Consider the following 55969-nt stretch of genomic DNA (forward strand, 5'->3'; position numbering starts at 1 on the left):
GCCAGCTTGCGGGCCGACACATAGTCGGTCTTGCCGGAACCGAGCAGCGGGATTTCGCTGACCTTGACGATGTCCTGCGGCACCATCAATTCGGCAGCGCCCGACAGTTTGCCGAACTGCCGCAGCAGTGAGGGGTCGGCATCGCCTGCGGTGGTGATGAGCACGATGCGCTCGCCGCGGCGCTTGTCGGGCACGGCGACGGCGGCGTGATGCTCTTCCGGCCACAGCGACTGCACCAGCATTTCGACAGCACCCAGCGACACCATCTCGCCGGCGATCTTGGCAAAACGCTTGGCGCGGCCGCGAATGGTCAAAAAACCTTCGCGGTCAATGGAAACGATGTCGCCGGTGTCGTGCCAGCCGCTGCCCAGCGGCTGCAACACGCCGGGCTGGTCGGCGGTCATGTAGCCGAGCATGACATTCGGCCCCTGTAGCCAGAGCCTGCCGCCCTCTGAGATACCCTCGACCGGCTCCAACCGCATCCGCATGCCCGGCAGCAGCCGTCCGACCGTGCCGTCGCGATTGTGGGTGACCGTGTTGACCGACACGACCGGTGCGGCCTCGGTCAACCCAAAACCCTCGATGATCTCGGCGTTGAAGCGCTCGCGCCAGATGCGCCGCGTGTCGGCCTTGACCGGCTCGGCACCGGCCACCGCGAAGCGTAGGCTCGAAAACTCGTCGCCGTCGGCATTGCGCGCATAGCCGGCGAGGAAAGTGTCGGTGCCGAACATGACGGTCGGCCGTATCTTGGCGGCGATGTCGGGGATGATCTTGTAGTGCAGCGGCGAGGGATAGAGGAACAGCCTCACCCCCGACACCAAAGGCAGGATCGTGCCGCCGGTCAGGCCGAAGGAATGGAACGCCGGCAGCACGTTGAGCAGCTTGTCGTCGGGGCCGATATTGATGCGGGCCTCGGCCTGCATGGCATTGGCGACGACATTGCGGCTGGAAAGAACCACCGCCTTCGGTGTGCCTTCCGAACCGGAGGTGAACAGGATGACGGCCGGTTTGTCCGCGTCCTGGCTGTGGACCGGCCACCAGTACAGGCAGCTTGCGGCGATCTTGTCGAACAGGCTGGTGCTGTCGCGCAGCTCCTCGATCCAGACGAATTTCGCGCCGCCCTTTTCAGCCGCCTCGACGATGTCGGCAAGGCCGGCTTTTTCGATGAAGGCGCGCGACGAGATGATTGTGCGGATGACGGCGGTGCGTACGGCGGCGGTGACGCTGGCGGGGCCGGCGGTGTAGTTGAGCATGGCAGCTATGCGGCTTGCCGAAACGAGCCCGAGCAGCGAAAGCACCATGCCGTTGGTGTTGGGCAGAAGCACGCCGACGGCCTCTCCGGGGGCGCTGAGGCGGGCAAAGCGCTGCCCGAGCACCCGAGCGCCGATAAGCAGCCGCTGGTAGCTCAGCGCGCCGCTGACCACATCCTCGACGATGGGGTGGCCGGCACCATAGCGGAAGGCTGCGTGGCGGACGGCCTGAAACAGGCTGCGTTTGGGATCGGCAGCGGCAAGACGCGCCTCGGCGACGCGGTCGAACAGCGCATCGGATGGCCGCATGTCCGTATCGCCGACCATCTGCTGGATCGTCATCGGCTCCAGCGTGCTGACGGTCAGCCTCGGAAACCAGCTTCGCGGCGCTTTTTCACGCGGCGTCAGCGAAAAGGGCAGGTGGCGCGCGCCGTCGATGAAAACCGGGATGATCTTCGCGTCGGCCTGAAGCGCTATGCGCGCCACGGCACGGTAAAGCCGGAAGGATTTCACGTCCGGCTCGACATCGGCGGGGATGTAGACGGCCAGGCGGCCCTTGCCTTTCAGCACGCGCACCAGCCGGCGGCTGACGAAGACATGCTCGGCGTTGAAGGCGATGGTGCGGCCCAGTTCCCGCCACGGCTCAAGCCAGTGTGATCTGGCCGACCTCTCGTCGAGGATGTGCAGGGTGTTTTCCGGCAGCAGTGCCAGCATGAGTGCAGGATCGAGCCGCGACTGATGGGTGACGACGTAGACGACGGGTGCTGCCGCATCTCGCGCCGCCCGCATTTTGCCGTCGCGCACCCGATAGATGAGCTTGAGCGGCAGATAGAGCAGTGCCTGATGAAACGTCATCCCCAGGCGCACCTTTTGCCAAAGTGCTGCCGCCAGATAGGCTAGAAGCAGGAAAAGGGCGATCTTTGCGGTCAGGATCATGCCTCACTCCCAACGCATGTTTTTGGGCGGCTCTTTCCGACCGCTTCGATCAGGAAACTAGACGATGCTGCGGGAAGGTCAATGAGGTCGTCTCGGTCTCGCATTTCATTGCCTCGGCGCACTTGTTCATTACCACGCCCGCATTCTGCGTCTGGCTATTGAAGTGGGAAAGCGGACGCATGGCTTGCGCCTGTCTTTTTATGTTTATGTGACGCTTGCCATGCGCCCGCCGACGCTCTTGTCCCGCTCAGTCGCCTCCACATTCGCGTGGCCAGCCGCCGCTAAGACCCGGGCTTAGGGGTTCATCACCCAGCAGCACCACCGCAGTGCCACCAGCCCGGACGCCGTCCCCTCCACGCTCATCCGGTTCATGACCCGCGTTCCCGTGAGGGCGACGCGGAGATTATGCGGGCAGCGTTTGGGGTGTGGATAAATCGGGCGTGAAAAAATGTTCAGGTCTAATGAGAACAATGGGTTGAGTGGAAATTGGGTGAAAATCTTTCCACGCCTTCACGCCGAAAATCTTGTACGGCTGAAAGCTCTTTGAAGCGACGCAGGCGTAAAATCAGCCACAGCAGATAAAGCCCGGACAGTTCCATGACTCCGCAACAAGCACTCGCTCATGACGCCTGGCGGGCCTGGCATCCGACCGAACTTGCAAGCTGCCTGAGCGGCGTTTCCAGGCCCTGGTGCATCGTCGGGGGCTGGGCGCTTGACCTTTGGCATGGATACCAGACGCGCGATCATGAGGACCTTGAGTTTACGATCCTGCGTGAAGACCTCGCGACCTTCCGGCAAGCGCTGAAGGGCTTGGAATTCTACACGGCCGGAGACGGGATTGTTGAGTATTTGCCAACGGATGCAGCGCCGCCGGCGACCATTTCCCAGATATGGTGCCAGGACGTCGAGCAAAGGTGCTGGCGCGTGGACATGATGATCGAGCCGGGATCGCCGGATAGTTGGGTCTACAAGAGAGACCTGGCCATTGCCCGGCCGCGCGCCGAAATGGTGAACATGACCTCTGGTGGGCTTCCTTATCTAAAGCCGGCGGCCATTCTGCTGTTCAAGGCAAAGCATATGCGCAGCAAGGATGAGATCGACTTTGAAAAAGCCGTGCCGAAGTTGGAAGCATCGGAGCGTGCATGGCTGAAAGCCTGTCTTGAGATTACCCATCCCGGTCACGAGTGGGCGCAGGCGCTGTAGAAGCGCGGCACTTCAAAGAAAAGCCGGCCACGAGGGACCGGCTTTGGAGTAAGGGGGACGGGCGGGGGGTTGGGCATAAGGGGACAGCCCGTCCAGCATCAACAACGCACGCTCCGCAAATTGGTTCCCAAAAAAAGAATCTTTTTTGAAGAAATTTTTGAGCTCTTGCAAATGTCTGAAATCACACGCTTTTCATCTCTGAAACGCGCATCCGGCGCGCCACCTGCCAGTCTCGGCCGGCATGGGCAAAGACCGCCGCAAGCACGATGACCCCGCCGGCAAGGCTTGCGACCGGCGGCAGTTCGGACAGGAACAGCCAGCCGAAGAAAATGGCGAAGGGCACTTCGGCCGAGCCGAGCAAGCCGGCCTCGGCGGCGGGAATGAGCCGCGAGCCCTCGGTCCAAAGCACGGAGGCAAGGGCGAACGATACACCGAAAGCCGCAAGAAGCAGGGCGTCGCGCGCGGAAATGGCCAGCGGATCGGTGACGAACCAGCCCAGCACGAAAAGCAGGAAGGCCGACACCGCACCGGCCCACACCACCGGCGTGTCGCGGAATTTCCGGATCAGCACCATGTAGAGCGCGCTGGAGAATGTCATCAGCAGCGCCAGCCCGTCGCCGAAGGGGCGTCCTGTGCCGACGCCCGAAAAGACCATCAGGCCGACGCCGGCGAGCGAGAGGCAGGCGGCGAGCATGGTCTGCGAGCGAACACGTTCGCGCACAAGAAGCCAGGCCAGCAGTGCGGCCACGAAAGGCGCCGTGGCGTAGATGATCGCGACATTGGCGACATAGGTGTTCTTGAAGGCGGCGATGAAGGCAATGCTGGCGAATGCTCCGATCACGGCCATCAGCCAACCACGCCAGCCGAGGCGCAAAGGCTTAGGCGCGGTTTCCTTGCGGCGTCGCCAGAATACATAGGCGGTGATCAGCAATCCGCCGGCAAAGCCGCGCCAGCAATTGATCGTCAGCGGGTCGGCATGGATCGATTTGGTCAGCACGCCGGCAAGGCCGAAGACAGCCGCCGAGGCGCTGACGAGCGTCACGCCGAGCATGCGTTCGGTCGATTGATCCAGGCCCACGATTGTTCCTCTAAGCGGCAGCGAGCCGCAGACTATCGCATCGCCCCTGCCACCGCGGTGTCAGGAGAAACATTGGTTGGACCATGATCTTGTCCCAAAACCGGTTCCCACTTTTGGGGATCATGGTCTGCGCTAGACGCGTTTGCGCAGATGTTCGCTGGCAATGATGACCACGCCGGCAAGGAAGATGAGGGCTGCGCCGATAAAGACCTCGCGGCGCGGAATGTCGCCCCAGATCGCGTAGCCGAGCGCGAAGGCCCAGATCAGCGAGGTGTATTCGAACGGCGCGATGACGGAGACGGGCGCGCGCTTCATGCCTTCGAAAAGCATGAACTGCGCCACGCCGCCGAGCGAGCCGACGATCATGAGAAGCAGCGCTTCCTGCCATGTCGGGGTCTGCCACAGGAAGGCCATCGGCACGCCGGCGATGACGAGGAAAAACGCATTGTTGAGGACGAGCTGCACCATCGTGCGCTCCTGCAGCGCGATCTTGCGCATCAAGACGATCGCCAGCGCCCACAGGAAGGCGGCGGCGAGCACCATGGCGACCGGCAGGGTTATGCCGAGCTTGCTCGGGTCGCAGGCGATGTAGACGCCGACGAAGCCGATCAGCACCGCGACCCAGCGCACCAGCGGCACCTTCTCGCCAAGGATGAAGATCGACATGATGGTTATGATGACGGGGGCGGCGAAGTAGATGGTGGTGAGTTCGGCGAGCTGGAGATATTTCGCAGCACTGTAGAAACACAGCCAGGCCAGCAGCGTGAGAAAGCTCCGCAGCAGCATCGCCTTGACGATGGGCGAGCGGGCCGACTGGACCAGCAGCTCGCGCCCGCCGATCATTGCGCAGCCGGCCAGCACGGTTGCGCTGCGGAAGAACAGGATCTGCCAGACCGTCAGGCCTGTCACCAAGAGCTTGATCGAGGCGTCCTGCACCGAAAACAGGAAATAGGCGACACCGGTGAGCATGATGCCGGCGTAGATCTTTTCGCGCGTGTCGAGAACGACGGCATTGGTCATGGAGCGGTCCTGCGGAATGGCGCTGCGGCGGGCGAACCAGCAGCAGCCGCAGCTATACGACCGCCACCACCCGCCCGGCTACGCCAGCCGCAGCCGAGCGTTGGGGCAGGCCCAGTCACCTCTTGCGGGCCAAAGGGCGCGCTGGCGTGATATAGGTTCAATCATTGGCGCAATCGGGAGGCTGGCATGAACGCCGACGAACTGAAGTCACTGCAGGCACCGCTGAAGCAGGGTTATCGCGACGACCCGGGACAGGCGCTGATAACGCTGCGGGCCAAGGGGTCAATCGACCAGCAATCCATCTCCTGCAAGGTGGAGACGGGCAGGGCGCTGGCGGTGGCCGGTCTTCATCCTGCAACGGGCGGCACCGGGCTCGAGCTCTGCTCCGGCGACATGCTGCTGGAGGCGCTGATTGCCTGTGCCGGGGTGACGCTGAAGGCGGTTGCGACGGCGCTGGAATTCCGCCTCGAGGGTGCTGCGGTGGAAGCCGAAGGCGACCTCGATTTCCGCGGCACGCTGGGCGTGGCCAAGGATGCACCGGTAGGCTTTCGCGCGATCAGGCTGCGCTTCGATCTCGACACCGACGAGCCGCAGGACCGGATCGATACGCTGATCAAGCTGACCGAACGCTATTGCGTGGTTTTCCAGACCATCAACAGCAAGCCGGACCTGTCGGTAACGGCGAAAAATCATCGCCCGACGGCGAAACTTTAGGAGTCAGGCTGGCTTATTCGGGCATCCGGTAGCTGACGAACCGCTCGTGATGGACCTGGAAGAGCTTTCCGGTCTCGGTCAGCGCCGGGCTGGCCAGCGGCAGGATTTTTGCGGCGGTCTCGGCGGGTTTCGGCAGCGTATCGGGGTCTTCGCCCGGCATGGCCTGCGCGCGCATGGCCGTGCGGGTCGCGCCCGGATCGACGGAATTCACGCGCAATGCGCTGTTTTTCGTCTCGTCGGCCCAGGAACGGGCCAGCGCCTCGACTGCCGCCTTTGAGGCCGCATAGGGACCCCAGAAAGCGCGGGCGGAGTGCGCTGCACCCGACGACAGGATGATGGCGCGGCCGGCGTCGGACTTACGCAGCAGGGGGTCGACCGAGCGGATGAGCCGCCAGGTGCCGGTGACGTTTACGGCCATGACCTTGTCGAACACTTTTGCCTCGACATGGCCGAGCGGCGAGATGACGCCGAGCGCGCCGGCATTGGCGACGAGAATGTCGAGCTTGCCCCAGCGGTCGTTGATGGCGCCGCCGAGACGGTCGATGCCGGCCATGTCGGTGAGGTCGAGCGGCACCAGGGTGGCTTCGCCGCCGGCCTTCTTGATCTCGTCGTCGAGGTCTTCGAGCCCGCCGACGGTGCGGGCAACTGCGATAACATGCGCGCCGGCTGCCGCCATCTGTTTGGCGATCTGATAGCCGATGCCGCGCGACGCGCCGGTGACGAGCGCGACGCGCCCCGAAAGGTCTGGAATTTCAGTCATTTATTGCCCGCCGGTAGCCAACAGCGACAAGGTCCGCACATTGTCGGTGCCTTCGAGGTCGAGCAGGCGGGTGGGGTATTCGCCGGTGAAGCAGGCGTCGCAGAATTGGGGCTGTTCATCTACGCGGCTCGCTTCGCCGACAGCGCGGTAGAGGCCGTCGATCGACAGGAAGCCGAGCGAATCGACGCGGATGAAATCGGCCATCTCCTCGACCGACATGCGCGATGCGAGCAGCTTGGCCTTTTCCGGCGTGTCGACGCCGTAGAAGCAGGAGGCGCGGGTGGGCGGCGAGGCGATGCGCATATGCACTTCCCGGGCGCCGGCTTCGCGCACCATCTGCACGATTTTCTGGCTGGTGGTGCCGCGCACGATGGAATCGTCGACCAGCACCACGCGCTTGCCCTCGATCATGCGGCGGTTCGCGTTGTGCTTCAGCTTCACGCCCATGTGGCGGATGGAATCACCGGGCGAAATGAAGGTGCGTCCGACATAGTGGTTGCGGATGATGCCGAGTTCGAACGGAATGCCGGCCTGCTGCGAGAATCCGATCGCGGCCGGCGTACCGGAATCGGGCACCGGAACGATGATGTCGGCATCGATCGGGCTTTCGATGGCAAGCTCCATGCCGATGCGCTTGCGGATGTCGTAGACATTGCGGCCTTCGACGGAGGAATCCGGCCGGGCGAAATAGACATATTCGAAGATGCAGAAACGCGATTTCTGCGGCTCGAAGGGGAAGTGGCTCTCGATGCCCTTGCCGGTGACGACGACCATCTCGCCGGGCTTGAGATCGCGCACGAAACGCGCGCCGATGATGTCGAGCGCGCAGGTTTCGGAAGCAAGGATCCAGGCGCCGTCGAGGTCGCCCAGCACCAGCGGGCGAATGCCGAGCGGATCGCGCACGCCGATCATCTTCTTGGAGGTCAGCGCAACCAGCGAGAAGGCGCCCTCGAGCTGTCGGATCGCCTCGATGAAGCGCGCGGTGATGTCGCGCTCCTTGCTCGTGGCGACGAGGTGAAGGATCGTTTCCGTATCCGAGGTGGAGGAAAAGATCGAACCCTGCTTCTGCAAGGTGCGCTGCACGGTGAGCGCGTTGGTGATGTTGCCGTTGTGGGCGACGGCCAGACCACCGGTCGAAAGCTCGGCAAAGAAGGGCTGCACATTGCGCAGGCCGGCACCGCCCGTGGTGGCGTAGCGCGTGTGGCCGATGGCGCGGGTGCCTTGCAGCCGGTCGATGACCGACTGCTTGGTGAAGGTGTCGCCGATCAGGCCGACATGGCGCTCTACATGGAACTGGCTGCCGTCATAGGAGACGATGCCCGCCGCTTCCTGGCCGCGATGCTGGAGGGCGTGAAGGCCGAGCGTGGTGATCGCGGCGGCTTCCGGGCGTCCGAAGATGCCGAACACGCCGCATTCGTCGTGGAAATGATCGTCAGCCTCTGCGGAGAGGAAGTTATCAGCGTCAACCATAGGGCCACGGACTCTGGTGTCGGAAAAGCGTCATATAGGGCAAGGGCGTCGACAATGCCACCTGTAATTCATCGGCGTCGATGTCGCAGCCATGTCGTCCGGCCGCCACTTCGGGCGCCTGGACGTACGCAATCAGTTGTTCGCCGGCGGCGCCTCTGCTGGCGCGTTGTCGGCCGGTGCATTCTCCGCAGGTGCTTCTGCGGGTGCATTGTCGGCTGGCGGTGCTTCCGTACCGGCTTCCGGAGCCTCGGTGCCGGTTTCCGGCTTCAGGCGCTTGAGGATCGAGTTTTCGGGGTCTTCCGGCAGCGCGTTTTCAAGCTTTGCACCGATCGATTCCAGCAGCGGCTTCGACTTGGCGTTGGCGATCCAGGCCGGCGGGTTCGAGCCGACGAGCCAGTTGAAGAACAGGAGGCCGACGGCAACGACCAGGATGCCGCGCGCCGCGCCGTAGAGGAAACCGAGGGTGCGATCGAGCGCGCCGACGCGGCTGTCGATGATGAAATCGGCGATCTTCATGGTGATGACGGTGACCACGATCAGCGCGATGATGAAGACGATGCCGGCTGCCGCGCCCATCGCCAGCTTCTCATTGTCGAGATGCGGCTGCACATAAGGCAGGACCAGCGGGTAGAAGAAATAGGCAGCCGCAGCGGCAGCAACCCAGGACGCAATCGAAAGAACCTCACGGGAAAGGCCGCGAACCATGGCGAGCATTGCGGAAACAAGCGTGAAGCCGACGAGAATTCCGTCAAGCAGCGTAATCGGCATGTCGTTCCCACTCCATGATGGCGCTTTGCGCCTTTCCGGGCCGCGCTGGCGGCGATCCGTTCAGTCGTCGTCAGTGTTCCGGCGAAGCGACCCCGCAATCCGCACCACGAGGTCCGTGAGCGTTGCGGGCTGGAAAGAGCCGGACCCGATTCCTCCGGATATTTCCTCGCTGCCCTTCGGCAGAACTGCCTGTCCAAAGCCCAGCTTTTCGGCTTCCTTAAGGCGCTGCTGCGCATGCGCAACTGGCCGTATGGCACCCGAAAGGCTGATTTCGCCGAAATAGACGCAATCGGCGGGAAGGGCAAGACCAGTGAGCGAGGAAACCAGAGCGGCGGCAACTGCAAGATCGGCCGCGGGCTCCGAAATGCGGTAGCCGCCAGCCACGTTGAGATAGACGTCGTGGGTGGCGAAGCGCACGCCGCAATGGGCTTCCAGCACGGCCAGAACCATGGCGAGGCGTGGTGAGTCCCAGCCGACGACGGCACGGCGCGGCGTGCCGAGCGGCGAGGGCGCGACCAGCGCCTGGATCTCGACAAGCACGGGCCGCGTGCCTTCCATGCCGGCAAAAACCGCAGCGCCCGGCGATTTCGCGTGTCTTTCGCCGAGAAAAAGCTCTGACGGATTGGCGACTTCGCGCAAACCCTTGTCGGACATTTCGAAGACGCCGATCTCGTCGGTCGGCCCGAAGCGGTTTTTTACCGTACGCAGGATGCGATAGTGGTGGCCGCCTTCGCCTTCGAAATAAAGCACGGCATCGACCATATGCTCGACGACGCGCGGGCCGGCGATCTGGCCTTCCTTGGTGACATGGCCGACGAGAACGACCGCGGCACCTGTGGATTTCGCATAGCGGATCATCGCCTGAGCCGACGAACGAACCTGCGTGACCGTGCCGGGAGCCGAATCGGCCATGTCGGTCCACAGCGTCTGGATCGAATCGAGGATGATCAGGTCGGGCCGCTTGCCGTCGGCGATGGTGGCGAGAATGTCCTCGACATTGGTCTCGGCCGCGAGTTCCACAGCCGTGTTGGCGACGCCGAGTCGCTGCGCACGCAGCCTGATCTGGGCAACCGCCTCTTCGCCCGAGACATAGACGATGCGGTGGCCGCGCGAGGCAAGCGCGGCTGCGGCTTGCGTGAGAAGCGTCGACTTACCGATGCCGGGATCGCCGCCGACCAGAATGGCCGAGCCGCGCACGAAGCCGCCGCCGAGCGCGCGGTCGAGTTCGCCGATGCCCGACGCGATGCGTGGCGCGTCCTCGATGTCGCCCGACAGCGTGGTGAGCGCCACGGCGCGGCCTTTTCGCGCGCTGCGCATCGAGGCCGGGCCGCTGCCGATGCCGCTGTTGGTGCCTTCCTCGATGAGCGTGTTCCACTCGCCGCAGGCATCGCATTTGCCGGCCCAGCGCGTGTGGACCGTGCCGCAATTCTGGCAGATGAACTGGGTGCGGGTTTTAGCCATGGTTCAGGAGCCTAGCGTTGCTGAGATGAGGAACCGCAGGATCACATACAGTCCCGCTAAAAAGACGGCCGCGATACCTAAGCCAATGACAATAAGAAAGAATTTGAGACGGGTCGGGCTTGTGGGAATTTGCCTTTCTGGATGCAGAGCGGTTTCACTCAAGGCAGCACGCACAGCTTCAGGGCATCCATGCTCAGCAAAATCCGAACTGGACAAGATCGATGACAGAACGTCGCGATGGCGACGTACCATCAAGGGCATTTCACTTATCAGTTGCTCGATATCCGCGTTCTTATGGCGGGAGAGGAAAAGCTCTATCGCATTTTTGTATTCGGGGTTCCGCTTCCCGGAAGCAAATAGATAGCGTCCAGCCTCGAGCCGATCGCCCATCAAAAGAAGGACATTGCCGTACTTTTCGAGCAACAGTTCGTCGAACAGTGGCTGCGTAAGCCTTCCCTGAAGCATCTCCTTTGCACGCCAAAGGCGACCGGATGACAGCTCCTCATCGACTTTCTGGAAGTCAACAGCGCCAGCGTCCGCCGACATACGCTACTCGAACCTCTCCGGCAGGTGGTGCTCCTCAGCAAGATCGGAGAAGCGTGTGAACTCGCCGGTGAAGGCGAGCGAGACGGTGCCGGTCGGGCCGTGACGCTGCTTGGCGATGATGACTTCCGCCTTGCCACGCACGTCGTTCATCTCGGTTTCCCACTTGATGTATTCCTCGGTGCCGGGCTTCGGCTCCTTGTTCTTGAGGTAATATTCCTCGCGGTAGACGAAGATCACGACGTCGGCGTCCTGTTCGATCGAGCCCGATTCGCGAAGGTCGGAGAGCTGCGGGCGTTTGTCGTCGCGGCTTTCGACCTGACGCGACAGCTGCGACAGCGCGATGATCGGCACGCTGAGTTCCTTGGCCAGTGCCTTCAGGCCCGTGGTGATCTCTGTGATTTCCTGCACGCGGTTCTGCGAGGCCTTGGCGGACGAACCCTGCATGAGCTGGATATAGTCGATGACGATGACGTCGAGGCCGCGCTGGCGCTTGAGCCGGCGGGCACGCGCGGCGAGCTGGGCGATGGAGATACCGCCGGTCGAATCGATGAAGAGCGGGATCTTCTGCATCATCTGCGAGCAGGCGACGAGCTTTTCGAAATCGTTCTCGGTGATTTCGCCGCGCCTGATCTTGGACGAGGGAATCTCGGTCTGCTCGGAAATAATACGCGTGGCAAGCTGTTCGGACGACATTTCGAGCGAGAAGAAGCCGATGACGCCGCCATTGGCCGCCTTGAACGAGCCGTCGGCCTGCTGCGCCGGCTCATAGGCGTGGGCGACGTTGAAGGCGATGTTGGTGACGAGCGAGGTCTTGCCCATGCCGGGGCGGCCGGCAAGCACGATAAGATCGGATGGCTGAAGGCCGCCCATGCGCTTGTCGAGATCGCGCAGGCCCGTGGCGACGCCGGACAGGTGGCCGTCGCGCATATAGGCGGCGTTGGCCATGTCGACGGCGGTCTTGACCGCATCGGTGAAGCTTTCGAAGCCGCCATCGTAGCGGCCGGTTTCGGCCAGTTCGAACAGGCGGCGCTCTGCGTCCTCGATCTGCTCCTGCGGGGCCATGTCGACGGGCGCGTCATAGGCGATGTTGACCATGTCCTCGCCGACCGTGATCAGCGCACGGCGCGTGGCGAGATCGTAGATGGCGCGGCCGTAGTCGGCGGCGTTGATGACGGTGACGGCTTCCGCCGCAAGGCGGGCGAGATAGTGGGCGACCGTCATGTCGCCGACCTTCTGGTCGGCCGGCACGAAGTTCCTGAGCGTGACCGGATTGGCCATCTTGCCCATGCGGATCATCTCGGCCGCAATCTCGAAAATCTTGCGGTGCAGGGGCTCGTAGAAATGCGAGGCCTTGAGGAAGTCCGAAACGCGGTAGAAGGCGTCGTTGTTGACGAGGATGGCGCCAAGCAGCGCCTGCTCGGCCTCAATATTGTTGGGCGCTTCGCGATAAAGCGGTGTTTCGGCCACGCCGAACTTTTGTGCTGCCTCTGCCATGACTTCCCCGATCTTGCCTGCTCCCTGCCGTATCAGATGCCGTTAGCGGGCGGTGAACAAATCCCGACTTATCCCGCTTGTGCCCGCGATTCACAGCGGGTCGGAAAAAACCCACTCCTGGCGAGAATCCGATTGACGCGAATCAGGCTGACATCATAGCGCAGTGTGACGGGAACAAAACAGGAATATCCCAGCTGTTTTGCACGATTGTCATTTAGATACGGCATTGGCTCGACAACGCGCTCATGCTGGTATGGCGCGGGACGATTTTTTGTCAGGGAACCGACACCATGAGAGCCGCTAGCACCGCATTTATCGCCGCCCTGTTGCTGGGCAGCGTAGCCGGATTTTCCTCAGTCATTGCCGAGACAGCGCCGACCAAGGATCAGGTTGCGCTGTTCGCGACGGTCAAGGGCGAGGGCAAGACCGGCATCGCCCGCAAGACCAAACCCGTAGACGCCCGAGCCGCCGTACCCGGCGAGGTGATCGTCACCGTCATCAAGGGCGAGGGCGTGGAGACGAAATCCAAGCCGGCGGAGGCGGGGGACTGGGTCGTGCGCAACCGCTGCCCGGAAACCGGCAATGAGGAAATACTGGTCAAGGCGGCCAAGTTTCCCACCCGCTACGGCGAAACGCAGTCCAAACCCGACGCGAAAGGCTATCGCGCTTTCTCGCCCAAAGGCTCGGACATGGGCTATTTCATCGTGCCGCAGGAAATGGGCGAATTCACCTTCACCGCGCCCTGGGGCGAGGCGATGGTCGCCAGGCCGGGCGATGCCATCGTGCAGGTGCCCGATGACGTCAGCGATACCTACAGGATCGCCGCAGCTTCCTTTGCGTGTACCTATGAGATCGTGACGCCGGCGAAGCCCTGAAGCGGCAAAACGCATTCCACCGCAAAAACGATCAAACGGGCGGTTTCGGAAACGGGCATATCGGGCCATTGCCTGAAGGGAGTGACATGGACCCGGTATCGAAAGCGATCTGGTTTGTCGAAAGCCACTTTGCCAAGGAGATTTCGCTCGACGATATCGCCCTTGTCGGTGGCGTCTCGCGTTTTCACCTGTCGCGGGCCTTCGTTGCCGCGACCGGCCAGTCGGTCATCCGCTATGTGCGCGGACGGCGGCTGAGCGAGGCGGCGAGGGCTTTGGCGGATGGTGCGCCCGACATTCTCGGCGTTGCGATCGATGCCGGCTATGGCTCCCACGAGGCATTCACCCGGGCGTTCCGCGACCAGTTCGGGCTGACGCCCGAGGCACTGCGCGCGCAACGCCATCTCGAAAACATCGAACTCGTGGAGCCGATCATCATGTCCGATCAACCGACCGTCAAACTGGAAGAACCCCGCTTCGTGGAGGGCAAGGCGATGCTGATCGCCGGGCTTGGCGAGCGTTACGACTACGACAGGACCAACAATCTCATCCCGGCGCTGTGGCAGCGCTTCAATGAATATGAAGGCAGCATTCCCGCCGCGGTGCCGAATGCCTGGTTTGGCCTGTGCTGCAATTTCGACGATACCAGCTTCGAATATGTCAGCGGCGTCGAGGTCACGGACTTTTCTGACATGCCGAAGGAGTTCAGGCGCGTTCGGCTGTCGCCGCAGAAATATGCGGTGTTCACCCATCGCGACCACATTTCGGCGATCCGCGGCACGATGCATACGATCTGGAGCAAATGGCTGCCGGAATCGCAATACAAGTCCGCTGATGCCCCGAATTTCGAGCGCTACGGCCCTGAATTCGACCCGCGCAGCGGAAATGGCGGGCTGGAGATTTGGGTGCCGATCAAGGAGTGACGAGGTAACTCATGCCCCGCGCGGCGCGAACAGGATGATCGAGGCGCCGGCGATGCACACCGCAGCGCCCGCGACGTCCCAGCGATCCGGGCGAACGCCTTCCGCCAGCCAGAGCCATGCCAGCGAGGCGGCGATGTAAATGCCGCCATAGGTGGCGTAGGCACGGCCGGCGGCTTGCGTGTCGACGAGCGTGAGCAGCCAGGCGAAGAGGATGAGAGACACCACGCCCGGCGCCAGCCAGAGTGGTGACTTCTCCAGTCGCCACCAAGCCCAGAAGGCAAAGCAGCCGGCGATTTCGCAGATTGCGGCGGCGATGAAGATTGGAATGCTCATATAAGGGGCTTCCGGCTGAGGTTGGCACTGCCCCTCACCCTTACCCTCTCCCCGTAAGGACGGGGAGAGGGGGCGTCAACGTTGGAGCTTCCCCCGTCACTATACGGGGGTCCGAAGGACGGGCGAGACCCGTGGCTCGCCCCGGTCGGTGCTGGCAGGTGGATGAGGGGCGGCGCGAACCCTGGAAGGAAAGCGCGATTACTCGCCCGCTTCGGGAATCCGCCGCGATCTCTGCGGCTTCTTCACGGTCTCGGCTTCCGGCTGGTGTGCAGCCTCGTGCATGGCGATCGCTTTCTCGCACTTGCCGATATAGTCGCGCGTCAGCGGCACGATGTCGTTGCGGCGGGTGAGCTGGATCTGGAACACCATCAGGTCCTGCCAGCGGAAGGCGGCTTCCGAGCCGGCGAGATAGAACTCCCACATGCGGCAGAAGCGCTCGTCGTAGATTTCCTTGGCCCGCTCGCGGTTGGCCATGAAGCGTTCGCGCCAGTTCTTCAGCGTGTCGGCATAGTGCAGGCGCAGGACTTCGACGTCCGAGACCATCAGGCCCGACTTTTCGATATGCGGCAGCACTTCCGACAACGCGGGGATGTAGCCGCCGGGGAAGATGTGCTTGCGGATGAAGGCATTGGTGGCCGAGGGCGGACCGCTGCGGCCGATCGAATGCAGCACCATGACGCCGTCGGGCTTCAGCAGCGTCGCGACCTTGTCGAAGAAGGTGCGGTAGTGGTTGACGCCGACATGCTCGAACATGCCGACCGAAACGATGCGGTCGAAACGCTCGGTCAGGTGGCGATAGTCGCGAAGCTCGAAATGGACGTGGTTTTCCAGCCCTTCTTCATGCGCGCGCTCGGTGGCGACCGCATGCTGCTCGGTCGACAGTGTCACGCCGAGAACGTCCGCATCGAAGGTGCGGGCGAGATAAAGGCCGAGGCCGCCCCAGCCGGAGCCGATATCGAGCACATTCTGGCCGGGCTTGATGCGCAGCTTGGCGGCGATATGCCTTTTCTTGGCGAGTTGGGCTTCCTCCAGCGTCATGTCCGGCCGCTCGAAATAGGCGCAGGAATACTGCATGTCGTCGTCGAGGAAGAGCTTGTAGAGCTCGCCCGAGAGATCGTAATGGCGCTGGACGTTGCGCCGGGAACGGCCGGTGCTGTTCAACTGGTAGAAGCGGCGGAAGGCATGGCGCAGGCCCTCGACGGCCTTCGTCCACGATGCCTCGATGCCGCCCGGACCCATATTCTGGAAAGCCACGCGCAACACGCCGAGAATGTCGCCTTCGACGACGTCCAGTTCGCCTTCCATGAAGGCTTCCGGCAGCGCCAGCATGGGGTCGAAGGCGATGGCGCGCTCGGCATGGCGCGTGTTGATGACGACATGGACGGGCTCGCCGCTGCCGTCGCCGAAAGTGTGGGTGGAGCCGTTCGGTCCGGTGACGGTGAGGTTACCGGTGCGAACGAGACGTTCAATTACACGTTGAAGCAGAATGTTCATGCCAAGGCACCCGATGCTGATTTCAATATGGGGTCGACATCATTCTGCGTCAAAGAGCCACGGCTGAAAATGTTCCAGCTTGTACAAAAAAGCCCGGGTTTTCACCCGGGCTTTGGTCCAGTTCACGAATGAACAATCCGCTTTTTAAAGCGTGATCAGGCTTCCTCGCCTTCTTCGTTCGGGTCGAAGAAGTTGTCGGGGCGGGCGTTCTCGTTGATGTCGTCGCCGTAGATGGCTTCGGCCGAATCCAGCTTCTCGCCGGCTGCCTGGCGCTCGGCTTCGTCGGCCGTGCGGGCGATGTTCAGCGTGATGGTGACTTCGACTTCCGGATGCAGCGCAATCGCCACATTGGTCAGGCCGATGGTCTTGATCGGCTGGTTGAGCTCGACCTGGTTGCGGTTGACCGAGAAGCCTTCGGCGGTGACGATGTCGGAGATGTCGCGGGTCGAGACCGAACCGTAGAGCTGGCCGGTTTCGCCGGCCGAACGCACGACGGTGAAGGTCTTACCGTCGAGGCGGTCTGCGATTTCCTGGGCTTCGGACTTGCGCTCGAGGTTGCGGGCTTCGAGCTGGGCGCGCTGGCCTTCGAACTTGTTCTTGTTGGTTTCGTTGGCGCGAAGCGCCTTGCCCTGCGGCAGCAGGAAGTTACGGGCAAAGCCGTCCTTGACCTTGACGGTGTCGCCCATCTGGCCGAGGCGGGAAATACGTTCGAGAAGAATGACTTGCATGGTTCTGATCCTTGTTCGGTTTCGGCTTTCGCCGGAAATGATCGGAACAGGTCAGGACGCAGAGAGGGCGTTGCCGCCGGTGTCGCTGTCCTGCCTGTCGCGGCAGTTAGAGATCGTTACCGATCCCAACTCGGGATTTTACGCAGCTCCTGATCCGCGCCCGTCGCGGAGGAGAGTGTGATGGGCGGCAAACCGCCCACCACGGAAAGCTATTACTTCACCACGTAGGGCAGCAGGCCGAGGAAACGGGCGCGCTTGATCGCCTTGGCGAGTTCGCGCTGCTTCTTCTGGCTGACGGCGGTGATGCGCGACGGCACGATCTTGCCGCGCTCGGAAATGTAGCGCTGCAGCAGACGCACGTCCTTGTAATCGATCTTCGGAGCGTTGGCGCCGGAGAACGGGCAGGTCTTGCGGCGGCGATGGAACGGGCGCCGGGTCGGGATCTGATTGATGTCGACCATTATTCTGCAGCTCCTGCCTCATCGCGCGGCCGGCGCGGAGCGCCGTCACGGTCACCAAAATTGCGCGGGCCACGATCGCCACCGCCATCGCGGTCGCCGAAGCTGCGCGGACCACGATCGCCGCGGTCACGGTCGCCGAAGCTGCGGTTCGGGCGGTCGCCACGATCGCCGAAGCCGCGGTCGCCACGCTCGGAGCGCTCTTCGCGCTTCTGCATCATGGCGGAGACGCCTTCTTCATGAGCCTCGACCTTGACGGTCAGGAAGCGCAGGACGTCTTCGGAAAGACCCATCTGGCGCTCCATCTCGTTGAGAGCGGCCGGCGGGCAGGTGAGATCCATAAGCGTGTAATACGCCTTGCGGTTCTTCTTGACGCGGTAGGTGAGGGACTTCAGTCCCCAGTTCTCGACCCGGCCAACGGACCCGCCATGCGAGGAGATGACACCCTTGTAGTGTTCCACAAGCGCGTCGACCTGCTGCTGCGAGAGGTCTTGCCGGGCAAGAAACACATGTTCGTATAGAGCCATTGTTCTTTGCCTTTCTTCGTTTCCCTGTCCGGTTCCCGGCGGCTAAAGCCTCTGCAACTTCTCTTTGACCTGCAAGAGCAGGGAAGAAAGGAGCATGACGAGACGGTCGAGAGCGGAGACACGGGAGGCGGGAGCACTTTTTGCTTCACACGGCGGCTTTCCTTGCGAAAAACCTCCGGCCCTCCGTTCAGCCCCCAGCTGGGACCGGCAGATTGCGGGCGTCTATACAGCATTCTGACCGGAAGGCAAGGGCGGGGCCTGATCGCCGGTCCGGCGCCGGCTTTCGGGCTCAAGGCATCGAACGTAGAAAATTGCGCGCGCTCTGCCAATGCATCCTTAACCACCGCGCGAAATTGCGGGCAAGGGTACCCCGAAAATCAACGATCTCTTCACCCTGTTCACTCAGAAATCACGGTAATTGGCCAACTTGGGCGATCCGGGGGTACACTTTTATGCTCGTCACGCGGTTCTGGCGCTCGACCAGCGGCAACTTCGCCATGATGTTCGCCGTGTCGCTGCCCGTCATGCTAACCGGCGTCGGCTTTGCGCTCGACGTCTCCAACCTGATGTCGGCCAAATCCAGCCTGCAGAACGCGCTCGATTCGGCCGTGCTCGCCGCTTCCCGGCTGGCCGACAAGTCGACATCGCGCGACGATCTTTTCGACGGTTATTTCAAGGCCAACACAAACGGCCAGGGCAGCCTCGTCAACCCGTCTGCTCATCTGACGGTGGAGCAGGGCGTCAACTACATCAAGACCACTGCGACGGCCACGGCGGAGGTCGCCCTTAATTTCAGCTTCGTCTTCGGCAAGAGCGGGCATCTCTCAGTCAAGGCCAGCGCCTATGAATCGACAGCAAAGCTGGAAGTGGCGATGGTGCTCGACAACACCGGTTCCATGGGCGACGCCAATATGAAGGCACTGCGCGACGGCGCGACGCAACTCGTCAACATTCTCAAGCAAGCCAAGACGGAAAAGCCGGAACGCGAAATCCGCGTGGCGCTGGTGCCGTTCGTGACGGCGGTGAACATCAACGGCGTCGGCTTCAAGGACGAGTGGATCGACAAGCGGACAATTGTTCCGAAGGACGACAAAAGCACCAACGGAAACAATTTTGCCACCTACGCTGACGGTAGGCGCTATGGTCACTGGGATCTTTTCGTCAACAAGCTGAAGGTGGAATGGAAAGGCTGCGTGGAAGCCCGCACTTCGAAGTTCAACGCGGATGGCACTCCAAACCTGACCACTGACGCGTTAAATCTGGACGACACGCCGCCGGCCAAGCTCGTCTATACCGCGGCCGATCAAACGGGTAACGTAAAACCCGAGACTGTGTTCGTGCCCTATTTCGCGCCTGACGAACCCGGCGCTGCAAAAGCTTCCCCCAACAGCGCCACTGCGTTCAACAACAGCTACCTCAGCGACGGCAATAAAGCGGCGACGAAGGTTCTGCAAAAAACGCAGCAAATGGCTGTGGCTAAATACTCCAACGTCAGCATCAGGAATACTGCGGTGATCAACACGGCAGCTCCGGCAACAACCGGACCGAACTATGCCTGTCCGACCCCGATCGCGCCGCTGACCACCGATCTGGAGAGCCTCAAGACCGACATCAGCAAGATGGTATACTGGTATGGCTCGGGAACGAACGTGTCCGAGGGATTGGCGTGGGGCTATCGCGTCCTGTCGCCGGGCGAGCCCTACGACCAGGGTGACGCTTTCAATTCGGACCAGACGTCCAAGGTCGTGGTCGTGTTCACTGATGGCGAGAACAACGTTTTCGGCGCATCGAGCGAACTGGCCAATCAGTCCGACTACGGCGCTTACGGATATTTCGACACCTACCGCATGGGCACGAGCAGCTCGACCAGGGCCACTGCCTTGACCAACGTCAACACCTGGACGGATGCCATGTGCACGCGCCTGAAGAACCAGGGCGTCAAGGTGTTCACCGTCGTTCTGGGTGCCGACACGGCTGCAAATCGCAAGCTCTACAGCGGCTGTGCCTCTACGCCGGCGAACTACTATCCGACCAAGGATGCCACCCAGCTCAAGGCGGCCTTCGACAACATCGCCTATGCGATTACGGACCTTTACGTTACGAACTGACGGTTTTTCTTCACGCAATTCCGGACGGAAAACCGCCACACACTTTTCCTGGAATCGCCGCCGCCGTAAGTCTCAGGTCGCAGGCACCGGCTTGCCCGTCGTTTCGGGGAAGAACTCCGGCGCGGCGTGGCGCTTGCCGAACATCATGTCGTATTGCAGCAGGCGATAGTCGCGGATCTCGGGATCGATCTCCTTGGCGCGCGACCAGTCCGGCAGGGCTTCGTCGTTCGGCGTCACCAGCATGTTGCGGTCGACAACGCGGAAATGCTCGCGCACGCCGCCGAGGAAGCCGGTGTAGTAGGGGTGGCTGATGCCGGCCGTTTTCAGCACATGCAGCGGCAGGAAGGCCGGACTTATCGAGCCGATGTTTTCCGCCGGCCCGGTGCGGTTCGACCAGATGACCAGCGGCGTCTCATGCTGCAGGCTCATCTCGGGCAGCGGCGCCTTGCGCGGTGCGACCTGGTCTTTCATGAACCCGGTCTCGATATAGACCGGCCCCAGCGGCGGCAGGTGGTCGCCGAAGAAGGCGATGACGGTCGGACGCTCGCGGTTCTTCGCCCATTCGATCAGCCGCGCCAGGCCCTTGTCGCCGTCGGAAGCACCTTCGGCATAGCTCAACACCGAATCGCGCGCCGTCTGGCTGACATTGCCCGAGACGGTGTGGCTGGTGTCCCAATAGCGGTTCGGCTCATAGGGTCCGTGATTCTGCAGCGTGACGGTGAAGATGAAGAACGGATCGCGCGTGGCATCGGCCTGGCGAATGATCTCCTCGGTCAATGCCTTGTCGGACACCAGCGGCCCGCGTGAAGTGAGCGGCGGCAGATTGTCGGCCGACAGGAAGGTGTCGAAACCGAACGCCTGATAGACGGGCGTGCGGTTCCAGAACCAGCCGCCGAAAGGATGGATTGCCTTGGTGGCGTAGCCTTCGCTCTTGAGGAAGGTGGCGAGCGAGGGAATCGGGCTGCGCACATATTGCTGGTAGGGAATGCTACCATACGGCAGGAAGGCGTTGGAAAAGCCCGTCAGCGCCTCGAACTCGACATTGGCGGTCATGCCGCCGAACTCCGGCGAGAAGATATGGCCGGATTCGAGCGAGCGCACATTGGCGATGGGGTCTGGCGTGATTTCGATGCCCGGTAGGCGGGTCGGATCCCAAAAGGATTCGTTCATCACGATGATAATGTCGGGCTTTTCAGCGGGCAGCACCGGGGCATCGGCCTCGGGCCGCGTGATTGCGGCGATGGCCTTGTCCGAATAGCCCGCCGGGGCCAGCACCTTTGCCATCGGCACGTTGAGCGCGAAGGCGATGGCGAAGCCGTTGCTGTTATAATTCTCCTTCTGGTCCCACATAATCGGGATGATCTGGAGACGGTCACGCGCCCAGGAGAAGGTCGCGTAGTCCATGATAGAGCCGAAGAACACCAGGGCCGGCAGCGCCAGGCCGAGGCGTGTGATGCGCGCGCGCCATGACAGTGCCGGTATGCGGCGGCGCCAGAACTTCCAGGCATAGACCAGCATGGCAATCGCCGCGATCGCCCCGACTGCCATGAAAACCGCCGACATCGGGCGCTGCCGCACCAGAAGCGGCGTCAATTCGACAATCTGGCGGGCATAGAGAAAGTCGGTCGGGTAAAGTGGATCGCCGAGATAGAGCGATTTCTGATGGCCTATGAAGGCCAGGAGCAGCGCCAGCGGCGCCACCAGCAGCAAAGCGTGATGCGCGCGCCCAAGCAGGGCGTCGAGAAACACCAGCACCAGCGCAAAGATCACGACGGTTGTCCAACCCGGCCGGAACGGCTGCTGGAAAAACAGCAATGTCTGCTCAAGCGAGCCGCGAACGATCAGTTCGACGGAAAATACCAGAAGTGCCGATATTATGACGGTAAGCGCCAGGGTTCGGGCAAGATGGAGCGCCTGCACGCGGCGTTTTGCACGGCCGCGGGCACTCTCACATACCGTATTCCCTTGTGCCACAGTAAGCCGATTGGACAACTCACGAACCTCGAACGCGAAACTAAACCGTCATCTCACTGTCATCGAACCGTCACAAAATCTAGCGTCTGTGTTCAAAATGGGAAGACCGCCGGTAAATTACTGTTGCGGATTTTCATGGAACGGCAGGTAGATAGCAGCCGCGCTTCATGATCTGTGGCCTTGACTCCGCCGGCTTTCCTGCGCCACAGGGCCTTTCCGACAAACAAATCCGGGAGCGGGACATGGCCGTTGCATTCACCTTTCCAGGCCAGGGCAGCCAGGCCGTGGGCATGGGCAAGGACCTGGCGGACGCCTTTCCCGAGGCCCGCGCGGTGTTCGACGAGGTCGATGACGCTCTCGGCCAGAAGCTTTCGCAGATCATGTGGGAAGGCCCCGAAGAGACGCTGACGCTGACCGCCAATGCGCAGCCGGCGCTGATGGCCGTGTCGATGGCCGCGATCCGGGCGCTGGAAGCGCGCGGTTTCTCGCTGAAAAACAAGGTCGCCTACGTCGCCGGCCACTCGCTTGGCGAATATTCGGCGCTTGCCGCTGCCGGCACCTTCTCGATTGGCGATGCTGCCCGGCTGCTGCGCATTCGTGGCAACGCCATGCAGGCCGCGGTGCCGGTGGGCGAGGGCGCGATGGCGGCAATCATCGGGCTTGAGCAGGCCGACGTGGAAGCAGCCTGCGCGGAAGCCGCGCAGAATTCGGTCTGCCAGATCGCCAACGACAATGGCGGCGGACAGCTGGTGATTTCGGGCGCCAAGGCCGCCGTCGAACTGGCGGCAAAGCTGTGCACCGAAAAGGGCGCCAAGCGCGCACTGATGCTTTCTGTCTCCGCCCCGTTCCATTCGGCCCTGATGGGCCCGGCGGCCGACGCCATGCGGGAAGCGCTGGCCGGTGTGACGAAGAACGTGCCTTCGGTTCCGGTCGTAGCCAACGTCGTCGTCCGGCCGCTGAGCGACCCGGACGAGATCGCCGCCCGTCTCGTCGAGCAGGTGACCGGCCGCGTGCGCTGGCGCGAAACGGTGGAATGGTTCGGCGCAAATGGCGTGACCACGCTTTATGAAGTTGGCGCAGGCAAGGTGCTTTCCGGCCTCGCACGGCGTATCAACAAGGAAATCGCTACCGCAGCCGTCAACAACCCGGCCGATGTCGATGCCGCCATTGCGGCGCTGGCCTAGTTCAAGAAACTCGACCTCTCCCTTACCAAGGGAGTGCTCTACCACCACGAAGGGGAGTCAAAAAATGTTCGATCTGACCGGCCGCAAGGCACTCGTCACCGGGGCTACCGGCGGCATTGGCGAGGCAGTCGCCCGCGCGCTGCATGCGCAGGGCGCGACCGTCGGTCTGCACGGCACGCGCGTTGAAAAGCTGGAAGCTCTGGCTGCCGAGCTTGGCGACCGCGTAAAACTGTTTCCGGCGAACCTGTCGGACCGCGACGAGGTCAAGGCGCTCGGCCAGAAGGCCGAAGCCGATCTCGAAGGCGTCGATATCCTCGTCAACAATGCCGGCATCACCAAGGACGGCCTGTTCGTGCGCATGTCGGACGCCGATTGGGATGCCGTCATCGAGGTCAACCTGACCGCGGTGTTCCGCCTTACGCGCGAACTGACCCATCCGATGATGCGCCGCCGCAACGGCCGCATCATCAATATCAGCTCGGTTGTCGGCGTCACCGGCAATCCCGGCCAGGCCAATTACTGTGCCTCCAAGGCCGGCATGATCGGTTTTTCGAAGTCGCTGGCGCAGGAGATCGCCACCCGTAACGTCACCGTCAACTGCGTCGCTCCAGGCTTCATCGAATCAGCCATGACCGAAAAGCTGAACGATAAGCAGAAGGAGGCGATCATGGCCGCCATCCCGACCCGGCGCATGGGAACGGGCGCGGAAGTCGCCTCGGCGGTGGTCTATCTGGCGTCCAATGAAGCCGCCTACATCACCGGCCAGACGATTCATGTGAACGGCGGCATGGCCATGATCTGACGAACCTTGTTGATAATTCTACCCTGCCGGTCATCTGACGCGGTTTTCTGCGCTTCCGGTGCTCACATACTTTATGTACGCTCCGCTCCGGTTCTCGAAAGCCACGCCACCTGACTCGGCAGGGCGAATTCTTAACAAGGTTCACGTTGCGCCGAGGCTTATAAAGCCGTTTTCGCATTGGACGCGGGCTTCTTTTCGTGTAATGCGGCCATCGACGCAGCGATTTCGGCAAACTTCCGGCCGGCGCAGCTACGTTCCCGAAGGGGAACATCTTTCAACTTGATTAGCGGCAGTCGTGCCGTTAACGAAGACGAACAACAAGAGACGAGGATGCCCAAATGAGTGACACCGCAGAGCGCGTCAAGAAGATCGTTGTCGAACATCTCGGCGTCGAGGCCGACAAGGTAACGGAAGCCGCCAGCTTCATCGATGATCTCGGCGCGGACAGCCTTGATACGGTCGAACTCGTCATGGCCTTCGAAGAAGAATTCGGCGTTGAAATTCCTGACGACGCAGCCGAGACGATTTTGACCGTCGGCGACGCCGTCAAGTACATCGACAAGGCCTCGGCCTGACGCTCAGTCCAGCAGTCAGCTTTCCGAGAGTATCGCTATGAGGCGTGTCGTCGTCACCGGCATGGGACTGCTTTCGCCTTTTGGCGTTGGCGTGGAACATGGATGGAAACAAATCCTGAGCGGCAAGAGCGCCGCCAGGAAAGTCACGGAATTTGATGTCGAGGATCTTGCCTGCAAGATCGCGCATGTGATTCCGCGTGGCGACGGCAGTGACGCCACCTTCAGCCCGGAGGCCTATCTGGAGCCGAAGGAACTGCGCAAGATCGGCGACTTCATCCTTTACGGGATTGCGGCCGCCGACGAAGCGCTCAAGGATTCCGGCTGGGAACCCAAGACCCCCGAGGAACAGCACGCCACCGGCGTGATGATCGGTTCCGGCATCGGCGGCATCGAGGGCATCGCGGAAAATGCGCTCATTCTCAAGGAGCGCGGCCCGCGCCGCATCAGCCCCTTCTTCATTCCCGGACAGATTATCAACCTGGTCTCCGGCCAGGTCTCCATCCGGCACGGGCTGAAGGGCCCGAATCATGCCGTGGTGACCGCATGCTCGACGGGCGCGCATGCAATCGGCGATGCAGCCCGGCTGATCATCTTCGGCGATGCCGACGTCATGCTTGCCGGCGGTGCGGAAGCACCCGTGACACGCCTTTCGCTGGCCGGTTTCGCCGCCTGCAAGGCGCTTTCCACCGATCGCAACGACACGCCCGAACAGGCTTCGCGCCCCTATGACCGAGACCGCGACGGTTTCGTCATGGGCGAAGGCGCCGGTGTCGTCGTGCTCGAGGAGCTTGAGCACGCCAAGGCGCGTGGCGCCAAGATTTATGCCGAGGTGACGGGCTACGGCCTGACCGGCGATGCCTACCACATCACGGCCCCGGCCGAGGATGGCGATGGCGCGTTCCGCTGCATGACTGCCGCGCTCAAGCGTGCGAACCTGCAGCCGGCGGATGTGGACTACATCAACGCCCACGGCACATCGACCATGGCCGACACGATCGAGCTTGGCGCGGTCGAGCGGCTGGTCGGCAATGCTGCATCGAAGATTTCGATGTCGTCGACGAAGTCGGCGATCGGCCATCTCCTGGGTGCTGCCGGCGCTGCCGAGGCGATCTTCTCGGTGCTTGCCATTCGCGACAACATCGCGCCGCCGACGATCAATCTCGACAATCCCGAGCGCGAAACGGCAATCGACCTCGTGCCGAACAAGGCGCGCAAGCGCCAGATCGATGTTGCGCTATCCAATTCCTTTGGTTTCGGCGGAACGAATGCGTCGCTGGTTTTCCAGCGCTATAACGGCTGAAGGCGGCCAATAGGGCCGTTTCGCCGTGAATTTTGACATATTCGTGCCTAGGGTCTGCCTTCGACCCTTATCTCGGTGGGGATTCGTCTGATTGCAAAGTGTTGAGGCGCCATGAACACCAATCCTTCCGACGCCGAATTCGGCCGGCGTCCCGAGCCGCCTAAACCGATCGTTCCGAAGAGCGCCAGCGAAGCACTGCGCCCGGAACAGGGCACGCCGCCGCCGAAACGCACGCGCTCGCGCGCCTCGCGCAATCAGTTCGTTGTTTTCCTCAACTTCATGCTTTCGCTGGTGATTCTGGCGGTGCTGGCTGCGGGTGCTGCTGTATTTTTCGGCAAGCGCGAATTTGAAGGGCCCGGCCCGACCACCACGGCGCAGACCTTTCTGGTCAAGCCCGGCACTGGTGTCCAGGACATAGCCGACCAGCTCGAGCGTCGCGGCCTGATCAGCGACGCACGCATCTTCCGCCTTGGCGTGCGCGCCTATGGCAACGACATGGCGCTGAAGACCGGCGAATACGAGGTCAAGGCGGGCGCTTCCATGCATGAGGTGATGGAACTGCTCAAGAGCGGCAAGTCGGTGATGTATTCGCTGACGATCCCCGAAGGCCTGACCGTCGAGCAGGCGTTCCAGCGCATCGCCGAACAGGACGCACTGACCGGCGACATGCCGGCGACCCTGCCGCCGGAAGGCAGCCTGGCCACCGACACGCAGCGCTTTACGCGCGGCACCACGCGCCAGCAGATCATCGACAAGATGCTCGCCCACCAGAAGCAGCTCGTGGAAGATATCTGGCAGCGCCGCTCGCCTGACCTGCCGCTGGCCGACGTCAACGAGTTCGTCACGCTGGCCTCCATCGTCGAGAAGGAGACGGGCCGCAACGACGAGCGTTCGCGCGTTGCATCGGTCTTCATCAACCGGCTGGAAAAGAAAATGCGGCTCCAGTCCGACCCGACGATCCTGTACGGTCTGTTCGGCGGTAAGGGCCGGCCTTCCGATCGGCCGATCTACCAGTCCGACATCCAGAAGCCGACGCCCTACAACACCTACGTCATCAACGGCCTGCCGCCGACGCCGATCGCCAATCCGGGCAAGGCTTCGCTGGAGGCTGTCGCCAATCCGTCCAAGACCGAAGACCTCTACTTCGTTGCCGACGGTACCGGCGGGCATGTCTTTGCCAAGTCGCTGGACGAGCACAACGACAATGTGGCGCGGTGGCGCGCCGTACAGAAGAAGCAGGCCGAAGAAGCCGCCAAAGCCGGGGAAACGCAAGGAACGACAGAGGGCGCGCCGGCACCTGCGGCGCAATAGGCACCAGCTGTTTCTACACGGTAGTCAGTCTGTATCGGGCCGCTTGCCGGCCGCTGCATTTGCAGAAGCGGATTTCCGCGATTTGCCGTTGGGCACGGAAGGGGCGAGGGATGACATTGCAGAGCATGACGGGCTTTTCACGCGCTTCGGCCGAGCATGACGGCACGGCGATCGCCTGGGAACTGAAATCGGTGAACGGCAAGAGCGTCGAGGCCCGGTTCCGGCTGCCTCAGGGGTTCGAGAGGCTGGAGCAGCAGGCGCGCCAGGCGGTGCAGAAGCGCTTTTCGCGCGGCAATATGCAGGTGACGCTGACTGTCACCCGCGCTGCCGGTACGATGGTCCAGCCCGTCGTCAACGAAGCTTTTCTGAAGGACCTGGCAGGGCTGGCCAAGCGCCTGCAGGAGCAGTTCGGCGCGGCACCGCCAAGTGCCGATGGCCTGCTGGCCCTGCGCGGCGTGCTCGATATTCCTGAAACGACCGAGACGGAGGAGACGCGCGCCAGTCTCGATGCGGCGATCCTTGGTGCGCTTGATAAGGCGCTCACCGGGCTCGAGCAGGCGCGCCAGACGGAAGGGCAGGCGCTAGGCGACCTTCTGCGCGGCCATATCGATACGATAGAGGCGCTGACGCTCAAGGCCGAGGCCGATCCGTCGCGCGAGCCTGCCGTCATCCGCGCCCGGATCGCCGAACAGGTCGCGCTTCTGATGGATGCGGCGAGCAACCTCGACGAAGGCCGTCTGCATCAGGAAGCGGCGTTTCTGGCGACCAAGGCCGATATCCGCGAGGAGATCGACCGGCTCAAGACCCATGTTGCTTCGGGCAGGGCGCTGCTGTCGGGCGGGGGCTCCGTGGGCCGCAAGCTCGACTTCCTGGCACAGGAATTTAACCGCGAATCGAATACCTTATGCTCGAAAGCGAACGCCGCCGCTGTTACAGCCGTCGGGCTGGAGCTCAAGGCCGTCGTCGACCAGTTTCGCGAGCAGGTTCAAAATCTGGAGTAATGGCCTATGGCCGCTGAGACCAATATTCGCCGCCGTGGCCTCATGCTGGTGCTGTCGTCCCCCTCGGGGGCCGGCAAGTCGACCATAGCCCGCAATCTGCTGGAGAAAGACCCGGCACTTAGCCTGTCGGTCAGCGTCACGACACGCCCGCGCCGTGGCAGCGAAATCGACGGCGTGCATTACCATTTCGTGACGCAGCGTGAATTCGAGCGCCTGCGCGATTCCGATGCGCTGCTCGAATGGGCCGAGGTGCATGGCAATTACTACGCGACGCCGCGCGAGCCGGTCGAGGCGGCGATGGCGGAAGGCCGCGACATGCTGTTTGACATCGACTGGCAGGGCGCGCTTCAGCTCAAGGACAAGATGCGGGTCGATATCGTCTCGATCTTCATCCTGCCGCCGTCGATGACGGAACTGAAGGCACGGCTGAAGCGCCGCGCCGAAGACGCCGATGCGGCCATCGAAAAGCGCTTGCAGAATGCACGCGAAGAGATCGAGCATTGGAAGGAATACGATTTCGTCGTCGTCAATCACGACCTGAACCAGGCTTACGCCGAGGTAAGGGCGATCGTTGCAGCCGAGCGCCTGCGCCGCGACCGCCGGCCCGGCCTGTTCGATTTCATCTCGGGACTGCTGGACGAGAAATTGTAGTTTTACCAGTCGAAGTCATGCGGGAAAATCCGGACGCCCGGCGGTCTCGGCGGGCGTCAGGTGCTCGACGATCTGGACGACATCCGTCCATTCGATTTCCGGATAGTGCTCGCGCATGCCTTCCAGCATGACATCCTTCGGCCAATCTGCCTCGCGCCCGACAAAGGCGGCCGCCTGCGACAGCGGCAGGTCGGTGCAGCGGACGACCCAGACGATCGCCGTCTTCGTGGCTTCCCCGTCACAGACATAGCGCATATAGCCCGGTTCGATCCGGGTTTCTCGCCAGCGGATCGTACTGGTCTTCTGCCCGGTCTCGATCAGCGGGAAAAGGCGAGGGACCACGCCGAGGGCCTGCATCCTCAACCCTTGCGCGACACGGCATTCGCCAGTGCCACGAACTCGGCGATATCGAGCGTCTCGGCGCGGCGGGTGCCGTCGATGCCGGTCGCTTCCAGCAGGCGTGCGCCTTCGATGCCTTTCAGGCTCTGGCGCAGCATCTTGCGGCGCTGGCCGAAGGCGGCTTCGGTGACGCGGCCCAGCACGCGCACGTCGGCCGGCAGCGGGTTTTCGCGCGGGATGAGATGCACGACCGACGAGGTGACCTTCGGCGGCGGCGTGAACGCCTGCGGCGGCACGTCGAAGGCGATCCTGGCCTGCGTGCGCCAGCCGGCCAGAATGCTGAGGCGGCCATAGGCGTCGCTGTCGGGTGCGGCCACGATGCGCTGCGCCACCTCGCGCTGGAACATCAGCGTCATCGAGGAATAGAAGGGCGGCCATTGCGGCACGGTCAGCCAGCGGATCAGCAGTTCGGTGCCGATATTGTAGGGCAAATTGGCGACGATCTTGACCGGCTCGCCGCCGGCGAGTGCCGCAAAATCGGTCTTCAACGCATCGCCCGAAACGACTTCCAGCCGGCCGGGATAATGCGCCGAGACTTCGGCCAACGCCGCAAGGCAGCGCTCGTCGCGCTCGATCGCTATGACGCGCTTTGCGCCGTTCATCAGTAGCGCGCGGGTCAGGCCGCCGGGGCCGGGGCCGACTTCGATGACGGTCGTGGTGCTGAGATCGCCGGCGGTACGGGCGATCTTGCCGGTGAGATTGAGGTCGAGCAGAAAATTCTGGCCGAGCGATTTCTTGGCCTGAAGCTCATGCCGCTCGATGACATCGCGCAGCGGCGGCAGTCCGTCGAGCGTCATTTTGGGCGGCTTTCATTGTCGGCCAGCAGCCGGGCGAGCTTCAGCGCGGCGATCAGGCTGTCGGGGCGGGCTATGCCCTTGCCGGCGATGTCGAAGGCCGTGCCGTGGTCGGGCGAAGTGCGGATGAAGGGCAGGCCGAGCGTGACATTGACCGTCTCGTCGAATGCCAGCGCCTTGGCGGGGATCAACGCCTGATCGTGATACATGCAGATCGCCGCGTCATAGCTGGCGCGCGCGCGCGGGTGGAACATCGTGTCGGCCGGAAGCGGCCCGAAAGCGTCGATGCCGGCGCGGCGCAGGGCCTCGACCGCCGGACGGATGATCGCCTCGTCCTCGCCGCCCATGGCGCCGCCTTCGCCGGCATGCGGATTGAGGCCGGAGATAGCCAGCCGTGGCTTCGCAATGCCGAAACGCGCGGCAAGGTCATGCGCCGTGATGCGGGAAATCTTTTCGATGGCCGCCTGGGTGACTGCGCCCGGCACATCGGCCAGCGCAATGTGGATCGTCACCGGCACAGCGCGTAGATCCGGCCCGGCAAGCATCATGACGGGCGTGATCTCGCGGCCTTCCTTCAGTCCGGCGAGGTGGGCGAGGTACTCGGTGTGGCCGGGAAAGCGGAAGCCGGCATCGTAAAGCGGCTTCTTGGCAATGGGGCAGGTGACGACGGCTGCGGCTACTCCGGAATGGACATCGGCGACCGCGCGGTCGATGGCTTCGACGATGCCGGCTGCATTAGCGGCGTCAGCTAGGCCGGGAGCATCAGTGAAGCGCGCTTCGAGCGGCACGACGGGCAGGGCGCGCGAAAAGACGGCTGCCGCGTTTGGCGGCGTCGTTTCCTCGATCGGAACTTCGATGCCGAGATGCCGCGCGCGGGCAGCCAGCAAAGCGGGATCGGTCAGGAGGTAGAAGGGAGAAACGCTGTGCCCGTTGCGCGCCTGCCACGCAGCGATGGCGATCTCAGGGCCTATGCCCGAAGGATCGCCTGCCGTGAGCGCCAGCAATGGGGCGTCATTGCGTGGCTGCACAATGGATCAGCGCTCGACGATGCGGGCATTCTTCCGCAATTCGGCGATGTACTTCTTGTCGAGTTCGCCGGCCTGGTCGTCCTTCGAGCCTTCGGACTGGAACACCATCTTGGCAACGCGGTCGTCCGAGACTTCGCGCGAGCTGCAAACGCCGATGAATTCGACGCCGCGTTCCGTTTCACGCACGCCGGTGGCGCCGCCGGTCTTGGTTTTCTTGATCTGCTCGGCCCATTCGCCCGGCAGTTCAGGCGCGAGCACACGGCCGAGGTCGCGCACGGTCACGTCGAGCAGGCCCTTGGCGAACTGGCGGGTGCTGTCGCAGCCGCTGAAGCGGGCGCGCATGGCCTCGGCCTCGCGCTTGCGCTTGCCGATATTGCCGCGCTCTTTCGCCGGAACGACGAAGATGACCTGCTGAAGCATATACTCGGTGGCCGACGGCTTGTTGCCGCCCTGCTGGAGCATGCGCTGGACGACGTCCTGCTCGCTCATGCTGCCGCCCTGCGAGCGAAAGCGCGCTGAAAGCGCCTGGTTCCAGCCCATCTGGGTGCCGATGAACTGCTTGAAATGCTCCGCCGTCACACCGGCCTGCTGGAGAACGCCGGTGAGCTGCGCCGGCTTCATCTTGTTGGAGCTGGCAAAGCGGTTGTAGGCGTCTTCGATCTGCTGGTCCGTCACCTTGATGCCAAGGCGCTTCATTTCCGCCGTGCGCAGCGTCTGGTCGATCATCTCGTCGGCGGCGAGCTGGTTGAGATTGCCCTTGCGGTGCTGCAGCTTCATGAATGCCGCGCGCCGCTGAATATCATAGGTGGTGATCGGCACGTTGTTGACGACGTATTTGATCTCGCTGGCTTGCGCCGGCTGAATTGCCGCCGTCAAAGGCACGGAGCCCAGCGCGACAAACAACGCCAAACCGGTGGAAAGAAGATACTTCCTGATCGAAGTCATACCGTTCGATCCCCGTGCTAGATTTTCTTGCTGATTAGACATGATTTTGGATGCCCATCCTATGCGGCGAAACGATGACCGCCACATAGTATTGCCATTAATTCCCGAACTGACTGCTCTTCGTTCCGAAATCGCCGAGCGTGCGGAAAGATATATTGAAGCCGAACGTTCGTTCGTCCTCGCTGGCATTGACCGGATCGGTGACTTTACGCGGGTCCCTCTTTTCGCTCATCGTCAGCGTGTATGAGAAACACTCGTCGTCATAGGCGAAGCCGACTGCGTTGCGGGTGACTACGCCGGACTCGAAATCATAGGTTCCCGATCCGAATGCACGCCAGTTCTCATGGAACCGGACTGAGCTGCCGAGAGTGACTTCCTCACGGTCGGTGGAGAAACCGTAGAGCGGCTGGGCCTGGATGTAGGCATATTTGGCAGAGAGTGAAAACGGCCGGGACGTATAGCCGGCCTTGAATTCGGCGCGCCGGACTTCGAAGCTCTGTTCGTCCAGCCGCGCGCTGGCGGAAGCGGCAATACCGGTGGGTGTTGCAAAGCCGACGAGGCCGACGAAATCGGACTCGTCGGTTTCCAGGCCGGAATAGGCGCCGACATTAACCAGGTCGGGGGAGGTGAAGGGATTGCCCCCGGCAAGCTGGTACGACTGGCCGAACAAGGCGTTTGTCGTCCAGCCACTGTTGAAGCTGCCGGAATAGCGCATGCCGACATTGGCGCGTGTTCCGCCCTCGATGCGGTCGTAACCCGAGAACTTGTCGCGCTCGAACAGCGTGGTCGCATCGAAGACGAAGCTCTGTGCATCCTCGTTCGGTATGCCAAGCGTGTCGGAATAGGCCGCGTCGGGGCGGGCGAACACTTGCGCCATCGGCTCCAGCACATGGGAAGCGCTGCTGAACGAAAAAAGAACAGGCCAGCGCAATTCAAGTCCGGCCGTCGCCATCGCACGGTAATAGGCAGACTGAACATCAGCCTCGACCGGCGTCGGCAGCCGCCTGGCCATGCCTTCAATCGCCCTTACCGAGGCCGTGGTCTGATCGACAAAAGTACCGTCGGTCTGGAAGGCAAGCAGTGGCGTAACGACAAGCCCGCCTTCGGTGATGAAGGAGCGTTTCCATTCTGCTTCCGCCGTCAGCCGGCCCGAATTGCCTTCGATGCCGCGGACGAAAGGAGTAGCCAGCCGGGCATCGAGCTCCGACCGGTTGATCACGCGCGCATTGACGTCGAAATTCAGCTCGCCGCCGAAAACCGGCTCGTCGGGCGTATAGGAATAATCCAGCGACGGAAGCGCCCATGCTTCCTTGTCGTCGCGTGTGCTGGTCAAGCTATCTTCCTGAACGTCGAACTTCATCGCTCGAAGGTCGAAATAGTTCCGGTCATGCAAACCCGTGAGATAAATCTCGGAACGGCGGATGTATTCGTTGTAGCCGTCGATCGAATAGGTGCGGGCAAAATTCTTGTCCGACTGGAGAAGAACGTCCCAGCCGAAGCTCCAGCGCGGATTGATGTCAAACTTGCCGGTGGTTCCGACCATGCCACGGAATTTGTTCGGATCACGGTTGATGACATTTCCAGATCCATCGTATTCGCCGGGACCAGAGTCGACCGTAAACCGTTTGTTGTCGATAAACGCGTCCGGGTCGTTTTGATGGATGCCGGCGATCTTCAGGCTGTATTGGCCGTTGTTGAAACGCTGGTTCCATTCGGCCTGGCCGAGAAAACCCTGCTTGGTATAGCCGGTTCCGGTGACCGTGAGATCGTAGGTCGGCGACAGGGCGAAATAATAGGGGATGGAAAGGCCGAAGCCGCGCTCGGAATTCTGGCTTACGCTCGGAATCAGGAAGCCGCTCTTGCGCTTCACCGTCGGGTCGGCAATCTCGAAGGCTGGCAGATAGGCAATGGGAAAGCCGAAGAACTCGAATTTCGACTTCTCGAAGCGGACGACCTTGGTCTTGCCGTTCCAGATGATCTTCTGTGCCTTGATGCGCCAGATCGGGGCTTTGTCGGGCTTTTCCTCGCAAGGAGCGCAAGCGGTGTAGACGCCATTGTTGAAGGTCGTCAGCGTGCCTGATTTTCGTTCCCCGCTCTCGGCGGCGAAATAGGTCTTGTCGACGGTTTCGACGCGCAGGGCATTGATGAAACCATCGGCGAAATCGTCGGTGACGTCGATCTCTTCGGAATACATCTTGGTGCCGTCGCTATTGACGACCTCGACATTGCCGCTGGCAACCAGGCGCGAGCTCTTGCGATCATAGGCGACGCGCTGCGCGACGAGCCGGTTGCCGCCGTAATCGATCTGCACGCCGCCGACGGCGGTCACCGTATTGGCGTCGTTGTCGTAGACCAGCGTGTCGGCTTCCATCAGCATCTGCGAGCCGGCTGGAATGTTCGGCTTGAGGCTCTGGACGTCCTGCGCGAAGGCGGGCGCGGCGGGCAGGGCATAGGCGAACAGACAGGCAAGCGCCGTCGCACCACAAAGGCGCGTCAACGTCACCGATTTGCGCGCTGAAATCACCGCGACCCCCACCTAACCGTCCTCCCTGTACAGCAGGAAGGTCACCCCAAAAAACATTGCTACTATCACTGGAAGCCACGCTGCAACAAAAGGCGGAACGAATCCTGCGTTCCCAAACGCTTTGACCAGAACCGATACGACATAAAGCAGAAACCCGGCGACGACGCCACCCAGAATCATCGTCGAAGATTGCCCCATCCTTGCAAAACGCATCGAGACTGTCGCCGCGATGAGAGTCATCGCGACAAGAAGTAGCGGCATGGCCATAAGCGAATGGAATTGCATGGCAAAAGCGTTGGCGCTGAGTCCAAAGGAATGGGCCACCTTGATCTTTCCGGGAAGCTCATAAAACGGGATCGTTTCGGGCCGCGCCAGCCGCTCCTGAACGAATTCCGGCTTGAGATTCGTCGGCACCCGGTCGGTTTCCAGCGTTTCCAGGCGAACGCCTTCGCGGAAGCGCTTGACGTTCTGCAATTCCCAGTAGCCGTCGCGCAGGAAGGCGCGCTGCGCGTCCTTGCGCTCGATGATTTCGCCGTTCTTGTCGAGTTCGAAGAAAACCGCGTCCGAGAGTTCCAGGCCTTTGTTGAGGATGGCCCGCGCGCCGATGATCGTGTCGCTGTCGCCGGTCTTCTGGTGAATCCATGGGGCGGCGAAGGCCGAAACCTCGTTGGAGGCACCAGAGCGCAGATTGGTCTCGATGAATTCGGATCGCGACAGGCCGTAAGCCGCGAAAGGGTTGAGGACGCCGACGGTGAGGACGCCGAACAGCAGCGCGCCGATGCATGCCGGCAGCAGGAACTGCCAGGCCGAAATGCCCGCTGCCCGCGCTATCACCAGCTCATACTTGCGGTTGAGCGAAATCAGCGTCGCCATGGCGGCAAAGAGCGCCACGAAAGGCACCGTCTGCATCATGATCATCGGCACGCGGAGTGCCGAAACCGAAAGGGCGGTTAAGAAGGTGAAATTGGGCAGGCCGGAAACGCGGCTGGAAAATTCCGTGAAGTCGATGAGGAAGACCAGCGCATAAATGCCGAGGAAGAACCACATGGTTATCACGGCATAGCGGCTGAAGAAGTAGCGTCCCAGCGTCCAGCCCATTATGCGGACCCTCCGGCCAAACGACCTTTGAGGCGGAGCCAGAAGACCGACATGCGGTCGCCGGATTGCGATGCAAAGTCTGAAAGACGCTCGGCCCAGGTGATCGGAAGCTCCATTGTTCTGTTGCTTCTGATAAAGCCGATTGCCACGAGGGACGTTACGAGCGGCACAGCGTAGACAAGCGGACTGAACAGCGGATTGGACTGCGCCTGCTGGGTCACGAAAAAGCCGAGCCAGCGAACGAAAAGCGCAATCGTCACCGCCGTCATCAGCGGATGGATGCGGCTTTCGCGGTGCGAGCGCGCGTCGCCTGCAACCGCCAGCGCGATCAGTGCGAAGACGAGCGCGTAGAAGGATTCGGTGAAGCGGCGATGGATCTCGGCGCGGAACTGCTGCGGGCTGTTCTGGTACACCTTGTCGTTGGGATTAGGCTTGAAAAGATAGGGCAGCGTGCGATCCTTTGGGTACATCGTCACTTCACTGGCTGCCGCTGAAAATGCTGAAAGATCAAAAGCATAAGAGGTAAAGCGAATAACCGAGACGTCGCCGGCGGGCGTCTTCCTGTGAACCACGCCGTCGTTCATGATGAGCATGCTCTTGCCGTCCTGCTGAACGACCGCGCCCTTCTTGGCGTAGTAGACGAGATCGACATCCTTCTGGCGCGAATCGGCAACGAAGATGCCGCCGAGCCGCCCGTCGGGAAGACGCTCGCCTACCTGCACGAACAGACCGTCATCGACCTTGCGGAACGTGCCTTCCTGGATGACCAGCGACAACAGGTCAGCACGCGCGGCAGCCACGAGTTCGCGGCCGCGCTCACGGGCATAGGGGTCGACGCCGTTGTCGACGGCGAAGGAGAAGAGGCTGGCAAGAGCGGCGATGATGATGATCGGGCGCGTTATCGTAGAGCGTGAGCTTCCCGCGGCACTGATAACCACCAGTTCGGAATCGCTGTTCATCGTGCTCAGGGTCTGCGCCACCGCGATGATGAGCGCGAAAGGCACGACGATCGGGATGATCGACGGCAGGATCAGCGTTGCGATCTCGAAGAAGGTGAGGGCCGACTGGCCGCTGTCGGTGACGAGGTCGATGCGGGCGAGAACCTGCGTCGTCCATACGATCGCCAATGTCCACAGCAGGGCTGCCATGAACATCTCGAACGTACGTCGCATTATGTATCGTTCAACGACCTTCATTCGCCGCCAAATTCCATTGTTGTGGTCTTCTCATAGCGGCATGTGCCGACGCCGACGCCCGAATACAAGCTATCCGCGGCATCGTGGCTGCACAACCGGTTCGATCTGGTTCCCGTCCTGTCTCGCTTTTCCGGCATGGTGGAGTCTCGTCTGGGAGTGGCTAAGAAACAGCCAAGAAAGCTGGTTAATCGGATGTTAACGGCGAATCGGTGGCGTTCTTTAGCAGGCAAAAAGGCATTGATCGACGCCATCCTGCCTTGTGCTGGGGATGTCGCAAAAAGTTGAACAGGATCGGTTGCGCCTTGCTAAATGGGTCAAAACCGCGAAATGTCGGCGTTGGTATCCCGGAAACATCGCCTATCAGCACTCCTTACGAAAGCAGGCCTCTTCATGACTTCCATGCCCACCATCAGCTTTGCCAAATTCGCCGCCCCGAAGAAGGGCAGTGCGATCGTACTTGCCGCCGACGGCGGGACGATGAGCGATGCGGCCAGGGCCTGGGACCCGGGCAAGGCGTTCGATCGGGCGTTTCCGGTGGCCGATTTCTCCGGAAAGTTCGGCGCAACTGTCGAAGTCCTGGCACCTGAGGGCTCCCCGCTCGACCGCGTGGTCGCGGTCGGCACCGGCAAGGCGGCCGACCTCAATGATTATTCATGGTTCCGGCTCGGCGGCATCATCGCAGCGCAGCTGCGCAAGGCGTCCGAGGTCGCGGTGGTTGCAGATCTGCCCGAGACGGCTGTCGGCGGTGCGGAAGTGGCCAAGATCGCTGCCGGCATTCTGCTGAGGTCCTATGGCTTCGATAAATACAAGACGAAGAAGGATGATGGCGAAGGCAAGCCCGCCGCCAAGCCAGCCAAGATCACCATCCATTGCGCCGATCCGGCAGCCGCGAAGAAGGCTTTCGCCGACGCGCAGGCCGTCGTCGACGGCGTGATACTGGCGCGCGATCTCGTCAATGAGCCGGCCAATGTGCTTGGTCCGGTCGAATTCGCCGCCCACGCCAAGGAGCTCGAAAAACTCGGCGTCAAGGTCGAGGTGCTGACCGAGAAGGAAATGAAGAAGCTCGGCATGGGCGCGTTGCTGGGCGTGGCGCAAGGTTCCGTGCGCCCTCCGCGCCTGGTCGTGATGCAGTGGAACGGCGGCAAGGCCAAGGACAAGCCGGTCGCCTTCGTCGGCAAGGGCGTGGTGTTCGATTCGGGCGGCGTCTCGATCAAGCCTGCCGCCGGCATGGAAGACATGAAGGGCGACATGGGCGGGGCAGCAGCCGTCACCGGCCTGATGCACACGCTCGCAGCACGCAAGGCCAAGGTGAATGTCGTCGGCATCATCGGCTGCGTTGAAAACATGGTCGACGGCAACGCGCAGCGCCCCGGCGACATCGTGACCTCGATGTCGGGCCAGACCATCGAGGTGCTGAACACCGACGCGGAAGGCCGGCTCGTGCTGGCCGATGCGCTGTGGTACTGCAACGAGCGTTTCGAGCCCAAATTCATGGTCAATCTGGCGACCTTGACCGGCGCCGTCATGGTGGCGCTCGGGCAGGCTCATGCCGGTCTGTTCTCGAACAATGACGAGCTTGCCGAGCGACTGGCCGCTGCCGGCCTGACGACGCAGGAAAAGCTGTGGCGCCTGCCGCTGGGTGCCGAATACGACAAGCTGATCGATTCCAAGAACGCCGACATGAAGAATATCGGCGGCCGCTTCGGCGGCTCGATCACCGCCGCGCAGTTCCTGCAGCGCTTCGTCAAGGACACGCCCTGGGCGCATCTCGACATCGCCGGTACGGCGATGGGCTCGCCCTCCAACGAGATCAACCAGTCCTGGGGCTCAGGCTACGGCGTGCGCCTGCTCGACCAGCTCGTGCGCGACGCCTACGAGGGGTAGGACGTGATCGCGGCTGCCGCGCTGGGGCTAGGCGCGGTAGCAAGTTCTTGTTGGAATTCGCAAATGCGCAGAACGATTTTGTGGCTTGCCTTCGTCGCTTGCATCCCATGCGGCCATGCGCAGGCAAATCCATCTGCCATAACGCTCGATCAGCTTTTCAGTATCTGCGAGTCTCGATCCGTGTCCGAGGCCGTCTCGCAAGGTGATCGACTTGGCTGGCAGCGGTCGAGTGAAGCGCAACTGGACGACTGGCGCCAGAGCTTCGTGGGATACAATGGCGGCTCGGTGGAAGTCGTAGGCTGGCGCAGAGGAGAACCTGAGCGTGGCGACAGCCTCCAGTTCTGGGTTGCGGAAGGCCCGAACAGCCACAAGGCCTGCTACTATTCCGCATCCGATGCTGCCGGACTTCTGGACGCGCTTTCGCAACGTATTGGCAAGCCGGACAGCCTCGACAAGAACGAAGTGGTGATCTCGGCACATTGGAAAACCGGATCGACCGAAGTGTATTATTCACAGGCAGGGGCGGGAGCGCTCGTAAATATCTCGTCGCGCTAAGCCGATCGCGGGACCCAGATTGGGCCTTTAGAAAAATGAAAGGCTGCTGTGGCTACAACAATGACGGGAAGGCTGATTTGCAAATGAAATACGCGCCGTGTGCGAGTGCACATGCGGACGTTTTTATCGCAGGGGCCGTGTCGTCAGGTAGAGCGAGAAGTTAGTCCTGTGTTTACTCAGCAGCAGTTGACCTCAATCCTTTCGTCCCTTCCAGACCCCGCATTCATTCTCACGCGCAGCGGCCGCTATGCGGCTATATTTGGAGGCAAAGACCTCAGGCACTATCATGACGGCAGCGGGCTTGCCGGGCGTAGCATGTTTGAAGTGCTGAAAGAGGAGAAGGCGCGTTGGTTCGCCGCTGAAATTGAAAAGGCTTTGGAAAGCGGCGTACTCCATATCGTCGAATACGAACTCAGCGGCAGTGACGTGAAGGGAGCCGGCGACGGCCCTAGTAATGCCATCTGGTTCGAGGGCCGGGTTCAGGCGCTGAGCTTTCAGGTGGAAGGCGAGGACGCAGTCGTCTGGATAGCGAGCAATATCACCGAAAAGAACGAGGTTCAGCAAAAGCTGCGCCAACTGAGCGAGACGGACGCCCTGACGGGGCTATACAATCGCCGCAAGCTGCTTGAGACCCTGGATGACCGGCTGGCGGTCTTTGAACGGGAAAGGGCTCAGACTTCGGTGCTGGTCTTCGATCTCGACAATTTCAAACGCCTCAATGATGAGATGGGGCATCATGCAGGCGACGCGGCGCTGGTGGAAATAGCCCGCCTATGCCGCCAGCATCTGCGCAAAAGCGATGTGATCGCCCGTTTCGGCGGCGACGAGTTCGTGGTGGTGATGCCCGGCACCCATCGAAGCGATGCGATGGAAATCGCCGAGCAGTTGCGTAAACATGTTCCCATCGCCCTGAACGAAACCGTGCACTACGAATCCACGATCAGCGGCGGTGTTAGCGAATTCGGTCTGCCGGATCGCTTTTCCAGCGATATACTCACACGCGCCGATGCGGGCCTGTACCAGTCGAAACGGGCCGGTCGCAACCGCGTGTCGGCCCTGTAGACGCCATTGCGCTGACCACCAAAGGCGGACAGCGACGCCAAGGTAGCGATCCTTCGCGATAGCCCCGGCGAGACGGACGCTTTTAGGGGTGGAAAAAGGCTGCCGGTTGCCTATTTCGGAAGAGGGCGGATGGGAAACAAGGCCGAAGTCCTGGCTTCAAAGCGAGAGGAACACGCAATGGCAATCGCAAAGAACACGATTTGCGTCTGGTACGACAAGGACGCCGAGGCTGCCGCCCGTTTCTATTCCGAGACCTTTCCTGACAGCGCGGTGCATGCCGTGCATCGCGCACCCGGTGACCACCCGTCCGGCAAACAGGGCGATGTGTTGACTGTCGATTTCACGGTTGCGGGCATTCCTTGTCTCGGCCTCAACGGAGGGCCTATGTTCAAGCACAACGAAGCCTTCTCGTTCCAGATAGCCACCGACGATCAGGAGGAGACCGACCGCTACTGGAATGCCATCGTCGGCAATGGCGGCGAGGAGAGCGCGTGCGGCTGGTGCAAGGACAGATGGGGGATTTCCTGGCAGATCACGCCGCGCGTGCTGACCGACGCGATGGCGGCCGGCGGCGCCGAAGCAAAGCGCGCATTTGATGCGATGATGACCATGGGGAAAATCGACGTGGCGAAGATTGAGGCGGCGCGGCGCGGTTGAAGCTTTGTGGCGTCTTGCGACATTCCCATCCGCGCTGCGATCGCGTAGTTTCCCCGCATGGCTGAAGTTCTCTTTTATCACCTGACCGAATCGACGCTGGAAGACGCACTGCCCGGCCTGCTTGAAAAGAGCGTGCAGCGCGGCTGGCGGGCGGTCGTGCAGACCGGCACCGAGGAAAGGCGCGATGCGCTCGACGCGCATCTGTGGACGTTCCGCGACGATGCCTTCCTCGCCCACGCCACCGACCGCGAGGCTTTCCCGGAAGACCAGCCGGTTCTGTTGACGACCGACCTCGACAACCGCAACGATGCAAAGATCCGTTTTCTGGTCGACGGGGCATCGCCGCCTGACATCGCGCCTTACGAGCGCGCTGTGTTCATGTTCGACGGGCATGACGCAGCCCAGCTCGAGACCGCGCGGGAGCACTGGAAGACGATGAAGGCTGCCGGCCACGCCGTCACCTACTGGCAGCAGACGCCCGACCGGCGCTGGGAGCGCAAGGCTTGAGCGTGCAGGCATCCGAAGCAAAGGACGATTTTCCGGGGATCATCGTCATCACCGGCGGCATGGGCGCCGGCAAGTCGACGGTTGCGCAGGCGCTGGCCGAGAGATTGCCGAAAAGCGTGCATCTGCGCGGCGATCTTTTTCGCCGGCTGATCGTCAGCGGCCGGGTCGAAATGAGCCCCGACCCGGTGCCCGAAGCCGTGAACCAGCTGCGGCTGCGCTACGATCTCGCCTGGGATGTGGCCGCAAAATATGCCGAGGCCGGCTTCACCGTCGTCTATCAGGATGTGATTCTGGGCGAATTCCTCGGCTGGACGGTGGAGCGGCTGCAGGCCTATCGCCCGGCCGTCATCGTGCTTGATCCCTCAGCCGAGACGCTGACCGCCCGCGACAAGGGTCGCACCAAGAACATCTATGGCGATCCCGTCCATGGCTCGTGGACCGCTGAGATGATGCGGCAGGTGCTGCACGACCAGACGCCGCATATCGGCCTGTGGATCGACACCTCCGCGCAGAGCGTGGACGAGACCGTCGATGCGATTTTGGCTGGACTGAAGGGCGCGGGCACGGAGCGAAGCGCCGGCTAGTCGTCGAAGGCGTCCGGTTGCCGCCGATCCGCATGGACAGCCGGCCCCGCCGCGTGGCAGAGAATGCCCGTAACGGAGTTTTCGATGCGCTTCTTTTTTCTGCTTGTCCTGCTGGCCGGTGCGGCTCTTGGCGTCGTCTATCCCTGGGCGGTCAAGAATTTTTCCGGCCATGAGATCGGCGCCTGGCGCGTCTATGAGCGCGCGTCCGGCTTCAAGACGGTCGACGTGACGCTAGCCGCGACGGATGCGCCGGTGCGCGTGCTGGTCGATATGACGGCGGTGGGCGGTGCGAGAACGGCGGGCAGGCAGGCGGTGCTGACCCTGACCGCGGCCACCGGCGGGCGCACCGTGCTGACGGACGTGATGAATTTCGTCGATCCCTCCGTGCGGGAAAATTCCCCCCAGACCAATCAGAAAATCTATCGCGACGATGGCGGCCTGATCTCCGATGTCGAGGCCGGAACCTATACATTCACCATCGGGCAGGGCGACGCCGAGGGCATCGATATCCAGACGGTCGATCTCGTCCTGCGCAGCGATGCGGGCGCAACGGACGAGCGGGCCCAGCCGCTGGGCCTGTCGCTGCTGGCAATCGGCTTCATCGGGCTGGTCATTGCCTTGCGGCGCGGTGGAGGCGGCCGCCCCGGCAACCCGAACGCGCAGCCGCCAGCGCCGCGCTGGGGCAGGGGCGAGAACCGCTGACGTGAATTACCGCCACGCCTACCACGCCGGAAACTTTGCCGATGTCGTCAAGCACGCAGTGCTGGCGCGGCTGGTCGAATATCTGAAGCAGAAGGACAAGGCTTTTCGGGTGATCGACACCCATGCAGGCATCGGCCTCTACGACCTCTCGTCGGAGGAAGCGCAGAAAACCGGCGAATGGCACTGCGGTATCGGCCGGCTGCTCGATGCAAAGATGGAGCCTAAGGCGGCAAAGCTGCTGGCGCCTTATCTCGATGCGGTGCGCTCTGCCGATCCCGATGGCGGGCTTTCCGCCTATCCCGGCTCGCCGCTGATCGTGCGGCGGCTGCTGCGCAAGCAGGACCGGCTGTCGGCGATCGAACTGCACCCCGCGGATTTCCAGCTATTGAAGGCGCTGTTCGCCGACGATTTCCAGGTGCGGGTGAACGAGCTCGACGGCTGGCTGGCGCTCGGCGCGCATCTGCCGCCGAAGGAAAAGCGCGGGCTGGTGCTGGTCGATCCGCCCTTCGAGCAGGAAGGCGAATTCGACCGGCTGGTCGACGGCCTGCAGCGTGCACACAAGCGTTGGCCGGGCGGCATTTATGCGCTGTGGTATCCGATCAAGGACCGGCAGGCTGTGGCGGATTTCCGCGAGGCGCTGGCCGGTTGCGGCATCCCCAAGATCCTCGATATCCGCTTCGAGCTCAGGCGACCGTCGCGCGAGCCGCGGCTCGACGGCACCGGCATGATCGTCGTCAACCCGCCCTACACGCTGGAGGCGGAATTGCAGGCGATGCTGCCGGCGCTGCATGCCCTGCTGGCGCAGGAGAAGGGCGCGGGGTGGTCGGTCGATTGGCTGGCGGGGGAAGACGAACGCCGGGGCGACATATGACGCCTCCGCGCGCCAACCCGCTTCATCTCCTCGCCGCCTTTGGCTCGGGCGGCCTCCTGACCCTGATGATCCATTTCAATGGCGAACTGGCGCGCTATGGCAACGCCTTGTTCGCTTCCTGGACCGCGCATGGCACGGGAACTATCGCGGCACTCATCTTTCTTGCTGTTCTGTGGCGTCGTGCGCCTGCCGGCAATGCGCCGAAAATCCGCACGCCATTGTGGGCCTATCTGGGCGGTGTGTCGGGTGCCGCAACCGTCATGTTCTCTTCAATCGCGGTCAATTCGCCGCTTGCGCTTTCCGGCACGCTGGCACTCGGCCTCGTCGGCCAGATGATCTTCAGCCTCGCGGCTGACCGCTGGGGCCTGTTCGGCCTGCCGATGCGCCGTCCCGGTGCACGCGACTTCGCAGCCCTTGGGCTGGTGCTGGCGGGAAGCGCGATCATAATCCTGTTCGGCAAAGGTGCCGCATGACGCTATGGATCGTGGTGGCCAGCGTCGCGGGCGTGCTGGTGGGCGTCAGTCGGCAGATCAACGGGCGGCTCAGCCTCTCGACCTCTCCGCTGAAAGCCTCTTTCTGGAACCATGCCGTCGGTTTCGCCGCGCTGACTGCTCTTGGTCTCGTTATCGGCGGGTTGATTCCAGCCGGCGCAAGCGATGTACCGTGGCATGTCTATATCGGTGGGCCGATCGGCGTGGTTTTCGTTGCCGCCGGCAGCTGGCTCATCGCCCGCATCGGCGCGGTCAACACCGCACTTCTGGTCATCGGCGGCCAGATGGTTTCAGGCGTTGCACTCGACCTGTTGAGCGCCGCATCGCCGGCTATCTGGGCAAGCGCCCTTGGCGTGGCGCTTATCCTCGCGGGCATGGCGCTCACCCAGCGGCGGCGGTGATGAAGGCTGTCCCACACGCTATGAAAATCCATCCCGCTTGACCGTTTCGCGCCCATTGAGCACTATCCGCGCTTAGGCGTCGCGTTCGGCGATGATTCATGAGGTTTTTTGCTATGTCCCGTATTGCTCATTTCGTGATGGCCGCAGCCGTTGCCGCCGGTTCGCTGCTGACGGGGCCAAATCTTTCCCAAGCCGCCGACGTGGTTGCGCGACAGGAAGAGGGCACCAGCCTCTGCTCGGACCAGCGCTATCTCAACAAGATCATTCATCGCTTCGGCTATCAGGTGAAACACGTGCCCAACCTGCCGGACGTGGCGATCACCGATTTCCAGAACATTTATCCGAAGCGCTACGAGCCGGTTGACGAGCGCCATCCGATCGCGCGGCTTTATTGCGGCGCGACCGCCAGCCTTTCCGATGGGCGCCAGCATGAAGTCTTTTACCTGATCGAGGGCCGGATGGGCTTTGCCGGGATCGGCGACAATGTCGAGTTCTGCTTGCCGGGCTTCGACCGCTGGATGGTTTATAACGGCCGCTGCCGCGTGCTGCGTTAAATCCGGGCAAGCAGATGCCTTTGGCTAGGGAGCGTCGCCGGCATTTTGGTGCGGCGGTGCTTTGCCTTGCCGCGCTTGTAGCCATTGCCGGTTGCAAGCCCTCCGGCGACAGCCAGCAGGCGGCGAACGCCCCGGCCTCAACGGCGACACCTACAACTTCTTCCCAACCAGCAGTCGCGCTGGGCAAGGGTTTCGATTTCTACGTGCTGTCGCTGTCATGGTCGCCGAGCTATTGTGAGGCGGAGGGCGGCGATGCCAATCGCCAGCAATGCGCGATGGGCAGACCCTACGCCTTCGTCGTCCATGGCCTTTGGCCGCAATATGAGCGCGGCTATCCGCAGGATTGCCGCACGAACCAGCGCGATGTGCCCAACGACACGCTGCGCACCCTCTACGACATCATGCCGGCGTCGGGTCTCATTCGCCACGAATGGCGCAAGCACGGTTCTTGTGCGGGCCTGTCCCAGGACGATTATTTCAAGGTTTTGAGGGCTGCGCGCGAGCGGGTAAAGATACCGGCCGAGTTCAACCGGCTCGATGGCTATCGCACGCTCGACCCGGATGATGCGGAACGCGCCTTCCTGAAGGTCAACCAGAGCCTGCCGGCGGACGGCATCGCGGTGACCTGCGACCGCCGCTATCTGCGCGAGGTTCGCATCTGCATGAACAAGGATCTTTCTTTCCGCTCCTGCGACGAGGTCGATCGCGATTCCTGCCGGCGCGACAAGGTGGTCATGCCGCCGGTGCGTGGCGGATAGTTTTTTCGGGGCTGGTTGTTGCTTCGCCGGCTGGGCAAAACTACGGTCTCGCGCATTATCCAGGAGAGATCGCCTTCATGCCGAAAATTCTTTATGCCCCTGCCTCGCCCTACAGTGCAAAGGTCAGGATGGCCGCAGCCTATGCCGGGATTGCGCTGGAAGGCGTACTGACCGACACCAACGCCGAACCCGCCGAACTGATCGCCGCAAACCCGCTTGGCAAGATACCTGCGCTGGTCACGGACGACGGCGAAGCCGTGTTCGACAGCCGGGCGATCACCCAGTATCTGAACCGCGTGTCCGGCAATGCGCTTTTCCCGCGCAATCCAGCCAAGCGCCTGGAGGCCGAGCGGCTGGAAGCGTTGGCCGACGGCCTGTGCGACTGCCTGCTTGCCCATGTCTATGAACGCCGCTTCCGGCCGGAGGAAAAGGTGCATGCGCCATGGCTCGACAAGCAGTGGTCGAAGGTCGTGCGGGCACTGGACGTGCTGAACGCCAATCCACCGAAGCTGCCCAAGAAGATCACAGCCGGCCAGATCGCGCTGCGGGCAACGCTCGGCTACATGGATCTGCGCTTTGCCGGCAAATGGGAGCGCGGCCATGCGAGGCTCAAGCGCTGGGCGGCACGCTTCGACGAGAAATTCCCCGAACTCAAGCCGTATCTGCCGTCCTGAGTCGGGATGCAAAAAAGCCGGGCCTCTTTCGAGGCCCGGCTTTTGTCTAACTGCCTGTTACGGCGAATTAGAACTTCATACCGACACCGAACTGGATGCGATGATCCGTGGCGTCGACATCACGGGTACCGCTACCCGTGGTGAACTCCTTGCTGCCGTAGTCGGTGTAACGATACTCGACGCGGGCAAACACGTTGTCGGTGACCTTCAGGTCGGTGCCGACGCCGGCGGTCCAGCCGAGCATCGTGTTCTTGTCGGAAATGCCGCCTTCGGTGAGCTTGACGCTCTGGGCTGCACCACCAGCGGTGATGTAGGGCAGGATGTCCGGGGTGACGGCATAACCGAGACGGGCGCGAAGCGAGCCGCCGAGGCCGCCCTTCACTTCCGTGCCGGCATTGTCGCCCTTGAGACCGCCATAGCCGAGGTCGCCTTCGACGCCGGCTACTACATTGTCGATCTGGTAGTTATAGCCGACAAAGCCGCCACCGATGAAACCGTCGGTGTTGACGGTGTTACCCGGCTCCTTGACGCGACCCGAAAAGCCGTAGCCCAGCGTCACACCGGCATAGGGGCCGGACCACGTGTTGAGCGGGGCCACTTCCATCGGAGCGGCGGGTGCCGGCGGCTCTTCCTGAACGACGTCAGCTGCATTGGCAACACCAGCGAAGGCCAGCAGGCCGAACGCAGCTGCCAGAGGCCGCGCGAATTTCAATTTGGCTTCCATTTTCTTACTCCTTAGCCACAGCACACAATGTTCTTCTGTGGGAGGTGTCCAAACCGTCTGGGGGGAACAACGGCTCGGGTACCTGACAGTTCCCAATGTCGTGCCGAAATGCGGCTGCACCACACCCGAAATTGGGTCTTTGCCCGGCGCCAATAAGGCGGAAGAATGACGTTGCAGTTGCGCAACAACATTGTCAGGAGAGTTCGGATCAGAAGGCAAAAAGTGCCTTGGTTCAAGGGGTTGCGGACCCTATATTGATTCTGTTTCCGAACGTTCTCACTAAATTAGGTGGTTTGCATAAGGGCTTCGCCACAATGCCGCCAAAGGAACGAACGCGAATTAACCTGTGAGGCGCCAAAATCGGCAAAACAGCCATTTGCGTTTGAAAAATTAGGGATGGACAAATGCGGAAATCGGGCAGGACGGCGCTGGTGACGGGTGGCGCCAGACGTATCGGCAGGGCGATCGTCGAGGACCTTGCCGCGCACGGATTCGCCGTCGCCATCCACTGCAACCGCTCGCGCAGCGAGGCGGAGGAACTGGCTGCAACGGTGGCCGCCAATGGCGGCGAGGCCGCGATCGTCACCGCCGATCTCACCGATATGCGCGCCGTCGATGGGCTGATTTCGCAGGCAGGCAAGGCGGTCGGCCCGATCTCGCTGCTGGTCAACAATGCCTCGCTCTTCGTCGATGATGATGTGACCGATTTCGAGTGGGCGACCTGGGATCGGCATTTCGCCGTGCATGTGAAGACGCCGGTTCTGCTGGTGCGCCGTTTCGCCGAAGCCCTGCCGTCTGGCAGCGAAGGCCTGGTCGTCAACATGATAGACCAGCGCGTGTGGAAGCCGACGCCGCGCTATTTCTCCTATGCACTGTCGAAATCGGCTCTCTGGACGGCGACGCAGACCATGGCGCAGGCGCTGGCCCCCAGAATTCGCGTCAACGCGATCGGGCCGGGGCCGACGCTCGCCAACCCGAAACAGCAGCCTGAGGATTTCGCCGCGCAGGTAGACGGGGTGATCCTGAAGCGGGGTCCCGATCTTTTGGAATTCGGCGCAACGATTCGCTATCTATGGGAGGCGCGCTCGGTCACCGGCCAGATGATCGCGCTCGATGGCGGCCAGCACCTTGCGTGGCAGACGCCGGATGTGACAGGCATGGTGGAATGAGTCCCAACGATCCGAACCTCAAATCGCTCCATCGGCCGCAGGCCGGCAGGGCCAGCGACGATGTCGCCGGCTACATGCCGGGCCATGAGGTCGAGGAGGATGAGGGGACGGAGGCCGAAGTGTTGCCGGCAGTGGCCGATGCTTCCTTCACCGCGATAGACTGGACACCGCATGCCGGCGACGCCGACGGCATGGTCGGCGCGGAGGTGATCCAGACGCTGGTCAAGCGCCTGCCCAACGCGCCGGGCGTCTACCGCATGATGAATGCGGCGGGCGACGTGCTCTATGTCGGCAAGGCGCGCAGCCTGAAGAAGCGCGTGACCAACTATGCGCAGGGGCGCTTCCACACCAACCGCATCGGCCGCATGGTGCGCGAGACGTCGACGATGGAATTCGTCGTCACCCGCACCGAGATCGAGGCGCTGCTGCTCGAAGCCAATCTTATCAAGCGCTTGCGGCCGCGATTCAACGTGCTTCTGCGCGACGACAAGTCGTTTCCCTATATCATGCTGACCGGCGATCATCCTTCGCCGGGGATTTTCAAGCATCGCGGCGCACGCTCGCGCAAGGGCGACTATTTCGGGCCGTTCGCCTCGGCAGGTGCCGTCGACCGCACGATCAATTCGCTGCAGCGCGCCTTCCTGCTGCGAAGCTGTACGGATTCGGTCTTCGAAAGCCGCACGCGGCCGTGCTTGCTCTATCAGATCAAGCGTTGTTCCGGTCCGTGCACGGGTGAGGTTTCTGCCGACGACTATGCCGAACTGGTCTTCGAGGCCAAGGACTTCCTGTCGGGCCGCAGCCAGAAGGTGAAGACCGACATCTCGTCGGCCATGCAGAATGCTGCCGAAGAGCTCGATTTCGAGCGCGCTGCCATCTATCGCGACCGGCTGGCGGCACTTTCGCATGTGCAGAGCCATCAGGGCATCAACCCGCAATCGGTCGAGGAAGCGGACGTCTTCGCCATCCATCAGGAGGGCGGGCAGGTCTGCATCCAGGTCTTTTTCTTCCGCACCGGGCAGAACTGGGGCAACCGTGCTTATTTCCCGAAAGCCGATCCGGCGCTTGAGGCAAAGGAAGTGCTCGGCTCGTTCCTGGCGCAGTTCTACGACGACAAGCCGTGCCCGAGGCTGCTTCTGCTTTCGCATGAGGTGCAGGAGCAGGAATTGCTGGGTGCTGCCCTTTCCACGCGCGCCGGCCACAAGGTGACGATCACTGTGCCGCAGCGCGGCGAGAAGAAGGATCTGGTCGACAACGCGGTCCAGAACGCCCGCGAGGCGCTTGGCCGGCGGTTGGCGGAAACTTCGACGCAGGCGCGGCTGCTGACCGGCATGGTCGAAACATTCGGGCTGGAAAAACCGCCGGTCCGCATCGAGGTCTACGATAACTCGCACATCATGGGCACGAATGCCGTCGGCGCGATGATCGTCGCCGGTCCCGAAGGTTTCGTGAAGAACCAGTACCGCAAGTTCAACATCCGCTCGACCGACATAACTCCGGGCGACGATTTCGGCATGATGCGCGAGGTGATGGAGCGGCGTTTTTCACGCCTTATCAAGGAACATGCCGCGCCGGAGGAGGCCGATCCGCAATCCGGCGAGGACGACGAGGTGGTCGGTTCGTCCTTCCCGGCCTGGCCTGATGTCATCCTCATAGACGGCGGGCAGGGGCAGATGTCGGTGGTGCGCAAGATGCTGGCCGATCTCGGCATCGAGGACAAGGTGGCGGCGATCGGCGTCGCCAAGGGGCAGGACCGCGATGCCGGCCGCGAACGGTTTTTCGTCAAGGGCCGCGAATCATTCTCGCTGCCGGTACGTGACCCCGTGCTCTATTTCGTGCAAAGGCTGCGTGATGAAGCGCACCGCTTTGCCATCGGCTCGCACCGCGCGCGGCGCAAGAAGGAAATGGTGAAGAACCCGCTCGACGAGATCAGCGGCATCGGGCCGGGACGCAAGCGCGCGCTGCTCTTGCATTTCGGCACGGCCAAGGCGGTGAGCCGCGCCGCGATGGAGGATTTGATGGTGGTTGATGGAATTTCGGAGTCGATTGCCAAGATCGTCTACAACCATTTTCACGAGAATTAATCATTTGCGGGCTAAATGTATCCTTGGGCCATCGATTTCCCGCAATTGACCCCCCACATCCGCATCTGATTTGAGTACGAAAGCTGAAAGAAATAACGGATTAGAGATGGCCAGGCGCGCATTCAACCTTCCAAACATGCTTACCTACGCGCGCATCCTTGCCGTGCCGTTGGTTGTCCTATGCTTCTTTCTCGAAGGAAGATTGCAGTCGAGCGACTTCGCGCGCTGGGCGGCGCTGATAATCTTCATCATCGCCAGCGTTACCGATTACCTCGACGGCTACCTTGCCCGGGCATGGCAGCAGACCTCGAATATCGGCCGCATGCTCGATCCGATCGCCGACAAGCTTCTGGTCGCGACCTGCCTGCTTCTGCTTGCCGCCGACACAGATCAGCGCGGGGGCATTGCCGGCTGGTCGCTTTGGGCGGCCATCATCATCCTGTGCCGCGAAATCCTGGTTTCGGGTCTGCGCGAATATCTGGCGGCGCTGAAGGTCAGCGTGCCGGTGACGCAGCTTGCCAAATGGAAGACGGCCATCCAGATGGTCGCCATCGCCTTCCTGCTTCTGGGGCCGACCGGAGACAAGATCGTGCCCTACTGGACGCAGATCGGTCTCACGCTGCTCTGGATTGCCGCCCTTGTGACGCTCTATACCGGTTATGACTATTTCCGGGCCGGCGTGAAGCATATCATCGACGAATGACAGAGCATCCGACCAAACTCGTCTATTTCGCCTGGGTGCGCGAGCGCATTGGCCGGGCCGAAGAAGATGTGGCGCTTCCCGCCGAGGTGGAGACGGTGTCCGATCTTCTGCAATGGCTGAAGGGGCGCGGCGAGGAATATGAGAACGCGCTGCAATATCCCGACGTGATCCGTGTCGCCATCGACCACGAGCATGTCGAGCACCGGGAAAGGCTGGCAGGCGCGCGCGAAATCGCGCTGTTTCCGCCGATGACCGGAGGTTGACGCGATGCCGGCGAGCTTCCAGCCAGATATCCGCATCCAGCGGGAGGATTTCGACGTCAACGCCGAGATCGCCCGGTTATCCGAGGGACGCGCCGACATTGGCGCGGTCGTGACTTTTTCCGGCCTCTGCCGCGATGAGGCCGGCGCGCTTTCCGCGCTTGAGCTTGAGCATTACCCCGGCATGGCCGAGGCGGAGATTTCCCGCATCGCGGCCGAGGCGATCGAGCGCTGGCCGCTGCTTGGCCTGACCGCGATCCATCGCTTCGGCAAGATCGCACCGGGCGAAAACATCGTTCTGGTCGTTGCTGCCTCGTCACATCGGCAGGCGGCGTTCGAGGCGGCGAATTTCCTGATGGACTATCTGAAGTCGCGCGCACCCTTCTGGAAGAAGGAGCATCGCGTGGACGGCTCGACCGGCGGCTGGGTCGACGCCAAGGAGGCTGACGATCAGGCCGCGGCGCGGTGGAAAAGCCGGTAAACATGAGTGTTGCCGGCTGAAATTTTTCGTCATCTGGTCATGGAACGACCGCATTCCTTCCTCCAAATGCACGGGACGACAGAGGAGGTCGGGTCATGCTGGACAAGTTCGCCGAATTTTTCGTTTTCGGTTTTGCTCCCCTGGTGATCGGCACTCTGATGATGCCGCTGCAATCATTTGCGCAGGAAACGTCGGTCACCGGCGAGATCCTTTATCGCGAACGGATTGCCCTGCCGCCGAACGCGGTCGTCAAGGTGTGGCTGTCGGATGTGTCGCTGGCCGATGCTCCCGCAAAAATTATCGGCGAGCAGACGATCAAGGATGCCGGGCAAGTGCCGATCAAGTTCGAGATCCGCTTCGATCCCGCGGTGATCCAGCCAAAGCACACATACTCCCTGCAGGCCCGCATTACGGTCGACGATACGATCTGGTTCATCAACGACACGCGCTACCGCCTCGACCCGCTCAAGGCCGAGCCGCAATCCATGGTGCTGAGGATGGTCAAAAACGCGATGGAAACCGAACCGCCGGCGATTTTCCGCACGACATGGCTGGCCGAGGACATCGAGGGCGGCGGCGTGATCGACGATGCGCAGTCGACGCTGAAATTCGATCCGGGCGGCAAGATCAGCGGGCGCGGCGCCTGCAACAGCTATTTCGGCAAGGCGAGGATCGAAGGCAGCGCCATCAAGCTCGGCGATATCGGCTCGACCTTCATGGCCTGCGCGCCGGCAATCATGGATCAGGAAAAGAAGCTTTTTGCGGCGCTCGGCAAGGCATCGTCCTATCGCATCGACGGCGACGGCAAGCTGTTCCTGATCGACGCGCAAGGCCGCGATGTGATCCGGTTTGCGAGTGCTGAGTGAAGTGAGATCTGCAATTGGTGGAAACAAGAAAGCCGGGGCAAAACCCCGGCTTTTTCATTGCAATCAGGCAGTTACGCCGAAAAGCGGAATCGGCTTGTCAGCCGACGATCTCGGTGTCCGAGAACCAATACTTGATCTCTTCGGCGGCCGTTTCCGGTGCGTCGGAGCCGTGGACCGAGTTTTCGCCGATCGACAGGGCATGGACCTTGCGGATGGTGCCTTCGTCGGCGTTGGCCGGGTTGGTGGCGCCCATCACTTCACGGTTCTTGGCGATGGCGTTCTCGCCTTCGAGAATCTGCACGACGGTCGGGGCCGACGACATGAACTCAACGAGTTCGCCGAAGAAGGGGCGGTCCTTATGGACGGCGTAGAAGCCTTCAGCCTCGCGGCGGCTCATCCACACGCGGCGCGATGCAATGACGCGCAGGCCGGCGTCTTCCAGCATCTTGGTGATGGCGCCGGTGAGGTTGCGGCGGGTCGCGTCGGGCTTGATCATCGAAAACGTGCGTTCGATCGCCATGGTATATCCTTTTGAGAATGGGGAAGGGCAGATGTGGCGGTCCCTATACAAGCCGTCCGCCGCATTGCCAAGGCCCCTGAGGCATTTGCTAACTCTACCCTGCCGGCCATCTGACGCAGTTTTCTGCGCTTCCGGTGCTCATGGACTTGAATGTCCACTCCGCTCCGGTTCTCGAAATCCCGCGCCATATGCCTCGGCAGGACGAGTTATCAAACGCCTCAGGCTTCAACCCGGCTTCAGGCCGCGGCATCCACCGTGCGGCCGATGCCGTCGTGGAGGTCAAGGCAACGCTCGAACCACCCGCTAACCGGATCGTCGGCTGCCAGATACTGGAACGGCGAGGTGACGCGGACCCACTGCAGGGCGCCGAAGACGATGTAGTCGGGATAGAGAGGCGCGTCGCCGCCGATGAAGGGCTGGTAGGTGAGCATGTTGCGCAACGGCTCGAGCGATGCGCGGAAGGCGGCAAGGCCGCTTTCGCGAACCGCTGCAACGTCCTCAAGCTTCTTGCCGAAGCGGGCTTCGCGGCTTTCGCGGAAGTATGCCCGGTTGGCTTCGTTCTGCCGCCTATAGATATCCATCAGCGCCGCCGCACCCAGATAGGGATGAAGCGTCATCTGCGACCAGCGCTCGATGAAACGTGCCATCGCTTCGCCGCCTTCGCCGCCGAACAGGGTCGGACGCTCCGGATAAGCCTGATCGAGATAGAGCGCGATCTGGAAGGAGTCCGCCACGACGGCATTGCCGTCGCGGATCACCGGAATGGTCTTCGACACCCCGCCCTCGACCGCTGGAACGTCGAGGAAAGTGGTCGGCACGGTTTCGAAGTCTAGGCCCTTGTGCGCCAGCGACATCGCCGTCTTCCAGCAATGGGGGCTGTAGGGCCGTGTTTGATCGTGTCCGACAAGATCGTAGAGCAGAATGGTCATTGGCGTGTGTCTTTCCGCAGTTTAGGAGTGAGGGACATATTCCTTGCTTCGCATGTCAAAAGGAAGTCCATGAGACAGCATTTCATGATGTTGGCCGCCTATAACGCTTGGGCCAATGGGCGCGTTTACGATGCCGCCGCAGCGCTCACCGAAGAAGAGTTCTGCCGCGACACCGGTGCCTTCTTCAAGTCGATGATGGGCACGCTGAACCATCTGGTGGCCGCCGATCGCATCTGGATGAAGCGCTTTACCGGCCAGGGCGATGCGCCGGCGGCGCTCGATACGATCATCAGCGCGGATTTCACCAAGCTGCGTGCCGTCCGCGAGGCCGAGGACAAGCGCATCTTCGCATGGATCGACGGCCTCGATGCCAAGGCGCTCGCCGGTCGCTTCAGCTACATGACCGTCAGCGACATGCGCACGATCTCGCAACGGCTCGCCCCGGCACTCGATCATCTGTTCAACCACCAGACGCATCATCGCGGCCAAGCGCATATGATCCTGACCGTGCTCGGCAAGCCATCCGTGCAACTGGACCTGATCGCCTTCCAGCGGACGGAAGAGGGGCGAGCCTACGCCTAGCAACAGGCGCAATCTGCCGCCGAATCGGGAGATGGGCCGTTTCCTGTCGACGCTGGCTGCATCGGAGCCCTTGCGAACTTCGGGCGTCCAGTGCAAAAGCCCGCAATGCTTATCATCAACGACCTTTCTCTCCGCATTGCCGGACGCCTGCTTCTCGACCACGCCTCGCTCACGCTGCCGGCGGGAACGAAGGCCGGGCTTGTCGGCCGCAACGGCACCGGCAAGACGACGCTGTTCAAGGCGATCACCGGCGACATGTCGGCCGAGACCGGCTCGGTCAGCCTGCCCAAGAACCTGCGCATCGGCCAGGTGGCGCAGGAAGCGCCGGGCACCGAGGAGCCGCTGATCGAGATCGTGCTGAAGGCCGATCTCGAGCGCGCAGCCCTTCTCGAGGAAGAAAAGACGGCGACCGACCCGCATCGCATCGCCGAAATCCATATAAGGCTTGCCGATATCGACGCGCATTCAGCCGAAGCGCGCGCCGCGACCATCCTTGCCGGCCTCGGTTTTGATGATGCCGCGCAGAGGCGGCCGGCCTCGTCCTTCTCCGGCGGCTGGCGCATGCGCGTGGCGTTGGCGGCAGTGCTGTTTTCCGAGCCGGATTTGCTGCTGCTGGACGAACCGACCAACTATCTCGATCTTGAAGGCACGCTGTGGCTCGAAACCTATGTTTCGAAATATCCGCACACCGTGCTTCTTATCAGCCATGACCGCGACCTGCTCAACCGCGCAGTCAATTCGATCGTCCATCTCGACCAGAAAAAACTGACCTTCTGGCGCGGCGGCTACGACCAGTTCGAGCGCCAGCTCTCCGAGCAACGCGAGTTGCAGGAGAAGGGCCGCGTCAAGCAGGAGGCGGCGCGCAAGCATCTGCAGTCCTTCGTCGACCGCTTCCGCGCCAAGGCCTCCAAGGCGCGTCAAGCGCAGTCGCGCATCAAGGCGCTGGAGAAGATGAAGCCGATTTCGGCCCTGCTGGAAGACAGCGTGCGGCCGTTCCACTTCCCCGAGCCGGTGAAGACAGTGGCCTCG

General features: G+C 62.1%; 58 protein-coding genes (2 of these 58 running past the window's edge). 33 read left to right on the top strand and 25 right to left on the bottom strand.

Going from position 1 to position 55969, the window contains the following annotated elements:
• Positions 1-2186, bottom strand: the 5' portion of a protein-coding gene (locus G6N74_RS06545; protein ID WP_165115519.1) for an AMP-binding protein. Its footprint begins 34 nt before the window's first position; only the first 2186 of its 2220 coding nucleotides appear in the window; the start codon lies at positions 2184-2186; the stop codon falls past the left edge of the window.
• 597 nt (positions 2187-2783) lie between these two features.
• On the opposite strand from G6N74_RS06545, the gene G6N74_RS06550 reads away from it, so the two are divergent.
• Positions 2784-3389 carry a nucleotidyltransferase domain-containing protein gene (locus G6N74_RS06550; protein WP_165115520.1) on the top strand — a complete coding sequence of 202 codons (606 nt, stop codon included), beginning with the start codon at positions 2784-2786 and terminating at the stop codon, positions 3387-3389.
• 181 nt (positions 3390-3570) lie between these two features.
• Here the strand turns inward: G6N74_RS06550 and G6N74_RS06555 are convergent, their stop codons facing one another.
• Positions 3571-4440, bottom strand: coding sequence for a DMT family transporter (locus tag G6N74_RS06555; protein WP_165115712.1), 870 nt, complete (start codon positions 4438-4440; stop codon positions 3571-3573).
• Positions 4441-4599: 159 nt separating this feature from the next.
• Entirely contained in the window at positions 4600-5487 is an 888-nt protein-coding gene (locus G6N74_RS06560; RefSeq protein ID WP_165115521.1) for a DMT family transporter, read from the bottom strand.
• A gap of 186 nt (positions 5488-5673) precedes the next feature.
• On the opposite strand from G6N74_RS06560, the gene G6N74_RS06565 reads away from it, so the two are divergent.
• Positions 5674-6201 carry an OsmC family protein gene (locus G6N74_RS06565; RefSeq protein ID WP_165115522.1) on the top strand — a complete coding sequence of 176 codons (528 nt, stop codon included), beginning with the start codon at positions 5674-5676 and terminating at the stop codon, positions 6199-6201.
• 13 nt (positions 6202-6214) lie between these two features.
• Here the strand turns inward: G6N74_RS06565 and G6N74_RS06570 are convergent, their stop codons facing one another.
• From G6N74_RS06570 to G6N74_RS06595, 6 genes are all read right to left on the bottom strand, one after another.
• Positions 6215-6961 carry an SDR family NAD(P)-dependent oxidoreductase gene (locus G6N74_RS06570; protein WP_165115523.1) on the bottom strand — a complete coding sequence of 249 codons (747 nt, stop codon included), beginning with the start codon at positions 6959-6961 and terminating at the stop codon, positions 6215-6217.
• Entirely contained in the window at positions 6962-8431 is a 1470-nt protein-coding gene (gene purF, locus G6N74_RS06575) for an amidophosphoribosyltransferase (protein ID WP_165115524.1), read from the bottom strand. It lies immediately after the preceding gene.
• 132 nt (positions 8432-8563) lie between these two features.
• Positions 8564-9199, bottom strand: a complete 636-nt coding sequence (locus tag G6N74_RS06580; RefSeq protein ID WP_165115526.1) for a CvpA family protein — start codon at positions 9197-9199, stop codon at positions 8564-8566.
• A gap of 60 nt (positions 9200-9259) precedes the next feature.
• Positions 9260-10660, bottom strand: coding sequence for a DNA repair protein RadA (gene radA, locus G6N74_RS06585; protein ID WP_165115528.1), 1401 nt, complete (start codon positions 10658-10660; stop codon positions 9260-9262).
• 3 nt (positions 10661-10663) lie between these two features.
• The gene (locus G6N74_RS06590; protein WP_165115530.1) at positions 10664-11206 is read right to left on the bottom strand and encodes a DUF6584 family protein; all 543 of its coding nucleotides are present in this window, start codon (positions 11204-11206) and stop codon (positions 10664-10666) included.
• A gap of 3 nt (positions 11207-11209) precedes the next feature.
• A complete protein-coding gene (locus G6N74_RS06595) occupies positions 11210-12700 on the bottom strand; it encodes a replicative DNA helicase (protein WP_091912230.1) in 1491 nt (496 codons plus the stop codon).
• A gap of 290 nt (positions 12701-12990) precedes the next feature.
• On the opposite strand from G6N74_RS06595, the gene G6N74_RS06600 reads away from it, so the two are divergent.
• The gene (locus G6N74_RS06600; RefSeq protein ID WP_165115532.1) at positions 12991-13575 is read left to right on the top strand and encodes a hypothetical protein; all 585 of its coding nucleotides are present in this window, start codon (positions 12991-12993) and stop codon (positions 13573-13575) included.
• Positions 13576-13661: 86 nt separating this feature from the next.
• The gene (locus G6N74_RS06605) at positions 13662-14495 is read left to right on the top strand and encodes an AraC family transcriptional regulator (protein ID WP_165115534.1); all 834 of its coding nucleotides are present in this window, start codon (positions 13662-13664) and stop codon (positions 14493-14495) included.
• A 9-nt stretch (positions 14496-14504) separates the two neighbouring features.
• Here G6N74_RS06605 and G6N74_RS06610 read toward each other — a convergent pair whose 3' ends face one another.
• From G6N74_RS06610 to rpsF, 5 genes are all read right to left on the bottom strand, one after another.
• Complete coding sequence (locus tag G6N74_RS06610; RefSeq protein ID WP_165115536.1) at positions 14505-14828, bottom strand: YnfA family protein; 324 nt, start codon at positions 14826-14828, stop codon at positions 14505-14507.
• A gap of 198 nt (positions 14829-15026) precedes the next feature.
• Positions 15027-16322: a cyclopropane fatty acid synthase gene (locus G6N74_RS06615; protein WP_165115538.1), complete on the bottom strand. Its 1296-nt coding sequence runs from the start codon at positions 16320-16322 to the stop codon at positions 15027-15029.
• A gap of 155 nt (positions 16323-16477) precedes the next feature.
• Positions 16478-17050, bottom strand: coding sequence for a 50S ribosomal protein L9 (rplI, locus tag G6N74_RS06620; protein WP_165115540.1), 573 nt, complete (start codon positions 17048-17050; stop codon positions 16478-16480).
• Positions 17051-17262: 212 nt separating this feature from the next.
• Positions 17263-17511: a 30S ribosomal protein S18 gene (gene rpsR / locus G6N74_RS06625; protein WP_019170551.1), complete on the bottom strand. Its 249-nt coding sequence runs from the start codon at positions 17509-17511 to the stop codon at positions 17263-17265.
• Positions 17511-18035 carry a 30S ribosomal protein S6 gene (gene rpsF, locus G6N74_RS06630; RefSeq protein ID WP_091912218.1) on the bottom strand — a complete coding sequence of 175 codons (525 nt, stop codon included), beginning with the start codon at positions 18033-18035 and terminating at the stop codon, positions 17511-17513. Before rpsF ends, rpsR begins: the two co-directional genes overlap by 1 nt.
• Before the next feature lie 452 nt (positions 18036-18487).
• On the opposite strand from rpsF, the gene G6N74_RS06635 reads away from it, so the two are divergent.
• Positions 18488-20143, top strand: a complete 1656-nt coding sequence (locus G6N74_RS06635) for a TadE/TadG family type IV pilus assembly protein (protein WP_165115542.1) — start codon at positions 18488-18490, stop codon at positions 20141-20143.
• Positions 20144-20215: 72 nt separating this feature from the next.
• On the opposite strand, the gene G6N74_RS06640 is transcribed toward G6N74_RS06635, so the two are convergent.
• Positions 20216-22135, bottom strand: a complete 1920-nt coding sequence (locus G6N74_RS06640) for an LTA synthase family protein (protein ID WP_165115544.1) — start codon at positions 22133-22135, stop codon at positions 20216-20218.
• 224 nt (positions 22136-22359) lie between these two features.
• Between G6N74_RS06640 and fabD the strand changes: the two genes are divergently transcribed.
• The 7 genes from fabD (at position 22360) to gmk (ending at position 28941) form a co-directional block, all read left to right on the top strand.
• Positions 22360-23301 carry an ACP S-malonyltransferase gene (gene fabD, locus G6N74_RS06645; RefSeq protein ID WP_165115546.1) on the top strand — a complete coding sequence of 314 codons (942 nt, stop codon included), beginning with the start codon at positions 22360-22362 and terminating at the stop codon, positions 23299-23301.
• A gap of 64 nt (positions 23302-23365) precedes the next feature.
• A complete protein-coding gene (gene fabG / locus G6N74_RS06650) occupies positions 23366-24103 on the top strand; it encodes a 3-oxoacyl-[acyl-carrier-protein] reductase (RefSeq protein WP_091912211.1) in 738 nt (245 codons plus the stop codon).
• Positions 24104-24441: 338 nt separating this feature from the next.
• The gene (locus G6N74_RS06655; protein ID WP_019170544.1) at positions 24442-24678 is read left to right on the top strand and encodes an acyl carrier protein; all 237 of its coding nucleotides are present in this window, start codon (positions 24442-24444) and stop codon (positions 24676-24678) included.
• Between the two features lie 37 nt (positions 24679-24715).
• Positions 24716-25978, top strand: a complete 1263-nt coding sequence (gene fabF, locus G6N74_RS06660; RefSeq protein ID WP_165115548.1) for a beta-ketoacyl-ACP synthase II — start codon at positions 24716-24718, stop codon at positions 25976-25978.
• Positions 25979-26089: 111 nt separating this feature from the next.
• On the top strand, positions 26090-27289 hold the full coding sequence (mltG, locus tag G6N74_RS06665; protein WP_165115550.1) for an endolytic transglycosylase MltG: 1200 nt from the start codon (positions 26090-26092) through the stop codon (positions 27287-27289).
• A 110-nt stretch (positions 27290-27399) separates the two neighbouring features.
• The gene (locus tag G6N74_RS06670; protein ID WP_165115553.1) at positions 27400-28290 is read left to right on the top strand and encodes a YicC/YloC family endoribonuclease; all 891 of its coding nucleotides are present in this window, start codon (positions 27400-27402) and stop codon (positions 28288-28290) included.
• A gap of 6 nt (positions 28291-28296) precedes the next feature.
• On the top strand, positions 28297-28941 hold the full coding sequence (gmk, locus tag G6N74_RS06675) for a guanylate kinase (RefSeq protein WP_246245660.1): 645 nt from the start codon (positions 28297-28299) through the stop codon (positions 28939-28941).
• A 15-nt stretch (positions 28942-28956) separates the two neighbouring features.
• Here gmk and G6N74_RS06680 read toward each other — a convergent pair whose 3' ends face one another.
• The 7 genes from G6N74_RS06680 to lptF form a co-directional block, all read right to left on the bottom strand.
• Positions 28957-29283 (bottom strand): ASCH domain-containing protein, encoded by a 327-nt coding sequence (locus G6N74_RS06680; RefSeq protein WP_312857839.1) that lies wholly within the window; start codon positions 29281-29283, stop codon positions 28957-28959.
• A gap of 17 nt (positions 29284-29300) precedes the next feature.
• A complete protein-coding gene (rsmA, locus tag G6N74_RS06685; protein ID WP_165115557.1) occupies positions 29301-30137 on the bottom strand; it encodes a 16S rRNA (adenine(1518)-N(6)/adenine(1519)-N(6))-dimethyltransferase RsmA in 837 nt (278 codons plus the stop codon).
• Complete coding sequence (gene pdxA / locus G6N74_RS06690; RefSeq protein WP_205826545.1) at positions 30134-31138, bottom strand: 4-hydroxythreonine-4-phosphate dehydrogenase PdxA; 1005 nt, start codon at positions 31136-31138, stop codon at positions 30134-30136. Before pdxA ends, rsmA begins: the two co-directional genes overlap by 4 nt.
• A 30-nt stretch (positions 31139-31168) precedes the next feature.
• Positions 31169-32107 (bottom strand): peptidylprolyl isomerase, encoded by a 939-nt coding sequence (locus G6N74_RS06695; RefSeq protein ID WP_165115561.1) that lies wholly within the window; start codon positions 32105-32107, stop codon positions 31169-31171.
• A gap of 97 nt (positions 32108-32204) precedes the next feature.
• Positions 32205-34643, bottom strand: coding sequence for an LPS-assembly protein LptD (locus G6N74_RS06700; protein WP_165115563.1), 2439 nt, complete (start codon positions 34641-34643; stop codon positions 32205-32207).
• Entirely contained in the window at positions 34644-35732 is a 1089-nt protein-coding gene (gene lptG, locus G6N74_RS06705) for an LPS export ABC transporter permease LptG (RefSeq protein WP_312857844.1), read from the bottom strand.
• Positions 35729-36925, bottom strand: a complete 1197-nt coding sequence (lptF, locus tag G6N74_RS06710; protein ID WP_165115567.1) for an LPS export ABC transporter permease LptF — start codon at positions 36923-36925, stop codon at positions 35729-35731. The genes lptG and lptF overlap by 4 nt, the downstream gene beginning before the upstream one ends.
• Before the next feature lie 390 nt (positions 36926-37315).
• On the opposite strand from lptF, the gene G6N74_RS06715 reads away from it, so the two are divergent.
• The 13 genes from G6N74_RS06715 to G6N74_RS06775 all read left to right on the top strand — a co-directional run bounded on the left by G6N74_RS06715 (position 37316) and on the right by G6N74_RS06775 (position 46625).
• Positions 37316-38809 (top strand): leucyl aminopeptidase, encoded by a 1494-nt coding sequence (locus tag G6N74_RS06715; protein ID WP_165115569.1) that lies wholly within the window; start codon positions 37316-37318, stop codon positions 38807-38809.
• Positions 38810-38812: 3 nt separating this feature from the next.
• Positions 38813-39364, top strand: a complete 552-nt coding sequence (locus G6N74_RS06720) for a hypothetical protein (RefSeq protein WP_165115571.1) — start codon at positions 38813-38815, stop codon at positions 39362-39364.
• Positions 39365-39532: 168 nt separating this feature from the next.
• Complete coding sequence (locus G6N74_RS06725) at positions 39533-40426, top strand: sensor domain-containing diguanylate cyclase (RefSeq protein ID WP_165115573.1); 894 nt, start codon at positions 39533-39535, stop codon at positions 40424-40426.
• A 183-nt stretch (positions 40427-40609) separates the two neighbouring features.
• Positions 40610-41083 carry a VOC family protein gene (locus G6N74_RS06730; RefSeq protein WP_312857845.1) on the top strand — a complete coding sequence of 158 codons (474 nt, stop codon included), beginning with the start codon at positions 40610-40612 and terminating at the stop codon, positions 41081-41083.
• Between the two features lie 57 nt (positions 41084-41140).
• Complete coding sequence (locus G6N74_RS06735; RefSeq protein WP_165115577.1) at positions 41141-41590, top strand: DNA polymerase III subunit chi; 450 nt, start codon at positions 41141-41143, stop codon at positions 41588-41590.
• A gap of 2 nt (positions 41591-41592) precedes the next feature.
• Complete coding sequence (locus G6N74_RS06740; protein ID WP_312857846.1) at positions 41593-42174, top strand: P-loop nucleotide/nucleoside kinase family protein; 582 nt, start codon at positions 41593-41595, stop codon at positions 42172-42174.
• Between the two features lie 84 nt (positions 42175-42258).
• Entirely contained in the window at positions 42259-42876 is a 618-nt protein-coding gene (locus G6N74_RS06745) for a hypothetical protein (RefSeq protein ID WP_165115579.1), read from the top strand.
• Between the two features lies 1 nt (position 42877).
• Positions 42878-43747: a 23S rRNA (adenine(2030)-N(6))-methyltransferase RlmJ gene (locus G6N74_RS06750; protein WP_165115581.1), complete on the top strand. Its 870-nt coding sequence runs from the start codon at positions 42878-42880 to the stop codon at positions 43745-43747.
• Entirely contained in the window at positions 43744-44220 is a 477-nt protein-coding gene (locus G6N74_RS06755) for a DMT family transporter (protein WP_165115583.1), read from the top strand. Before G6N74_RS06750 ends, G6N74_RS06755 begins: the two co-directional genes overlap by 4 nt.
• Positions 44217-44639, top strand: coding sequence for a DMT family transporter (locus tag G6N74_RS06760; protein ID WP_165115585.1), 423 nt, complete (start codon positions 44217-44219; stop codon positions 44637-44639). Before G6N74_RS06755 ends, G6N74_RS06760 begins: the two co-directional genes overlap by 4 nt.
• A 113-nt stretch (positions 44640-44752) precedes the next feature.
• Positions 44753-45193, top strand: a complete 441-nt coding sequence (locus tag G6N74_RS06765) for a hypothetical protein (RefSeq protein WP_165115587.1) — start codon at positions 44753-44755, stop codon at positions 45191-45193.
• 14 nt (positions 45194-45207) lie between these two features.
• Entirely contained in the window at positions 45208-45951 is a 744-nt protein-coding gene (locus G6N74_RS06770) for a ribonuclease T2 family protein (protein WP_165115589.1), read from the top strand.
• A gap of 77 nt (positions 45952-46028) precedes the next feature.
• Positions 46029-46625: a glutathione S-transferase gene (locus tag G6N74_RS06775; RefSeq protein WP_165115591.1), complete on the top strand. Its 597-nt coding sequence runs from the start codon at positions 46029-46031 to the stop codon at positions 46623-46625.
• A 67-nt stretch (positions 46626-46692) separates the two neighbouring features.
• Here G6N74_RS06775 and G6N74_RS06780 read toward each other — a convergent pair whose 3' ends face one another.
• On the bottom strand, positions 46693-47349 hold the full coding sequence (locus G6N74_RS06780) for an outer membrane protein (RefSeq protein WP_165115593.1): 657 nt from the start codon (positions 47347-47349) through the stop codon (positions 46693-46695).
• A gap of 404 nt (positions 47350-47753) precedes the next feature.
• Here G6N74_RS06780 and G6N74_RS06785 point away from each other — a divergent pair, with 404 nt between their 5' ends.
• The 6 genes from G6N74_RS06785 to G6N74_RS06810 all read left to right on the top strand — a co-directional run bounded on the left by G6N74_RS06785 (position 47754) and on the right by G6N74_RS06810 (position 52909).
• Positions 47754-48518: an SDR family oxidoreductase gene (locus tag G6N74_RS06785; RefSeq protein WP_165115595.1), complete on the top strand. Its 765-nt coding sequence runs from the start codon at positions 47754-47756 to the stop codon at positions 48516-48518.
• Positions 48515-50599: an excinuclease ABC subunit UvrC gene (gene uvrC / locus G6N74_RS06790; protein WP_205826548.1), complete on the top strand. Its 2085-nt coding sequence runs from the start codon at positions 48515-48517 to the stop codon at positions 50597-50599. Before G6N74_RS06785 ends, uvrC begins: the two co-directional genes overlap by 4 nt.
• Before the next feature lie 106 nt (positions 50600-50705).
• Positions 50706-51302, top strand: a complete 597-nt coding sequence (gene pgsA, locus G6N74_RS06795; RefSeq protein WP_165115597.1) for a CDP-diacylglycerol--glycerol-3-phosphate 3-phosphatidyltransferase — start codon at positions 50706-50708, stop codon at positions 51300-51302.
• Entirely contained in the window at positions 51299-51565 is a 267-nt protein-coding gene (gene moaD, locus G6N74_RS06800) for a molybdopterin converting factor subunit 1 (protein WP_165115599.1), read from the top strand. The genes pgsA and moaD overlap by 4 nt, the downstream gene beginning before the upstream one ends.
• A 4-nt stretch (positions 51566-51569) precedes the next feature.
• Entirely contained in the window at positions 51570-52043 is a 474-nt protein-coding gene (locus G6N74_RS06805) for a molybdenum cofactor biosynthesis protein MoaE (RefSeq protein ID WP_165115601.1), read from the top strand.
• Positions 52044-52138: 95 nt separating this feature from the next.
• Positions 52139-52909: a YbaY family lipoprotein gene (locus G6N74_RS06810; RefSeq protein ID WP_165115603.1), complete on the top strand. Its 771-nt coding sequence runs from the start codon at positions 52139-52141 to the stop codon at positions 52907-52909.
• A 97-nt stretch (positions 52910-53006) separates the two neighbouring features.
• Here G6N74_RS06810 and ndk read toward each other — a convergent pair whose 3' ends face one another.
• Together ndk and G6N74_RS06820 are read right to left on the bottom strand one after the other, a co-directional pair.
• On the bottom strand, positions 53007-53429 hold the full coding sequence (gene ndk / locus G6N74_RS06815) for a nucleoside-diphosphate kinase (protein WP_165115605.1): 423 nt from the start codon (positions 53427-53429) through the stop codon (positions 53007-53009).
• 236 nt (positions 53430-53665) lie between these two features.
• Positions 53666-54358 carry a glutathione S-transferase family protein gene (locus tag G6N74_RS06820; protein ID WP_165115607.1) on the bottom strand — a complete coding sequence of 231 codons (693 nt, stop codon included), beginning with the start codon at positions 54356-54358 and terminating at the stop codon, positions 53666-53668.
• 69 nt (positions 54359-54427) lie between these two features.
• On the opposite strand from G6N74_RS06820, the gene G6N74_RS06825 reads away from it, so the two are divergent.
• Both G6N74_RS06825 and G6N74_RS06830 read left to right on the top strand, forming a co-directional pair.
• On the top strand, positions 54428-54940 hold the full coding sequence (locus G6N74_RS06825; RefSeq protein ID WP_165115609.1) for a DinB family protein: 513 nt from the start codon (positions 54428-54430) through the stop codon (positions 54938-54940).
• 105 nt (positions 54941-55045) lie between these two features.
• Positions 55046-55969 carry the start of an ABC-F family ATP-binding cassette domain-containing protein gene (locus G6N74_RS06830; protein WP_165115611.1) on the top strand. The gene runs 954 nt beyond the window's last position, so the window shows 924 of its 1878 coding nt (coding positions 1-924); its start codon is at positions 55046-55048; its stop codon lies off the right edge, out of view.

The sequence above is a fragment of the Mesorhizobium zhangyense genome, from assembly GCF_011045115.1.
GTDB classification, from domain to species: domain Bacteria; phylum Pseudomonadota; class Alphaproteobacteria; order Rhizobiales; family Rhizobiaceae; genus Mesorhizobium_M; species Mesorhizobium_M zhangyense.

What these genes read in the sequence shown, in the direction of transcription:
- fabF (WP_165115548.1), top strand. Translation starts at nt 24,716, where the DNA reads ATGAGGCGTGTCGTCGTCACCGGCATGGGACTGCTTTCGCCTTTTGGC.
- fabD (WP_165115546.1), top strand. Translation starts at nt 22,360, where the DNA reads ATGGCCGTTGCATTCACCTTTCCAGGCCAGGGCAGCCAGGCCGTGGGC.
- gmk (WP_246245660.1), top strand. Translation starts at nt 28,297, where the DNA reads ATGGCCGCTGAGACCAATATTCGCCGCCGTGGCCTCATGCTGGTGCTG.
- G6N74_RS06805 (WP_165115601.1), top strand. Translation starts at nt 51,570, where the DNA reads ATGCCGGCGAGCTTCCAGCCAGATATCCGCATCCAGCGGGAGGATTTC.
- G6N74_RS06765 (WP_165115587.1), top strand. Translation starts at nt 44,753, where the DNA reads ATGTCCCGTATTGCTCATTTCGTGATGGCCGCAGCCGTTGCCGCCGGT.
- rpsR (WP_019170551.1), bottom strand. Translation starts at nt 17,511, where the DNA reads ATGGTCGACATCAATCAGATCCCGACCCGGCGCCCGTTCCATCGCCGC.
- pgsA (WP_165115597.1), top strand. Translation starts at nt 50,706, where the DNA reads ATGGCCAGGCGCGCATTCAACCTTCCAAACATGCTTACCTACGCGCGC.
- G6N74_RS06825 (WP_165115609.1), top strand. Translation starts at nt 54,428, where the DNA reads ATGAGACAGCATTTCATGATGTTGGCCGCCTATAACGCTTGGGCCAAT.
- G6N74_RS06610 (WP_165115536.1), bottom strand. Translation starts at nt 14,828, where the DNA reads ATGAGCATTCCAATCTTCATCGCCGCCGCAATCTGCGAAATCGCCGGC.
- G6N74_RS06560 (WP_165115521.1), bottom strand. Translation starts at nt 5,487, where the DNA reads ATGACCAATGCCGTCGTTCTCGACACGCGCGAAAAGATCTACGCCGGC.
- G6N74_RS06570 (WP_165115523.1), bottom strand. Translation starts at nt 6,961, where the DNA reads ATGACTGAAATTCCAGACCTTTCGGGGCGCGTCGCGCTCGTCACCGGC.
- G6N74_RS06715 (WP_165115569.1), top strand. Translation starts at nt 37,316, where the DNA reads ATGACTTCCATGCCCACCATCAGCTTTGCCAAATTCGCCGCCCCGAAG.
- rplI (WP_165115540.1), bottom strand. Translation starts at nt 17,050, where the DNA reads ATGCAAGTCATTCTTCTCGAACGTATTTCCCGCCTCGGCCAGATGGGC.
- G6N74_RS06695 (WP_165115561.1), bottom strand. Translation starts at nt 32,107, where the DNA reads ATGACTTCGATCAGGAAGTATCTTCTTTCCACCGGTTTGGCGTTGTTT.
- G6N74_RS06600 (WP_165115532.1), top strand. Translation starts at nt 12,991, where the DNA reads ATGAGAGCCGCTAGCACCGCATTTATCGCCGCCCTGTTGCTGGGCAGC.
- G6N74_RS06580 (WP_165115526.1), bottom strand. Translation starts at nt 9,199, where the DNA reads ATGCCGATTACGCTGCTTGACGGAATTCTCGTCGGCTTCACGCTTGTT.
- G6N74_RS06820 (WP_165115607.1), bottom strand. Translation starts at nt 54,358, where the DNA reads ATGACCATTCTGCTCTACGATCTTGTCGGACACGATCAAACACGGCCC.
- lptF (WP_165115567.1), bottom strand. Translation starts at nt 36,925, where the DNA reads ATGAAGGTCGTTGAACGATACATAATGCGACGTACGTTCGAGATGTTC.
- G6N74_RS06635 (WP_165115542.1), top strand. Translation starts at nt 18,488, where the DNA reads ATGCTCGTCACGCGGTTCTGGCGCTCGACCAGCGGCAACTTCGCCATG.
- mltG (WP_165115550.1), top strand. Translation starts at nt 26,090, where the DNA reads ATGAACACCAATCCTTCCGACGCCGAATTCGGCCGGCGTCCCGAGCCG.
- G6N74_RS06775 (WP_165115591.1), top strand. Translation starts at nt 46,029, where the DNA reads ATGCCGAAAATTCTTTATGCCCCTGCCTCGCCCTACAGTGCAAAGGTC.
- G6N74_RS06785 (WP_165115595.1), top strand. Translation starts at nt 47,754, where the DNA reads ATGCGGAAATCGGGCAGGACGGCGCTGGTGACGGGTGGCGCCAGACGT.
- G6N74_RS06755 (WP_165115583.1), top strand. Translation starts at nt 43,744, where the DNA reads ATGACGCCTCCGCGCGCCAACCCGCTTCATCTCCTCGCCGCCTTTGGC.
- G6N74_RS06770 (WP_165115589.1), top strand. Translation starts at nt 45,208, where the DNA reads ATGCCTTTGGCTAGGGAGCGTCGCCGGCATTTTGGTGCGGCGGTGCTT.
- G6N74_RS06780 (WP_165115593.1), bottom strand. Translation starts at nt 47,349, where the DNA reads ATGGAAGCCAAATTGAAATTCGCGCGGCCTCTGGCAGCTGCGTTCGGC.
- G6N74_RS06605 (WP_165115534.1), top strand. Translation starts at nt 13,662, where the DNA reads ATGGACCCGGTATCGAAAGCGATCTGGTTTGTCGAAAGCCACTTTGCC.
- G6N74_RS06735 (WP_165115577.1), top strand. Translation starts at nt 41,141, where the DNA reads ATGGCTGAAGTTCTCTTTTATCACCTGACCGAATCGACGCTGGAAGAC.
- G6N74_RS06555 (WP_165115712.1), bottom strand. Translation starts at nt 4,440, where the DNA reads ATGCTCGGCGTGACGCTCGTCAGCGCCTCGGCGGCTGTCTTCGGCCTT.
- fabG (WP_091912211.1), top strand. Translation starts at nt 23,366, where the DNA reads ATGTTCGATCTGACCGGCCGCAAGGCACTCGTCACCGGGGCTACCGGC.
- G6N74_RS06550 (WP_165115520.1), top strand. Translation starts at nt 2,784, where the DNA reads ATGACTCCGCAACAAGCACTCGCTCATGACGCCTGGCGGGCCTGGCAT.
- G6N74_RS06595 (WP_091912230.1), bottom strand. Translation starts at nt 12,700, where the DNA reads ATGGCAGAGGCAGCACAAAAGTTCGGCGTGGCCGAAACACCGCTTTAT.
- ndk (WP_165115605.1), bottom strand. Translation starts at nt 53,429, where the DNA reads ATGGCGATCGAACGCACGTTTTCGATGATCAAGCCCGACGCGACCCGC.
- radA (WP_165115528.1), bottom strand. Translation starts at nt 10,660, where the DNA reads ATGGCTAAAACCCGCACCCAGTTCATCTGCCAGAATTGCGGCACGGTC.
- G6N74_RS06590 (WP_165115530.1), bottom strand. Translation starts at nt 11,206, where the DNA reads ATGTCGGCGGACGCTGGCGCTGTTGACTTCCAGAAAGTCGATGAGGAG.
- G6N74_RS06745 (WP_165115579.1), top strand. Translation starts at nt 42,259, where the DNA reads ATGCGCTTCTTTTTTCTGCTTGTCCTGCTGGCCGGTGCGGCTCTTGGC.
- uvrC (WP_205826548.1), top strand. Translation starts at nt 48,515, where the DNA reads ATGAGTCCCAACGATCCGAACCTCAAATCGCTCCATCGGCCGCAGGCC.
- G6N74_RS06565 (WP_165115522.1), top strand. Translation starts at nt 5,674, where the DNA reads ATGAACGCCGACGAACTGAAGTCACTGCAGGCACCGCTGAAGCAGGGT.
- G6N74_RS06670 (WP_165115553.1), top strand. Translation starts at nt 27,400, where the DNA reads ATGACATTGCAGAGCATGACGGGCTTTTCACGCGCTTCGGCCGAGCAT.
- G6N74_RS06655 (WP_019170544.1), top strand. Translation starts at nt 24,442, where the DNA reads ATGAGTGACACCGCAGAGCGCGTCAAGAAGATCGTTGTCGAACATCTC.
- moaD (WP_165115599.1), top strand. Translation starts at nt 51,299, where the DNA reads ATGACAGAGCATCCGACCAAACTCGTCTATTTCGCCTGGGTGCGCGAG.
- rpsF (WP_091912218.1), bottom strand. Translation starts at nt 18,035, where the DNA reads ATGGCTCTATACGAACATGTGTTTCTTGCCCGGCAAGACCTCTCGCAG.
- G6N74_RS06615 (WP_165115538.1), bottom strand. Translation starts at nt 16,322, where the DNA reads ATGAACATTCTGCTTCAACGTGTAATTGAACGTCTCGTTCGCACCGGT.
- purF (WP_165115524.1), bottom strand. Translation starts at nt 8,431, where the DNA reads ATGGTTGACGCTGATAACTTCCTCTCCGCAGAGGCTGACGATCATTTC.
- G6N74_RS06760 (WP_165115585.1), top strand. Translation starts at nt 44,217, where the DNA reads ATGACGCTATGGATCGTGGTGGCCAGCGTCGCGGGCGTGCTGGTGGGC.
- G6N74_RS06810 (WP_165115603.1), top strand. Translation starts at nt 52,139, where the DNA reads ATGCTGGACAAGTTCGCCGAATTTTTCGTTTTCGGTTTTGCTCCCCTG.
- rsmA (WP_165115557.1), bottom strand. Translation starts at nt 30,137, where the DNA reads ATGACGCTCGACGGACTGCCGCCGCTGCGCGATGTCATCGAGCGGCAT.